At 43.7% G+C, this 54,399-nt stretch carries 53 protein-coding genes; 10 read left to right on the top strand and 43 right to left on the bottom strand.

Annotated elements, in window-relative coordinates; genetic code table 11:
- Positions 1-156: 156 nt before the first annotated feature.
- Positions 157-1,683 (bottom strand): fumarate hydratase, encoded by a 1,527-nt coding sequence (locus L1D50_RS02535; protein ID WP_128727841.1) that lies wholly within the window; start codon positions 1,681-1,683, stop codon positions 157-159.
- Positions 1,684-1,848: 165 nt separating this feature from the next.
- On the opposite strand from L1D50_RS02535, the gene pabB reads away from it, so the two are divergent.
- The 4 genes from pabB to L1D50_RS02515 all read left to right on the top strand — a co-directional run bounded on the left by pabB (position 1,849) and on the right by L1D50_RS02515 (position 5,666).
- Positions 1,849-3,198 carry an aminodeoxychorismate synthase component I gene (gene pabB / locus L1D50_RS02530; protein ID WP_138521970.1) on the top strand — a complete coding sequence of 450 codons (1,350 nt, stop codon included), beginning with the start codon at positions 1,849-1,851 and terminating at the stop codon, positions 3,196-3,198.
- On the top strand, positions 3,188-3,748 hold the full coding sequence (locus tag L1D50_RS02525) for a CoA pyrophosphatase (protein WP_128727843.1): 561 nt from the start codon (positions 3,188-3,190) through the stop codon (positions 3,746-3,748). The genes pabB and L1D50_RS02525 overlap by 11 nt, the downstream gene beginning before the upstream one ends.
- 169 nt (positions 3,749-3,917) lie before the next feature.
- A complete protein-coding gene (locus tag L1D50_RS02520) occupies positions 3,918-5,294 on the top strand; it encodes an L-serine ammonia-lyase (RefSeq protein ID WP_128727844.1) in 1,377 nt (458 codons plus the stop codon).
- Between the two features lie 141 nt (positions 5,295-5,435).
- The gene (locus L1D50_RS02515) at positions 5,436-5,666 is read left to right on the top strand and encodes a hypothetical protein (protein ID WP_138521968.1); all 231 of its coding nucleotides are present in this window, start codon (positions 5,436-5,438) and stop codon (positions 5,664-5,666) included.
- 85 nt (positions 5,667-5,751) lie between these two features.
- Here the strand turns inward: L1D50_RS02515 and L1D50_RS02510 are convergent, their stop codons facing one another.
- Both L1D50_RS02510 and bamC read right to left on the bottom strand, forming a co-directional pair.
- Positions 5,752-7,122, bottom strand: coding sequence for a YjiH family protein (locus L1D50_RS02510; protein ID WP_128727846.1), 1,371 nt, complete (start codon positions 7,120-7,122; stop codon positions 5,752-5,754).
- Between the two features lie 65 nt (positions 7,123-7,187).
- Positions 7,188-8,246 (bottom strand): outer membrane protein assembly factor BamC, encoded by a 1,059-nt coding sequence (gene bamC, locus L1D50_RS02505; protein WP_128727847.1) that lies wholly within the window; start codon positions 8,244-8,246, stop codon positions 7,188-7,190.
- 332 nt (positions 8,247-8,578) lie between these two features.
- Between bamC and L1D50_RS02500 the strand changes: the two genes are divergently transcribed.
- Both L1D50_RS02500 and bcp read left to right on the top strand, forming a co-directional pair.
- Positions 8,579-9,112: an ACT domain-containing protein gene (locus tag L1D50_RS02500; RefSeq protein WP_128727848.1), complete on the top strand. Its 534-nt coding sequence runs from the start codon at positions 8,579-8,581 to the stop codon at positions 9,110-9,112.
- A 9-nt stretch (positions 9,113-9,121) separates the two neighbouring features.
- Positions 9,122-9,595 (top strand): thioredoxin-dependent thiol peroxidase, encoded by a 474-nt coding sequence (bcp, locus tag L1D50_RS02495; protein WP_138521966.1) that lies wholly within the window; start codon positions 9,122-9,124, stop codon positions 9,593-9,595.
- 77 nt (positions 9,596-9,672) lie between these two features.
- On the opposite strand, the gene putP is transcribed toward bcp, so the two are convergent.
- On the bottom strand, positions 9,673-11,154 hold the full coding sequence (gene putP / locus L1D50_RS02490) for a sodium/proline symporter PutP (RefSeq protein WP_239965437.1): 1,482 nt from the start codon (positions 11,152-11,154) through the stop codon (positions 9,673-9,675).
- Between the two features lie 318 nt (positions 11,155-11,472).
- Here putP and L1D50_RS02485 point away from each other — a divergent pair, with 318 nt between their 5' ends.
- The gene (locus L1D50_RS02485; protein WP_128727851.1) at positions 11,473-12,693 is read left to right on the top strand and encodes an HDOD domain-containing protein; all 1,221 of its coding nucleotides are present in this window, start codon (positions 11,473-11,475) and stop codon (positions 12,691-12,693) included.
- Between the two features lie 89 nt (positions 12,694-12,782).
- A complete protein-coding gene (locus L1D50_RS02480) occupies positions 12,783-14,801 on the top strand; it encodes a TonB-dependent copper receptor (RefSeq protein WP_239965435.1) in 2,019 nt (672 codons plus the stop codon).
- A gap of 46 nt (positions 14,802-14,847) precedes the next feature.
- Here the strand turns inward: L1D50_RS02480 and L1D50_RS02475 are convergent, their stop codons facing one another.
- The 10 genes from L1D50_RS02475 to ccmA are packed head-to-tail and all read right to left on the bottom strand — an operon-like array spanning position 14,848 to position 22,585.
- Positions 14,848-15,579, bottom strand: a complete 732-nt coding sequence (locus L1D50_RS02475) for a VacJ family lipoprotein (protein WP_010369071.1) — start codon at positions 15,577-15,579, stop codon at positions 14,848-14,850.
- The gene (ccmI, locus tag L1D50_RS02470; protein ID WP_128727853.1) at positions 15,580-16,863 is read right to left on the bottom strand and encodes a c-type cytochrome biogenesis protein CcmI; all 1,284 of its coding nucleotides are present in this window, start codon (positions 16,861-16,863) and stop codon (positions 15,580-15,582) included.
- Positions 16,860-17,324, bottom strand: coding sequence for a cytochrome c-type biogenesis protein (locus tag L1D50_RS02465; protein WP_128727854.1), 465 nt, complete (start codon positions 17,322-17,324; stop codon positions 16,860-16,862). Before L1D50_RS02465 ends, ccmI begins: the two co-directional genes overlap by 4 nt.
- A complete protein-coding gene (locus tag L1D50_RS02460; protein ID WP_128727855.1) occupies positions 17,321-17,893 on the bottom strand; it encodes a redoxin family protein in 573 nt (190 codons plus the stop codon). Before L1D50_RS02460 ends, L1D50_RS02465 begins: the two co-directional genes overlap by 4 nt.
- 1 nt (position 17,894) lies before the next feature.
- Positions 17,895-19,853 (bottom strand): heme lyase CcmF/NrfE family subunit, encoded by a 1,959-nt coding sequence (locus L1D50_RS02455; protein ID WP_128727856.1) that lies wholly within the window; start codon positions 19,851-19,853, stop codon positions 17,895-17,897.
- A gap of 1 nt (position 19,854) precedes the next feature.
- Positions 19,855-20,334 carry a cytochrome c maturation protein CcmE gene (gene ccmE, locus L1D50_RS02450; RefSeq protein WP_128727857.1) on the bottom strand — a complete coding sequence of 160 codons (480 nt, stop codon included), beginning with the start codon at positions 20,332-20,334 and terminating at the stop codon, positions 19,855-19,857.
- Positions 20,331-20,534 (bottom strand): heme exporter protein CcmD, encoded by a 204-nt coding sequence (gene ccmD / locus L1D50_RS02445; RefSeq protein ID WP_099030292.1) that lies wholly within the window; start codon positions 20,532-20,534, stop codon positions 20,331-20,333. The genes ccmE and ccmD overlap by 4 nt, the downstream gene beginning before the upstream one ends.
- A gap of 2 nt (positions 20,535-20,536) precedes the next feature.
- Complete coding sequence (locus L1D50_RS02440; protein ID WP_010369087.1) at positions 20,537-21,274, bottom strand: heme ABC transporter permease; 738 nt, start codon at positions 21,272-21,274, stop codon at positions 20,537-20,539.
- 1 nt (position 21,275) lies between these two features.
- A complete protein-coding gene (ccmB, locus tag L1D50_RS02435; protein ID WP_010606377.1) occupies positions 21,276-21,962 on the bottom strand; it encodes a heme exporter protein CcmB in 687 nt (228 codons plus the stop codon).
- Positions 21,962-22,585 (bottom strand): cytochrome c biogenesis heme-transporting ATPase CcmA, encoded by a 624-nt coding sequence (gene ccmA / locus L1D50_RS02430; protein WP_081489968.1) that lies wholly within the window; start codon positions 22,583-22,585, stop codon positions 21,962-21,964. The genes ccmB and ccmA overlap by 1 nt, the downstream gene beginning before the upstream one ends.
- 103 nt (positions 22,586-22,688) lie before the next feature.
- Between ccmA and L1D50_RS02425 the strand changes: the two genes are divergently transcribed.
- Positions 22,689-25,142 carry a flagellar hook-length control protein FliK gene (locus L1D50_RS02425; protein ID WP_239965433.1) on the top strand — a complete coding sequence of 818 codons (2,454 nt, stop codon included), beginning with the start codon at positions 22,689-22,691 and terminating at the stop codon, positions 25,140-25,142.
- A gap of 5 nt (positions 25,143-25,147) precedes the next feature.
- Positions 25,148-25,444 (top strand): EscU/YscU/HrcU family type III secretion system export apparatus switch protein, encoded by a 297-nt coding sequence (locus tag L1D50_RS02420; RefSeq protein ID WP_010369096.1) that lies wholly within the window; start codon positions 25,148-25,150, stop codon positions 25,442-25,444.
- 33 nt (positions 25,445-25,477) lie between these two features.
- On the opposite strand, the gene L1D50_RS02415 is transcribed toward L1D50_RS02420, so the two are convergent.
- From L1D50_RS02415 to L1D50_RS02275, 29 genes are all read right to left on the bottom strand, one after another.
- Complete coding sequence (locus L1D50_RS02415) at positions 25,478-25,909, bottom strand: DUF2802 domain-containing protein (protein WP_128727859.1); 432 nt, start codon at positions 25,907-25,909, stop codon at positions 25,478-25,480.
- A complete protein-coding gene (locus L1D50_RS02410) occupies positions 25,910-26,407 on the bottom strand; it encodes a chemotaxis protein CheW (RefSeq protein ID WP_102056492.1) in 498 nt (165 codons plus the stop codon).
- A gap of 24 nt (positions 26,408-26,431) precedes the next feature.
- The gene (locus L1D50_RS02405) at positions 26,432-27,193 is read right to left on the bottom strand and encodes a chemotaxis protein CheW (protein ID WP_239965432.1); all 762 of its coding nucleotides are present in this window, start codon (positions 27,191-27,193) and stop codon (positions 26,432-26,434) included.
- Between the two features lie 8 nt (positions 27,194-27,201).
- On the bottom strand, positions 27,202-27,972 hold the full coding sequence (locus tag L1D50_RS02400; RefSeq protein ID WP_239965431.1) for a ParA family protein: 771 nt from the start codon (positions 27,970-27,972) through the stop codon (positions 27,202-27,204).
- A gap of 127 nt (positions 27,973-28,099) precedes the next feature.
- The gene (locus L1D50_RS02395) at positions 28,100-29,245 is read right to left on the bottom strand and encodes a chemotaxis response regulator protein-glutamate methylesterase (RefSeq protein ID WP_239965430.1); all 1,146 of its coding nucleotides are present in this window, start codon (positions 29,243-29,245) and stop codon (positions 28,100-28,102) included.
- Positions 29,246-29,320: 75 nt separating this feature from the next.
- Entirely contained in the window at positions 29,321-31,546 is a 2,226-nt protein-coding gene (locus L1D50_RS02390; protein ID WP_239965429.1) for a chemotaxis protein CheA, read from the bottom strand.
- Between the two features lie 13 nt (positions 31,547-31,559).
- Positions 31,560-32,336 carry a protein phosphatase CheZ gene (locus tag L1D50_RS02385; protein WP_128727863.1) on the bottom strand — a complete coding sequence of 259 codons (777 nt, stop codon included), beginning with the start codon at positions 32,334-32,336 and terminating at the stop codon, positions 31,560-31,562.
- 19 nt (positions 32,337-32,355) lie between these two features.
- Positions 32,356-32,739, bottom strand: a complete 384-nt coding sequence (gene cheY / locus L1D50_RS02380; protein WP_010369104.1) for a chemotaxis response regulator CheY — start codon at positions 32,737-32,739, stop codon at positions 32,356-32,358.
- A gap of 42 nt (positions 32,740-32,781) precedes the next feature.
- Positions 32,782-33,516, bottom strand: a complete 735-nt coding sequence (locus L1D50_RS02375) for an RNA polymerase sigma factor FliA (RefSeq protein WP_239965428.1) — start codon at positions 33,514-33,516, stop codon at positions 32,782-32,784.
- Positions 33,517-33,518: 2 nt separating this feature from the next.
- On the bottom strand, positions 33,519-34,379 hold the full coding sequence (locus L1D50_RS02370) for a MinD/ParA family protein (protein WP_088531010.1): 861 nt from the start codon (positions 34,377-34,379) through the stop codon (positions 33,519-33,521).
- The gene (gene flhF / locus L1D50_RS02365; protein WP_128727865.1) at positions 34,372-35,847 is read right to left on the bottom strand and encodes a flagellar biosynthesis protein FlhF; all 1,476 of its coding nucleotides are present in this window, start codon (positions 35,845-35,847) and stop codon (positions 34,372-34,374) included. The genes L1D50_RS02370 and flhF overlap by 8 nt, the downstream gene beginning before the upstream one ends.
- Before the next feature lie 19 nt (positions 35,848-35,866).
- On the bottom strand, positions 35,867-37,969 hold the full coding sequence (flhA, locus tag L1D50_RS02360; RefSeq protein WP_128727866.1) for a flagellar biosynthesis protein FlhA: 2,103 nt from the start codon (positions 37,967-37,969) through the stop codon (positions 35,867-35,869).
- Positions 37,970-38,052: 83 nt separating this feature from the next.
- The gene (flhB, locus tag L1D50_RS02355; protein ID WP_239965427.1) at positions 38,053-39,183 is read right to left on the bottom strand and encodes a flagellar biosynthesis protein FlhB; all 1,131 of its coding nucleotides are present in this window, start codon (positions 39,181-39,183) and stop codon (positions 38,053-38,055) included.
- 9 nt (positions 39,184-39,192) lie between these two features.
- Complete coding sequence (gene fliR / locus L1D50_RS02350) at positions 39,193-39,972, bottom strand: flagellar biosynthetic protein FliR (RefSeq protein ID WP_128727868.1); 780 nt, start codon at positions 39,970-39,972, stop codon at positions 39,193-39,195.
- A 2-nt stretch (positions 39,973-39,974) separates the two neighbouring features.
- The gene (gene fliQ, locus L1D50_RS02345; protein ID WP_128727869.1) at positions 39,975-40,244 is read right to left on the bottom strand and encodes a flagellar biosynthesis protein FliQ; all 270 of its coding nucleotides are present in this window, start codon (positions 40,242-40,244) and stop codon (positions 39,975-39,977) included.
- Between the two features lies 1 nt (position 40,245).
- Positions 40,246-40,983, bottom strand: coding sequence for a flagellar type III secretion system pore protein FliP (gene fliP / locus L1D50_RS02340; RefSeq protein WP_128727870.1), 738 nt, complete (start codon positions 40,981-40,983; stop codon positions 40,246-40,248).
- The gene (fliO, locus tag L1D50_RS02335) at positions 40,976-41,434 is read right to left on the bottom strand and encodes a flagellar biosynthetic protein FliO (RefSeq protein WP_128727871.1); all 459 of its coding nucleotides are present in this window, start codon (positions 41,432-41,434) and stop codon (positions 40,976-40,978) included. Before fliO ends, fliP begins: the two co-directional genes overlap by 8 nt.
- Positions 41,434-41,832, bottom strand: coding sequence for a flagellar motor switch protein FliN (gene fliN, locus L1D50_RS02330; RefSeq protein ID WP_128727872.1), 399 nt, complete (start codon positions 41,830-41,832; stop codon positions 41,434-41,436). Before fliN ends, fliO begins: the two co-directional genes overlap by 1 nt.
- A gap of 72 nt (positions 41,833-41,904) precedes the next feature.
- Positions 41,905-42,999, bottom strand: a complete 1,095-nt coding sequence (gene fliM, locus L1D50_RS02325) for a flagellar motor switch protein FliM (RefSeq protein WP_128727873.1) — start codon at positions 42,997-42,999, stop codon at positions 41,905-41,907.
- Positions 43,000-43,009: 10 nt separating this feature from the next.
- Positions 43,010-43,534, bottom strand: a complete 525-nt coding sequence (gene fliL, locus L1D50_RS02320; protein WP_128727874.1) for a flagellar basal body-associated protein FliL — start codon at positions 43,532-43,534, stop codon at positions 43,010-43,012.
- A gap of 43 nt (positions 43,535-43,577) precedes the next feature.
- The gene (locus L1D50_RS02315; RefSeq protein WP_138521955.1) at positions 43,578-45,662 is read right to left on the bottom strand and encodes a flagellar hook-length control protein FliK; all 2,085 of its coding nucleotides are present in this window, start codon (positions 45,660-45,662) and stop codon (positions 43,578-43,580) included.
- A gap of 142 nt (positions 45,663-45,804) precedes the next feature.
- Positions 45,805-46,251 (bottom strand): flagellar export protein FliJ, encoded by a 447-nt coding sequence (gene fliJ, locus L1D50_RS02310; protein WP_138521953.1) that lies wholly within the window; start codon positions 46,249-46,251, stop codon positions 45,805-45,807.
- Positions 46,251-47,582: a flagellar protein export ATPase FliI gene (gene fliI / locus L1D50_RS02305; protein WP_128727876.1), complete on the bottom strand. Its 1,332-nt coding sequence runs from the start codon at positions 47,580-47,582 to the stop codon at positions 46,251-46,253. The genes fliJ and fliI overlap by 1 nt, the downstream gene beginning before the upstream one ends.
- Before the next feature lie 72 nt (positions 47,583-47,654).
- A complete protein-coding gene (gene fliH, locus L1D50_RS02300) occupies positions 47,655-48,470 on the bottom strand; it encodes a flagellar assembly protein FliH (protein WP_128727877.1) in 816 nt (271 codons plus the stop codon).
- Positions 48,471-48,473: 3 nt separating this feature from the next.
- Positions 48,474-49,514: a flagellar motor switch protein FliG gene (fliG, locus tag L1D50_RS02295; RefSeq protein WP_128727878.1), complete on the bottom strand. Its 1,041-nt coding sequence runs from the start codon at positions 49,512-49,514 to the stop codon at positions 48,474-48,476.
- Positions 49,507-51,225, bottom strand: a complete 1,719-nt coding sequence (gene fliF / locus L1D50_RS02290; RefSeq protein ID WP_128727879.1) for a flagellar basal-body MS-ring/collar protein FliF — start codon at positions 51,223-51,225, stop codon at positions 49,507-49,509. The genes fliG and fliF overlap by 8 nt, the downstream gene beginning before the upstream one ends.
- Positions 51,226-51,245: 20 nt before the next feature.
- Entirely contained in the window at positions 51,246-51,578 is a 333-nt protein-coding gene (fliE, locus tag L1D50_RS02285; protein WP_128727880.1) for a flagellar hook-basal body complex protein FliE, read from the bottom strand.
- Positions 51,579-51,835: 257 nt separating this feature from the next.
- On the bottom strand, positions 51,836-53,215 hold the full coding sequence (locus tag L1D50_RS02280) for a sigma-54 dependent transcriptional regulator (protein ID WP_128727881.1): 1,380 nt from the start codon (positions 53,213-53,215) through the stop codon (positions 51,836-51,838).
- Complete coding sequence (locus L1D50_RS02275) at positions 53,212-54,312, bottom strand: ATP-binding protein (RefSeq protein WP_128727882.1); 1,101 nt, start codon at positions 54,310-54,312, stop codon at positions 53,212-53,214. The genes L1D50_RS02280 and L1D50_RS02275 overlap by 4 nt, the downstream gene beginning before the upstream one ends.
- Positions 54,313-54,399 lie beyond the last annotated feature (87 nt).

The raw sequence follows: 54,399 nt of genomic DNA, 5'->3' as shown, positions 1-54,399 counted from the left end.
GTTTACGTAAACGGAAGGTAAATTAGTGGTGTAAACATATCAGTACAAAAAAGGAGGCTAATAGCCTCCTCAATAATACTCCAGATCGTTAATTTAACAACGGAGCCAAATGTAGAAATGGAAAGTACCTATACATTTTCCATCAATGCGACTTGATTAGCTAAGTTTGCTATCTAGCTCTTCAATTCGTGCTTTCCAAATTGCAGGGCCTTGGGTATGCGCATTCTCACCGTTGCTGTCAACGGCTACCGTCACCGGCATGTCTTCTACTTCAAATTCGTAGATAGCTTCCATACCTAAGTCTTCAAATGCCACAACACGCGATTTCTTAATAGCTTTAGCCACCAGGTATGCAGCACCACCAACAGCCATAAGATAAACAGCTTTATTTTGTTTGATTGACTCGACGGTTGCTGGACCGCGCTCGGCTTTACCGATCATACCGATAAGACCGGTTTTCTCTAGCATCAAATCAGTAAACTTATCCATACGTGTAGATGTGGTAGGACCTGCTGGACCCACTACTTCATCGCCCACAGCATCCACCGGACCCACGTAATAGATAAACTTATTAGTGAAATCGACACCATCTGGCAAACCTTGCCCAGAATTCATCATTTCTTGTAAACGCTTATGCGCTGCATCTCGACCAGTTAATATTTTGCCTGAAAGCAGCACAGTTTCACCCATTTTCCATTCTTGGATATCTGCTTTGGTCAAAGTATCTAGATTGACACGACGCGTATCTTCACCCACTTCCCAAGTCACTTCTGGCCAATCTTCAAGCTTTGGCGCTTTTAGATCTGCAGGGCCAGAACCATCTAATGTGAAATGTACGTGACGTGTAGCGGCACAGTTAGGGATCATCACCACAGGCTTAGACGCTGCGTGTGTTGGTGCCGTTTTGATTTTTACATCAACAACGGTTGTTAAACCACCAAGACCTTGTGCCCCAATACCAAGCTTGTTTGCACGTTCAAAAATTTCTAGACGCAGTTTTTCTTCTGCGGTTTCGGCACCACGTTCCATCAACTCATGGATATCAACCGGATCCATTAAAGACTCTTTTGCCAACACAGCCGCTTTTTCCGCTGTGCCACCGATACCTATACCTAGCATACCCGGAGGACACCAACCTGCGCCCATTGTCGGTAATGTTTTTTCTACCCATTCTGCAACATCATCTGATGGATTTAGCATCACCATTTTTGTTTTGTTTTCAGAGCCGCCACCCTTCGCTGCAATCATCACTTCAACCTCAGCACCAGGTACTAAGTCAATGTGTACTACCGAAGGCGTATTGTCTTTAGTGTTTTTACGGCTACCTGCCGGATCAGCAACGATTGATGCACGTAGCGGATTATCTGGGTTCATGTAGGCACGACGAGTTCCCTCATCTACCATTTGTTGTACCGTCAAGTCAGTTTTATCCCACTTAACGTCCATACCGACTTTAACGAAGCAGGTTACTATACCCGTATCTTGACACAGCGGACGCTTACCTTCTGCTGACATGCGTGAGTTAATTAAGATCTGTGCAATTGCATCTTTCGCAGCCTTACTTTCTTCTTTTTCGTAGGCTTTTTCTAATGCTTGGACAAAATCAAGTGGGTGGTAAAATGAGATATATTGAAGCGCATCTTCAATGCTATCAATAAAGTCTTGCTGACGGATTGTACTCATGACGGTTCCTCAATTTTCGACGGTATTTTTTTGGTATTGAAACTTTTGCTGGCAATTGTTGTTATTCAGCATCAGAAAGTCAATTTCAATACCTTAAACTATGGAATAGCAGGTAACTATGATAACCTCCCCGCCCGTTTGGGGCTAGCTTTGCAGGTCAAGTAAATGATAAACGAGCGAATAAACTGTACAAAATTAGACATTAGGCATAATGCACTAGAATTATTTGAACACTTTGCAAACGAATCTCAGGCTATCCTGTTAGATTCCAGCGATTCTGATCACATCAATAGCCGCTACGATATCATTGCGATTGCACCAATTAATTTACTTGAAGCTAAAGACGGAAATGTATTTTTAGACGGCAAGCTGCAGATTGAATCTATTTTCACTGTGATGAAAGATAAGCTTGCCCAGTTTAGTAATTGCAGTGCTCCCCATGATTTACCTTTTAATGGCGGTTGGCTTGGTTATTTTGGCTATGATCTTGGCCGTTATATTGAACACATATCACATTGTGCGGAACATGATATTAAGCTTCCCGACGCCTGTGTTGGCTTGTATCCAGACGCGCTAATTTATGACAAAGTAGTCAAAGCTTGGTTTTATGTGTCTCAACCTGATACACAGAGGTTGGAAATGTATTTGCAGCGGCTCGAAGACACCTCAGCGTTCGAGCCATTTAGACTGACATCACAGTGGCAGTCAAACATGACTAGAGCAAAATACGAGCAAAACTTTGAGCGCATTCAATCTTATTTGTTAAGTGGCGACTGTTATCAAATAAATCTAGCACAGCGCTTCACTGCTCACTTTGAGGGAGCTCCGTGGCTCGCGTATAAAAAGCTTCGAAACCACAACCAAGCGCCTTTCTCTGCATTTTTTAACTTGGGAGACAGTGCTATAGTTTCGGTGTCGCCGGAGCGCTTTATTCAAGTTAAAGACAACATTGTAGAAACTAAACCGATTAAAGGCACCTTGCCAAGGTTACCAAATACTGACGCCGACAAAGCGCAAGCTGAAAAACTGAGAAACAGCAGCAAAGACCGAGCCGAGAACGTCATGATAGTTGACCTACTACGTAACGACTTAGGTAAAGTGGCCAAGCCGGGTTCTGTTGCGGTTCCATCACTCTTTGCAATCGAGAGTTTTCCTGCGGTCCACCATCTAGTCAGCACAGTAACGTCTAAACTAGCCGAGGGTAAATGCGCTGTTGATCAACTCGAAGCCGCCTTCCCCGGTGGCTCTATAACAGGTGCCCCTAAGATCCGCGCCATGGAAATCATCGAAGAACTAGAGCCTCACAGACGAAGCGTTTACTGTGGCTCAATCGGCTACCTTAGCGCCTGTGGTAATATGGATACCTCTATCACTATCAGAACCCTAGTTTGTCATCAAAATAGGATACATTGCTGGGCAGGTGGTGGTATAGTCAAAGACTCTCAAGTTCAGTTAGAGTTTGAAGAGACTTACCACAAAGTGAATAAAATTCTCCCGGTATTGAATGAAGATTGATCAGGTTATATCGCAATTTATGTTAGCCCCCATCATGGCGCAAACACCAACCACGCTGCATCCTCTCAAGCAAAGTGCGGTGCTTATTCCTATTGTTGATGTAAATGCTAGTGCCCACCTGTTGTTTTGCAAACGCAGCAGCGAATTACCAAGCCATCCAAGTCAAATTTGCTTTCCTGGCGGCAAAGTCGAACAACAAGATAGTAATATCATCAACACTGCACTGCGCGAGACCGAAGAAGAGATAGGCCTGACAATCTCTGAGTCTCAAGTTCTGGGCATATTACCGTTTATGCAAACACTCACCGGTTACCAAATCACTCCCGTTGTAGCTTCTGTACAACAAGATGCGACTTGGGTAAATCAAAGCGACGAAGTGCAACAAACCTTTACAGTGCCATTAAACCAATTAAGCACGGCCAAGAATTGGCGAACCTTCCGTTTTACCAATAAAGGCAAACCCGTTTCACTCGACGGGTTTATGACAGCGCACGGTTTACTGTGGGGCGCAACGGCAAAAATCGTCAAACAGTTCACCGCCCTATTTTAGCCCTTAACTGGTAAGACCTTTTTTTAAAATCCACCTCCACCTTGCAGATTAGAGACCTTTCTATCATGCTTACTGCAAAACTGGCATATACTTTTGCCGATTATGGGTTACTTCCCTAATTAGACACGTTATGATGGCGTCCGTTTTAAAGGCAATGTGAGTAAAATTTATGATCAGTGCATTCGATATGTTTAGTATCGGTATTGGCCCTTCTTCCTCTCATACAGTGGGACCAATGCGTGCTTCTAGGTTATTCGTACAAGACCTTCAGGCACAAGGCATCGTTGATGATATCACTTCGGTGAAAGTGGAACTGTTCGGTTCTTTAGGCCAAACAGGAATTGGCCACGGCTCTGGCAAAGCTGTTATTTTGGGACTTGCGGGTTACGACCCTGAGACCATAGATGCAGATCTGGTACCAGAGATCTTAGAAACCATAGAAAATGAACAGGTTATCTATCTCGACAAGCAACATAAAGTAAAATTTCCTAAGCAAGGCGCGATTGTTTTTCACCGTCGAAAAACGCTGCCTAAGCACTCCAATGCAATGGAAATTAAAGCATACAAAGGCGAAGAGCTTGCTCATAGCCAAATTTACTACTCGATTGGTGGCGGCTTTATCGTTACCGACCAGAATTTTGAAGCTGAAAAGCAAGCAGCGCTAGATATCAGAACAGAAAACCCCGCACCTTACCCATTCAATTCAGCCGCCGAGCTACTGGAAATGTGTAAAGAGTCTGGGCTCAGTGTGTCTTCGTTAATGATGGCCAACGAGAAAACGCTACGTAAAGAATCTGAAATCAAAGATACGCTATTCCATATCTGGCAGGTGATGAAAGCTTGTATTGAACGTGGTATGAAAACCGAAGGTATTTTACCGGGCGGTTTAAAGGTTCGTCGTCGTGCACCTAGCCTGTATTTAAAACTCAGTGTAGAAACGCACCAAGATCCGCTACGCGCAATGGATTGGGTGGATTTGTTTGCACTAGCAGTTAACGAAGAAAATGCAGCAGGCGGCCGCGTAGTGACCGCACCAACTAATGGCGCAGCCGGTATTCTTCCAGCGGTGTTAATGTACTATCACACTTTTATCAAAGAAGTGGATATAGAGATTGCCACACGTTACCTTCTTACTGCTGCGGCAATTGGGATCTTATATAAGAAGAATGCTTCTATTTCTGGTGCTGAAGTTGGATGCCAAGGTGAAGTAGGAGTTGCATGTTCAATGGCTGCTGGTGCTCTAACCGAAATCATGGGTGGTAACGTCGTACACGTTGAAAACGCCGCCGAGATTGGCATGGAGCATAATCTGGGCCTAACCTGCGACCCTGTCGGTGGGCTTGTGCAAGTTCCGTGTATTGAGCGTAATGCAATGGGTTCTATTAAAGCCATTAACGCATCTCGTCTTGCTTTGCGCGGTACGGGCGATCAAAAAGTGTCACTAGATAAAGTGATTAAAACGATGCTTGATACTGGTAACGACATGAAAACCAAGTATAAAGAAACCGCGCGCGGTGGATTGGCAGTAAATATTATTGAGTGTTAACTGACAATTGTCAGTTCACTTTATAAAACACTAAATGGCATCATGATGATAAATCGTGGTGCCATTTTTTATTGTCACTTGTCTACACTACAATAAACTTATCTTGGTATCACTTATTAACAACAAAGGAGTAAATGCATTATGTCTGGCACTACGATGGTTTTTCTCATTGTGCTTATCTGTGTTGGTAGCGGAATAATCAGTGAGATTTATAAACGCCGCTTAGAATTTAAAAAAATGGATTCTCACAGTAAAGAAGAACGAGAACAGCTGCAATCGGAAATAAACGCGTTAAAATCTAGAGTTGCTACTTTGGAACAAATTGTAACGGACGAGGGTTATCAAGTGAAAAAAGATATCAACAGGTTATGATGCCTCATGTTCAGGTTATTTCGTGTCATAACCCAAATGAAGCTAGAGATGAGCAATCAGCATAAATTGCTCATCTCTAATAGGATCAACCAACCAGCCACTTAGCCATGAAGACAATGACAGGCAAAGTCACAAGCGTTCTTAAAATGAAGATTAAGAATAGCTCCCATAAGTTCACCGGAATTTTACTGCCCAACAGTAACGCACCCACTTCTGACATATAGATAAGCTGAGTTACGCTCATGGCAGCGACGATAAATCGAGTGGTATCGCTTTCAATGGAGCCTGCGGCAAGAATTGACGGAATAAACATATCCGCAAAGCCAACAACGATTGTCTGGGCCGCCTTTTCTGCCTCTGCCACATTGAGTAACTCGAGGTAAGGAACGAAAGGCGTACCTAAATATTGAAATACTGGCGTATGCTCAGCAATGATCAACGCAAATGTACCAACAGCCATTACTACTGGTAATACAGCAAAAACCATATCCAATGCGTTATATAAGCCTTCTTTTACCGTTCCTTTAATACTTGGTGCTGTTTTTGCCTTAGTAAGTGCTATATCTAGAGAGTGACTCAACAACCCCTTCCCTTTAGGCACTGCTTCCGAATCTTCATTATGATCGCTACCATCAACATAAATATCTTTTTTAAATCTGAGCGGTGGTAAGCGCGGCACGATAATCGCTGCAACAAAACCAGCTGCACATACGGTCAAATAAAATGGTGCAAACAAGTGTTCCAGTTTGACTTGACCAATAACGACTAAACAAAAGGTGATGGAAACCGCAGAGAATGTAGTACCAATGATCGCTGCTTCTCGTTGTGTGTAATGCTTATCTTCGTATTGGCGAGCGGTCATCAGAATACCGACGCTACCATCACCAAGCCAAGATGCAACACAGTTTACGGCACTACGTCCGGGCACGCCGAATAATGGTCGCATCACTTTAGTCAAAAGCGTACCAACCATCTCAAGCAAGCCAAAGTTAAGCAAGAGTGGCAGCAATAGTCCGGCTAAAATGAATACACAAAATAGCACGGGCAAAAGGTCATTGAGCACTAACGCCCCTGTATTTTCCGAATGGATCGCTTCTGGACCAACACCATTGAAGGTAAGCACAATAAACACCATACCAACTAGTCGGGTTATTAACCAAATCCAGCTTACATCGAACAGGTGTTTTATTATGGTTATTTTTAATAGCGCTTGGGGTCTTAGAAGTTTAACCACCAGACTCATGATCCCTGTAATACATACTATTGCAACGATCATATCTTTCATAAAATGGGCTAGTTGCGCTTGCAACCATTTTGCCATCACTGCAATCGGGATAGTCATTGCCTCCCCAACCGCCACCGGCGTCATAAACAAAAAAATACCAATCAATGACGGTACGATAAACGCAAACCACGTTTGTAAAGTGGAGCGTGGTGTCATAGTGCTCTCAGTCATTTTTTACTTCCACAAAAACAAAGAAAAGAGCCGAAGCTCTTTTCGTTTTTAAATTATTATATTTATTAAATCGTTAGACCTTTTTGCCTAAGCAAAGTGATTAAGGCTTGATGCAGATTATTCATAGTGTTTGCATCAAGTACGTTACCTTCGCTATCCCTCCAAGTAATTGACGTACGCGTATCCTGCGCTTGCGCGATCTTTATCGTGTAATCACCATTGTCTATTGGCAATACAACTGCTTCATCACCCCAGATAGAGTCCCAAACGCTGCTTTCAGGCGCTTCGTAACGTACCAAGACTTCCTGCTTTTCCCTATCAACACGGACAACCGTAAAGTTACTTCTTTCGAGGAAGTTAGAGAAACGATCAAGCACCGCTTCTTGACCTTTTTCAGTCAATAGCGCCGAATCACCATTTTTGTCAAAACCAAGTTCAAGTGCCAGTACCCCTTGGCGCTTACGCATTTCAACTTGTAGTAGACGATATTGATAGTCAAACTCGGTTACAACTTCATTAAGTGCTCGTACTTCTAAATGGTTCTTTAGAAGCGCAGTTAACTCGTCATCACCTTGATAATCGACCAACTCCGCACGAAGTGATGCGGTGCGCTGGTGCTCTTTTTGCTCCAAGGTAAATTTAAACTTTTGCTTGGATGGCTCTACACTTTCTTCCCAAAACCAGCCTTCTTTTGGTTTGATCAGAGAATACCAAGTTGTCGTCACTGTCCCTTGTGCTTTGTTATCACTTTCAAGCCCTGCGTTGTGCATTGCTACAACGCCATCCACAGCGCGCCAAATAAATGCCGGTAAATCTTCTATACCGTCATTCTTATCAAAAAAGATCCTTGCGACGTCTTCACCCTGCTCGACCCAACTGCCTTGCGCAACTGTCAAAACTTGCTGCGGTGCACGGTAGCTTATAGGCTCGGCCGTGTTTTCATATTGACCAACTGGCATTGCAAACTCAGGATCTCGGTAAGGTTGAGCCAAGCCTTCAGGGGCTTTCACCGGAGCATTTGCACGATAATTTCTTTCATGATGTGCATCATTTGTGAAAATACTACAGCCGCTTAGGCTCACGGCAATTCCAAGAACCAGTGATTTTGGGATCCAATACTGCACTCATTTACTCCTTAGCAAACCCTATTGTTATTCGAATCAAAGTTATGATTTAGGATTGCCGAATTGGTTCACACAAAGTTGCCAAAAATTGACAATCTCTGAATTGTTAGTGCTATGACATCGAATATTCCACCAAATATATTGGGAACACGTATTTCATAGCCAAAATTTTGCCCTATGTTACTTGTCATACATTAGAAAAACAAGCAACCATGCCTTGCAGGCACAATTCTATTTTTTATTACAACGCGCTAGCGCTAAAACTCAGATATGGTAGTATTTCGCGTTAATTATTAACCTTGGGCGCATTACGTGAAATCAGAGGTTCCAAAATGACCATGCATGCAAACCATCAACTTGTCTTAACCGCCATTGGAGAAGACAGATCTGGTATTGTTGGCGAATTGACACAGCTTGTAAGTGACTGCAATTGTAATATTATTGACAGTAGAATTGCGATATTGGGAAATGAATTTACCTTTATCATGCTACTTGCCGGTGATATGGCGTCTATTAGTCGTGTCGAGCACACCTTACCAGCCAAAGGGATGGAGCTTGGCCTCTTAACTATGATGAAACGCACCGCAAGCCATCAACAAGGCGAGTACAGTGCAGGTTATACTTTGGAATATGAAGGACTAGATACTCCTGGTACGTTAAGTAAAGTAACGCGCTATTTCGCAGCTCAAGGAGTGAATATTTGTTCACTGAAGTCCGATACCTTTGAACAAGATGACGAACTACACATGCGCTGCGAGCTTGAGTTTAATATCCCTGTGGATGTGGATATTGACAACTTTAAAGTTCAGTTCGAAGATCTTTCTCACTCCTTAAACGTAGACTATATATTTAGACGCATTCGCTAAGGATTTACTATGAATACTTTAAAAGCTGGTGATAAAGCGCCACTATTTTCACTGCAAAATCAAAATGACGAGACTGTAGAGCTTGCTACCCTGCTAAAGTCTCACCAAGTGTTAGTCTATTTTTATCCCAAAGCGTCGACTCCAGGGTGTACTGTACAAGCTGAAAATCTGCGTGACCACAAAGCCGAACTGGCTGACTTAAACACGATTGCCGTCGGCATTAGTCCAGATCCTGTGAAAAAGTTAAAGAACTTTGAAAACAAAAAAGAGCTGAATTTTGACTTACTTTCGGATGAAGACCACGCTATTGCTGACGAGTTCGGTGTATGGGGACTAAAGAAATTTATGGGTAAAGAATATGATGGTATTCATCGCCTATCTTTCTTAGTTGGTCAAGACGGTACCATCAAGCATGTGTTCAATAAGTTTAAAACCAAAGATCACCACGAGGTTGTGATTAATCACTTAAAAGGACAGGCTTAACGTAGCAAGTTGAGCTGTATATATTTGGAATAAAAAACGGAGCTTGTCGCTCCGTTTTTTATTCGCTTCAACTGACTTTAATCAAGCGCTTTTTCTACTTTATCAAATAGGGTCGTGATCTCTTTACTCGGCGCTTTAGTCATCAAGCTAACAACAAAGATAGCGATTGTCGCAACAATGAATCCAGGAACAATTTCATATAATGTCGCGCTAAGCGGCTCACCATTATAGGTAAATGGACCATAGATCCATACCAACACAGTCACCGCACCAGATACCATACCAGCAAGTGCTCCAGCAAAGTTCATGCGAGACCAGAATAAACTTATCAGCACCAGTGGGCCAAATGCCGCACCAAAACCAGCCCAAGCATTACTTACAAGATCTAGAATCGAGCTATCTCTGTCATACGCAAGGTAAATTGCAGCAAGCGCTACAACTAACACGCTAGTACGGCCAACAAGCACCAGCTCTTTATCCGAAGCGTGCTTATTCAAGAAAATCTTATAAAAGTCTTCCGTTAACGAGCTCGAACTCACCAACAGCTGTGAAGAAATGGTACTCATAATTGCTGCAAGAATAGCTGCAAGTAAGAATCCCGCAATTAGTGGGTGGAACAACAGCTGAGATAAAATCAAGAAAATGGTTTCGGAATCATCCACAACAATCCCATATTCATGAGCATAAGCGGCACCAAACAAACCAGTACCCACAGCACCAAGCGCAGCAACTATCATCCAGCTCATACCTATGCGTCGTGCCGTTGGCATGTCTTTCACACTACGGACTGACATAAAGCGCACAATAATGTGAGGTTGACCAAAGTAGCCAAGGCCCCAGGACATGGCTGAAATAATGCCAATTGCACCCGCCGAGCCAACCCAAGTTAACATCGTTGGATTTAACTCATTTAGTGTTTGAGATAGCGGATTATCGAGCAGTGAGAAGGTAACTAAAGGCACTAGAATCAAAGCGATAAACATAATGCAGCCTTGGACAAAATCAGTCAGACTTACTGCTAAAAAGCCACCAAATAGAGTATAAAGTACAACAACACTAGTTGTGATATATAAGCCGCTCTCATAACTTAGGCCAAAAGAGCTCTCAAATAGTTTACCACCAGCAACAACACCAGAAGAGGTATATAGCGTGAAGAAAACAATGATCACTAATGCCGACACTATTCTTAACGCGTTTCCTTTATCTTCCAAACGATTTGCAAAATAGTCAGGAATGGTGATCGCATCATTTGCATACTCAGTGTAAACACGTAGGCGTGGTGCAACCAATAAATAGTTAAGCCAAGCACCGATCACAAGGCCAATTGCAATCCATGTACTGCTAAAACCATACAAGAACATGGCGCCAGGTAGACCCATCAAGATCCAACCACTCATGTCGGATGCACCAGCTGAAAGTGCCGCTACACTTGGTGGTAAGCTACGACCGCCCAACATGTAGCCTGACACATCACTGGTCGACTTTTTATATGCGTATAACCCAATTCCCAACATCGCAATAAAATACAGTGCGAGAGAGATTATCGTACCTATCTCCAAATTAGCCTCCTAATTGTTCGTTGGGCTCTTCTCCAAATGTGAGCTTTTTCTATCACTTAATTATTCGATTTCTAACTCACTTTGAATAAAAGCCAAAAACATAAAGACTTCACTATAACACGCACAAACCATACACCCAACCACCTGAGACCGTTGACCAAAACTGTATTTTATTTTTAACTCAGTGAACAGGTTAGTTATTACTCGCTATGCGATTGATAATTACCTATATTAAGTACACTCAATTTCCCAACGTGACCTAACTGCGCTTTTACCTTATATTAAAGCCAATAGCATTTTGTTCGGATGGTAGTATCTATGTATTTTTATGCAGCTCGTCAGCCAATTTTTAATGTGCAAAGGGAGTTGATTGGCTACGAACTTTTATTTCGTGATAGCTTAAATAACGTGTTTCCCGAGATTGACGGCGATGAAGCAACGAGTCGTTTGGTGGAAGGAAGTCAATTTACCTTTGGTCTAGATGACCTAACGAACCAACACCCTGCTTACATTAACTTCACTCTAGAGACACTGGCAAAAGGCTATGTACAAATGCTAGCGCCAGAACAAGTAGTAGTAGAAATATTAGAAACGGTACAACCGGGAAAACGACTCTTAGCTTGTGTTAAAGAGTTAAAAGAGCAAGGCTATACGCTCGCACTTGACGATTATCAACATCAAAATGTGTGGCGTCATTTTTTTCCCTATATTGACCAAATAAAGGTCGATTTTTTGGCCTCAAATCTTGAACAGATCAATATTATTAAGGCCGCAATACAGGATTTTCCTCAAATTGATTTAGTAGCAGAAAAAGTAGAAAGTTACGAGCAGTTTGAGCTTGCCAAGTCGCTTGGTTTCAAATATTTCCAAGGCTTCTTTTTTGCCAAACCCGAAATGGTCAAAACCAAATCACTGGCGCCTTCTGAATTGGCCATGGCAGAGTTACTTTACGAAACATCAAGCGTTGAGCCTGATCTTGCTAGGATCACTCAGGTTTTTGAGCGGGATGTAAACCTTAGTTATAAACTACTCCGATATGCCAATAGTGCCGTGTTTAAGCGCAGAGCAGAGATATCGACAATTAAGCAAGCCTTGGTTGTACTCGGCAATGATGAGCTTAAGCGCCTGATCTCATTATTGTTTGCTTCACAGCTCAATACTGAAAAACCCAAGGAGCTGCTTTCACTGTCCTTATTGCGCGCACATTTTATGGAAGCTGTAGCAACCAAGGCCAAGAAGATCTCCGATACCGGAAGCACATTTTTGGTTGGCATGATGTCACTAATGGACGCCATTCTTGATGACGATATGGCAAACTTATTGACGAAATTACCCTTATCTCAAGAAATAAAATCAACTCTCCTGAAAAAGCCAAGCGCTTTTGGTATCTATCTGGATCTTGCAGAATCGATGGAAAAAGGTGACTGGGGCAGCGTTGAAACCATGTCAAAATCTCTTGGCCTAAGCAGTCAAAATATCGCAGAGTTATATCAAAAGTCACAAGTTTGGAGTGACACTCAAATAAAAGCGATAGAGTAACCTATTAAAGGATGCGACAATCTGTCGCATCCCGCTAAGCGCCTGATAGCGATAAAATAAGTTCACTAAAACAACGTCAAAGTGAACATATGAAACGCACTCTACTCTCTCTTGCTATTGCTTCCTCATCATCCATAACGCATGCTGATGAAATTGAAAAAATCGTTGTTATCGCACCGATGCAAACACCAATCACGCTTACAACGGACGCGAAAGCAGTACGCCAACCTCTACCCGCACAAGATGGTGCAGACTTACTTTCTTCTATTGCTGGATTCTCATTAATTAAAAAAGGGGGGGCAAGCGCAGACCCTGTGTTTCGTGGTATGGCTGGCTCAAGAATTGCCATCATCGCCAATAATGGTCAAACGCTTGGTGGTTGTGGTAGCCGCATGGATCCACCAACGGCTTATATCACGCCACAATCCTATGACACCTTAAAGGTCATCAAAGGCCCACAAACTGTGCTATATGGTCCTGGCAACAGCGCTGCGACTGTCGTGTTTGAGCGTGAGAATGAACGTCTTGCTAAGTCTGAAATAATCGGCTTCACCAATGCAGTGCTTTCAAGCCAAGGTCGCCATAGTATTAATAGCGATATCAAAGCTGGTAATGAACACGGCTACGCCCGTATCGCCGCAAATTACAGTGATGCCGATGATTATGAAGATGGCAATGGCACCGAAGTTCATTCCGCATATGAGCGCTGGAATATAGACACAGAGTTTGCCTACACTCCTACCGATGACGCCTTCTACTCCATGACTTACGGGGTCAGTGATGGAGAAGTTGCCTATGCCGATCGTATGATGGATGGCAGTCTCTTTGACCGTGAAAATATTGGCCTGAATATCAAGCTATCTTCCTTTTCATCACTGATTGAAGAATTAAAGTTTAACGCTTATTATAATTATGTTGACCATATTATGGACAATCATAGCTTGCGTCCTTTTGTTGCTAACATGATGATGAAAGCCCCAACCTCCTCCAATCCTGACCGTAAAACATATGGCGCGAACCTCACATTAACTTCAGAGATCAATACCCAGCATACTTTTGTCTACGGTGTCGATTATCAAGCAAACGAGCATCGTAATCGAGTCAGCCGAAATCAATTCAACAACCCGGTAGAAACGATGCCTCGCCAAATAGATGCTGAATTTAGACAACTCGGTGTATTTGCCGAGTTCGAATATCAATTGAGTCGCTCCAGCCAATGGGTTAGCGGTTTGCGCATTGATGATTGGCAAAGTGAAGATCATCGCACCATGTTAAACGCAATGATGTCAATGAAACCAAATCCAACCGCCCTACAAACAAGAGACGATACGTTATTAAGCGGATTTAGCCGTTATCAAGCGCAAACTGAAAACAGCAGCTATTTTGTCGGCTTCGGCGTTACAGAGCGCCTTCCCGATTATTGGGAAGTGGTTGGTGGCAGCCGAGGAAGTGAAACATCTATTTCCGCCTTTAATGTCGATACCGAAAAGACCATGCAATTAGATGCAGGATTGATAAAGCAGTTCACAGACGTTAACTTCAATTTCTCGGTGTTCTATAACCAAATTGACGACTATTTACTGATAGACAATATGTTTAAAAAGATGAATATGATGTCAAAAGTGACCAGAAATATTGACGCGGAAACCTTCGGCTTTGAAGGGGAAGTAATGTGGCAAGCGAGCAAAGCGCTACAACTCACCGGTAGTATCAACTACGTAAAGGGTAACAACCTTACTGACAATCTCGCATTAGCTCAGCAACCGCCTCTACAACTACGTATTGCAAGTAATTACCAATTAAGTGATAAGTGGCAATTAGGCGGATTGCTACGATTAGTACGACACCAGCACAGAGTTGCGATTGGGCAAGGGAATATTGCGGGGCAGGATATCGCTGCTACGGCAGGCTTTGGCACGCTTTCACTCAATACCAATTATCAATATAGCGATGCAATACAGCTCAGCGCTGGTGTAGACAATGTGCTCGATAAAACCTATGCCGAACATTTAAGCCGTTCCGGCGCCGCGGTAAGTGGCTTTGACCAAATTGACCGAGTCAATGAACCTGGGCGAACACTCTGGGCAAATCTCAACTGGCGCTTTTAACCGTATACTAAGATAACCAAAAGGTCGGCGATGGCCGACCTTATTTTTACAAGTTCTCTAAAAAGTTCTCATCAAAATCATCAGGCTCTTCTTCTATTGGCGGGTTACCATCGAATAGCTCATACAACTGACGTTGATAATAGACATCCTTTAAAAAAGTGTACGGATCAAGCGACTCATTTAGCAGCTTTTCCTGTGACATCAAAGCCGCTCTTGCCTCAACTGCGCGAAGTGCAAATACTAATACAGTCTGAGGCGTTGTGAGTGCGATTTCTGGTAACACAAAGTTATCGACCACATCACCCGTTAAATTCCTCGCTGTTGTCGGCCCCATACCAGGGATCATAATATACGCACCATCACCAACGCCCCATACCCCCAAAGTTTGGCCAAAGTCTTCATCTTTTAGCTCAAGACCTAGGGTTTTCGCGACATCAAATAGACCAAAAATACCAACGGTAGAGTTGACTAAGAAGCGAGCAACATTGATTGCCATATGGTCAGGCTTGCCCTGCAGCGCCGCGTTTACCGCATCGGTTGGCGCGGCGATATTGGTGGTGAAATTAACAACACTACTGCGTACCGGAGCGGGAGTCACCGCAACATACCCTTTAGCAACAGGGCGTAAAATATAGGCATCCAGCACATCCATGTTGAAATCATAGAGTGGGCGGTTAAGTGATTGAAATGGATCTCGTGGATCCTTTTTCTCTTCGGGTACTTGCGCACAACCGACAATGGTCAGCGCAAGTAAGCCCGTAAGCACGGCTTTAAGCATTTAATTCCCTGTATTTGTTAAGACACGACTAATCTCGACAGTGAGCTGATTTTCGCCCTGTTGAAGCTCAATTACGCTTGAAACACCCTCAAGTTCTCCATCTGAAGGCATTACTGAACCATCATTAGAAATACGAGCAGTGACCGTAATTTGAGAAAATTTCGACAAGGTTAATTCAGGCATCATTGCCATACTATCATCTAGATTTACTGTCATTGGCAAGTTAAAGTTTGTAATTTTAGCTACCGCCAATGGCATTGCGGGTCCTTCAGCAGCTTTTGCAAAAACGAACAATGTACTGTTTTTAGGAATATTATTCTGTAGCTCTGCTGAAATAGTTACCGTAGCGACAATACTGGCGTTAGCAGCCACAGTCTCTTCAGAATATTGACCTAGCTGTTGGTCGATTTCCGCAATCCGTCCTGCGATCATTTCATAACGCGGATCGTCTTGAGCCAATTGCGACAACAAGACTTCAAATGCGGCTTTCGATTCTTTCCAATCTTGGCGTTCATAAGCAATTAGCGCTAACAAACTTATCGCATCAACATTAGTCGGATCATTCTTAAGCACTTTTGATAACATTTTTGCCGCGCGATTCATACTAGGCTCTGAACCCTCTATCAATAACACTTGGCTATAGTTCACTAAGACATTATTGTTATTAGGCTGCATCACAAGGGCTTTATCAAAAGCCTGCATTGCCATCTCAAAATCATTGAGTGACATTGCAACACGACCAAGTAACATCCATGCCACTGCATCATCGCCAGCAGTTGCTAGTTTGGTTCTTAGTCCCAGTGCAAATGCTTGTAATTCATTAGCGCTCAGCGGCTCACCCGTTTGCATTACTGCGCGCTCACCATACTCAGGTAACTTTTCAATGGCTTCATTCCAACTCGCAATTTGCCTATGGTTCCCCGTGTAGTAGTAAAAAACCCCGGTTACTAGCACCATAAAGGCAATACCCGTCAACGCCAAAACACGGTTGTCTCCGCGACTCGTCAATGATTGTTCAGGCGATAACTCATTCAATAAGCGACGCTTTAACTCAATCAAAGATTCATTATAACTGTCTTTTTCGATACGCTGATTAGCAAGCTCTTCTGCTAACTCTTCCAAACGCTGATGATAAATATCGATACGCTCGGCATTTGCGTCGTGATCAACCGTGATACGTTTTTCCTTTTTTATAAACGGAAAAACCACAAAGAGACCGGCAAATATGCCCAGCAGAAGAAACAAAAACCACATTTGGGTTAAATCTGTCGAGAATTCGCTCACTGCTCACGCTCCTGACGTTGATATTGGTTAATGAGCTCAGCCAGCTTTTGTTCGTCCGCTGCATTCCAATCTTGCTTTTTCGCAGCACGTTTTTGACGAAATACAATAAAGCCGAAGCCTAAAATAATGATTGCCACTGGCAGTACCCAAAGCACGATTGTTGCAGGCGTAACAGGTGGTTGATAATGAACGAAATAGCCATAGCGGTCGATCATATAATCAATAACCTCTTGCTTAGACTGACCTTCATTAACCAATGCAATGACTTTATCACGCAGATCTTTGGCAACGACAGCATCTGAATCTGCAATGTTTTGGTTCTGGCATTTCGGGCAACGTAGCTCATGTGTCAGCTCTCGGAAAGTCTGCTCACGTTCCGCTGTAGCAAAGTTATATTTGTCTTCCGTTGCTTGTGCTGCTGCGGTAATCATCATTAAAAGCAAAACAATTACATATTTCATTGCGTTAACTCCTGATAGATTGCCGCAAACTTAGTGCGCCACACGCGTTCATTGATATCGCCAGTATGATGCAACAAAATCTTACCTTGCTTATCTACCAAAAAAGTCTCTGGCGCGCCTGAAACCCCTAAATCCAGCGCTAATGTACGCTCCAAGTCGAGAATATTAAACTGGTATGGGTTACCTGCACGACTCAGCATATTATTGACATCTTGTCTTAGTGCATTGATATCAAACTGGTCGCCAAAATCTGGGTCATAAGCCTGCTCGTAATACAGACCAATTATTTTCACTCCGCGCTCTCTAAGCTCAGTTAAATAACCCAGCTCAGCGATACACGTTGGGCACCAAGTGCCCCATACGTTCATTAAGTAGACTTCACCCTTGAGCGAGTCGGCCGTCCAGATTTTATCACTATCCATTAGATCGGGTAATGAAAACTCAGGCATAGTATGCCCTAAACGGCCTGTCTGAAGTTCTCTTGGATTACCGAATAGTCCTTGATATAGAAACACACAAAGAAAAATAAATATCAAAAAAGGCACTAAACCTAATAACTTACGGTTCATGTTAAGCCTCCACTTGAGATGATTTTTTCACGCGGCTGCGGTAGCGTTTATCCGCAAGCACAATGAAACCGGCAAAAGAGATGAGTAGCCCACCAAGCCACATCCAACGCACGTAGGGTTTGTGATAAATCCTCAGTGACCAAGCACCCGCAGAAAGCGGCTCGCCTAGAGCAAGATATAAGTCACGGAAGAAGCCATCATCAATCGCGGCTTCGGTCATAAACTGCATCCCTATATCATAGCGGCGTTTTTCCGCGTATAACTCGACAACCTTGTTACCATTTTTGAATACCGTCACTACGCCTGCATGCCCACCATAATTCGGGCCTCGAATTTCTTTTACGCCATCAAAGCGATATTCGTACTCGTTTAGCTTCGCCGTTTCACCGGGTTTCATGCTTACAGAGCGTTCAACAGAGTATGCGGAAGTTAACGTCACCGACGCGATAACAAAGGCAATACCAACGTGCCCGAGCACCATTGCCCAATAGCTCAGCCCTAGCTTTTTAAAACCGATTGCTACACTTGGGTGAACGGTCACTTTATTAAATAAGTCAGCGGCAGTAGCCACACTTATCCACACAGCTAAAGCGGTCGCAACAAATGTCAGTGGTGCCACCACTTCATAGCTTGAGTACAACCAGGTCGCTGTGAGCACTAAACTAACCGCAATCAACACAGCCCACTTTTTCACCAGCGGCGGCATCTTATTTTGTTTCCAACGCAACATAGGCGCTAAACCCAGCAGAATCGCGAACGGAACGATTAATATCGCAAACATTTGATTAAAGAAAGGTACGCCAATAGAAATAGAGCCTAAACCCAGCTCTTTGTGGATCATAGGCAATAACGTGCCCAATAATACAATCAAGGTCGCAACCACTAAGAAGATATTGTTGATCCACAGCGCCACTTCACGCGAAATGAATTGATAACGCCCTTCGCTATACACTTGAGCTACGCGCATTGCGTATAGTGCTAAACTACCACCTACAACCACTGCCAAGAAGGACAGGATATATAAACCACGGTCAGGATCGGTTGCAAACGCATGCACCGAAACGATAATGCCTGAGCGAACGATAAAGGTGCCAAGTAAGCATAAACTAAATGCAGTGATAGCAAGTAGCACTGTCCAAGACTTAAACACACCACGCTTTTCTGTTACTGCGAGTGAATGCAATAAAGCGGTTGCGACAAGCCAAGGCATCAGTGAAGCGTTCTCTACTGGATCCCAGAACCACCAACCGCCCCAGCCTAGCTCTGAGTACGCCCACCAACTGCCAATGGTAATACCTAGCGTAAGAAAGCCCCATGCAGCCATTGTCCAAGGACGTGACCATTTAGCCCAAGTGTTATCAAGTTTACCGGTTAAAAGCGCAGCAATTGCAAAAGAGAAAGACACGGATAAGCCCACATAACCCATGTAAAGGAGTGGCGGATGAATGATCATGCCAGGGTCTTGCAGCAATGGGTTTAAATCACGCCCTTCAACAGGAAAGTAAGGAAGCAAACGTTCAAACGGACTCGACATCCAAAGGGTATAAAGCATAAAGCCCACACCTAAAAAGCCGAGTACACCTAGCACACGCGCTCGCAATACCCATGGTAACGATTTTGACATCACCGCAACCAACATGGTCCACATGGATTGCATCACCAACCATAGTAAGATTGCACCTTCGTGCCCTCCCCAAGTTGAAGTGATTTTATAATACCAAGGCAAGGTGCTACTCGAATGATGTGCCACATATTCAACTGTGAAGTCATCCATTAATGTGATGTAAATCAGCACCAAAAATGAAAACACCACGAGGATACACTGACCCACAGCCAGTGAAGGGGCGGCTTTCATCAGCCTTAAATTACCAGTGTAAGCACCCCACAATGGGAAAATACACAGTAATAAGCTCAATGCCATCGCCAGAACTAAGGCGAAGTAACCTATTTCTGGGACCATCTTAGTTCTCGCTGTTTAAATTATATTTTGGCTTTTCGTGCTTAATGCCTTTCACGGCTTCTGCCACTTCTGATGGCATATACTCTTCATCGTGTTTGGCAAGCACTTCAAACGCTTCGACTACATTAGACTCAACTAATGTCCCTTGTGCTACGATACCTTGGCCTTCACGGAATAGATCAGGAAGAATGCCTTTATAACGGATAGTAACCATAGGACCGGTGTCGATAAGTTTAAATGACACATCTAAAGACGTTTCATCACGCACCACGGAACCTGGCACAACCATACCACCAATACGCAGTTTCTGGCCTATCTGCGGTATTTCTTTTAACTCACCTTTACCTTCAACAAGCTCGCTCGGCGTGTAAAACAGATTAATATTTTCTTGTAGTGCGTAAAGCGTAAGCCCGACCGCCGCGCCAATACCAAAGATAACGGCTATAACGGTGAATAATCTTTTTTTGCGTCTAGGATTCATGCTTGCGACTCCTCTTTTGCTTTTTTAATGCGTGCTTCTCTTGCCATTTGCGCTTTAACTGCTTGCTTTAGCTTCTTACCATCCAAGATAGAGCCGACTAAAATACCAGCCAGTATTAACGCACATGAGCCAAATGAGAGCCAAACATAAAAGCCATAGCCACCCATGGCTAAAAATTCACTGAAGGATTCAAACTGCATGATTAACCCCTATTCACTAATTCGCGGACCCAAGGACGGTGTTGCTCGCTTCGTAAAATTTCATTTTTCAAACGAATTAGCGTAACCACGCCAAGCACACCTGCAAACGCCACTATGTTGATAAGCAAAGGCCACAACATGGAAGGATCAATCGCTGAAGTATCAAATTTGGTGATAGTTGACCCCTGATGCAGCGTATTCCACCATTCTACTGAGAAATGAATAATAGGCAGATTAACAACCCCGACAATGGCAAGGATACAGGCAGCTCGACCACCTGATTTTTTATCTTCAAAAGCGTGATATAGAGATAAAACACCAAAGTACAAAAACAATAGGATAAGCTCTGAAGTCAATCTTGCATCCCAGACCCACCAAGCGCCCCACATAGGTTTACCCCAAGCAGCACCAGTGATTAACGCAATCGCGGTCATTGCCGCACCAATTGGCGCAATGGCGATTACCGCCAGTTCAGCATTTCGAATTTGCCATACCAAGGCAACAATAGCTGCAATAGCCATAGAAGAGTATGCACCCATCGACCAAATAGCCGATGGCACATGAATAAAGATAATACGATAGCTATCTTTTTGTTGGTAGTCGGCTGGCGCATAGGCTAACCCCCAAACCCATCCAACAATTAAGCCCACTACCGCAATCACGGCAAAGTAAGGAAGCAAGGTGTTACACAGTTGGTAAGCACGCTCCGCTTTGGCATAAGGATGTAACCACTTCCACATTTTAACTTACACTCACTCTTAAAGCTGACGATATGGCAATTGGTGCGGCGACAATTGCGACGGCAAGCATCGCACCAAGGATTGCAAGTTGACCACCATACGCTAAAGACATGCTACTGGTATCTATGGCGGACGTTGCAAAAATCAATACGGGGATATAAAGCGGAAGGACGAGTAAACTCATTAAAATGCCACCCTTTTGCAATGCAACGGTGAGTCCTGCGCCAATAGCCCCAATAAAACTTAATAACGGTGTACCTATCAGTAAGGTCAATACAGTCGCATTAAGAGACTGCGACTCGAGATTCATTAACAGCGCGAACAAGGGCGCAAGCACCACCATTGGCAAACCACTGACTGTCCAATGCGCTGCTACTTTTGCTAATACTGATAGCGATAAAGGATAAGGTGAAGCAATCAATTGCTCTAATGAGCCGTCGTTGTAATCGTCCCTAAATAATTTATCTAGACCTAACATAGTCGATAAAAGCGCCGCTACCCAAATAATACCCGGTGCCATTCTGGTAAGCAGCGCAGGTTCGGGTCCAATTGCTAACGGAAATAAGGTGATCACGATTAAGAAAAACAACAGCGGATTGACTATCTCAGCGCGTTGTCTAAAAGCCAAGGTCACATCTTTGGCATAAACCGATTTAAAAGCTAACCAATAAGAATGTTGAGTCTGCATTACAAACGGTACTCCAACGCCAAAGTTTGTAACTGTGCAAAGTGTGCGGTGAGATCTTGGTGGGTCGTCAATAAAATGGCGCCCCCCTTGTCGAGATGAGACTGAAATTGGGTTTGCAACATGGCGACCCCTTTTTTGTCCAGCGCAGTAAATGGTTCATCTAGCACCCAAAGCTTGGCTTGATTTAGCCACAAACGTACTAACGCTACACGGCGCTGCTGACCCGCAGATAACGTTCGCACAGGTACATCTTCAAGTCCGATTAAGCCGAGCTTAGCAAGCAGTGTATAAACTTCTTCTTCATCTGCCTGAGCGCCGTGAACCATAAGCCAATGTTGGACATTTTCGTAGGCACTAAGTTGTTGATTGACACCTGTCTTATGACCAATAAATAATAAATCGGCTGCGAATGAATCATAATCATCACGGATATCAGTGCTGTTGTAGCGGATCTGCCCTTCGTCCGCTCTAGCGAATCCAGCAATGATCCTCAACAAAGAGGTTTTTCCGGCACCATTTGGGCCTTCAATTTGCATGATCTGCCCCGCATGGAGAGTGAAACTTAATGAGTCAAACAAGCATCTATCTTGTTTGGTACAAGTGACGGCGTCTATCTCTAGCAAACTTGGGCTTCTCTTTACCTAAAATTGGGCGTTAGTCTAACATAATGGTATGGTAATACGAATAATCCGATGCGACCGATTAGCGAAAATTTGATTTAAAATAATGAATAAGCTGCCAATTACGACAAATACGACGACAGCATCTGTGATAAGCACAGATAATAGCGAAGTATCGAGATTAGACTTAGCCAAAAACCAACCGTTTGCAGCAAAGAATATCCAAATTAGTAACGATAAACTAAAAATGGATGTGGCAATTGATGGCCGCTGGCAAACTATCCAACTTGCGCTTAAGCCTCCAACTCAGCCCAATCAGCTTCCAGAAGCACAGGTTAGTATCGATGAAACTGGCAAGATGGTCACCTTTCAAACGCCCAAATTACAAGCGCAAGTAACGCTGACAAAACAGCTTTTTGATATTTTAACGACGCTAAAGACGCATACGTCAAGCCCAGTAGTACAGTCTTCAGCAACCACGTTGCCAGACACCACATTACACATCAAGGCGCTTGATTTAAAAGTACCGCTTCCACAAGCCGTGGCACAATTGCTCGCAAGTGAAAACAAACTCATTGCCCACCTTAGTGCCCAACAAAGTAATGTCTCCTTGCAAGTCGTCAATCAATTTAAAGACTTGCTGTTTAATACGGCTTTACCTAAGTCAATGATTGCAAAACTTATCTCTAGTCAACTTAGCAGCGTTGAGATAAAACCGCAGCCAAGCGGATTAACACTTAAAATTAATGACCGTCCTGTAATCTTATCGCCAATTAGCAGTAACTGGCCGGCCGCCACCACATGGCAAAAGGGCGAAGTAAAAACGGCTTTCAATGGAATTGATATCACTAAACCTGCGCAGCAAGTAAAAGTAGAAACCATAAAGCCGCTTAGCGCTTTGCTGCAACAGGTAAGCGCGGTTAGTAAGGAAGCCCCATCACAGCTTGAGTCACGCTTAGCATCAGTACATACGCTGGCGTATGACAAACCGCTAATAGAAGTCAATCTGCAACAAATTAAGTCAACGGTAGTAAAAGCGTTGCAAGTCCTGATCGGAAGACCTTTTGGGAAGCCACTCACAAATCAGCTCAATCAATCCGCGAACTCTCAGCTAAAAAACGACCAAAGTGATATATCGAAGCGTTCGGCCTCAAGATTATTTGCGCAAAGTGAGATAGTGAGTGCTCACAACGAGAATAAACCAAGCACCCCACTACAACAACTCACAAACCAAATAAAACTTAATCTTACAGAGCTGATGGCAAAGCAACCGTTACCACTGCAAAAAAGTCACGTACCTTTGCAAAGCGAAAAGTTAGCCAACTCTATTGCTCACTATTTACAACACCAGCTCGCAGCGACACCAAAATATCAAGCGCCACCAGTCGATTTTGAGGTGAAACAAAAGGCTCTGTCCTTATTATTGGACACCCTCACAGGTAAACAATCGCTTAACAATAAGCAAACTGAACAGCTGACACAAGTCTTAGAGCGGCCGCTTTATCGTAAAGCGAGCTCTACACCTGTAGATTCTGCTAAAATATTCCAATTGCAATCTACACAATCACAAGGCAAGCAAATAACCGCTACGCCTTCCCCAGTACCACAGCCTACCAGCAATCAAATTAAAGGGATTATTGAAGCCCTGCTTGCACTGCCCATGGCTAAGGCCGAACAAAAAAAAGAAAACACACAAAATATACTACACCAAGCTTCTGCAACTATTGAAAGGCTCACAAAAGCAGAAACATTCAAACAGACGCCTGAGTTACAGAAATTAGTCAACCAAGCATTTACGCGTTTGCTTGATGAGCGCTCGGTCAACGCGATTACCATTAAAAACCAGTTAGAAAGCCAACTGGGCATGGCAACCTTTGCCAACACGCCAACAAGTTTAACTCAATCGAGCTTTACACAAATGTTAGACCGTTTAATTGTGTCACTATTAGGTAGTCAGGTGGCAAACCTAGCTCAGAGTAATGATCAAGCAACACAAAAAATACAAGCTTTGCTGGATGCACTGCTACCGCAGCTGAAGTTGCTCTCTCCCAGGCAAACAGCAGACGCGTTACAACAGCCACAAGCAAAAGAGCTGTTAAACGAATTGGGGCAATTACATAACCAATTACAACCGCAACAATCACACACTACAGCGACCAACTCTGCCAAACAAGACAGCGAAGCGCAGTTGATTGTTAACCTGCTCTTCCCCACTAAAGTAGGACAAGAGCAACAGCAAACACAATTACAAATAGGTGAATATAAAAAGTCGCCAAAACCTGGCATGCCAGAGAAATCTGTGTGGTTTATTCGTCTTTGTTTTGATTTTGCAGAGAAAGGTCAGATCCATGCCCAAGCAGAGCTGATGGATAAAGCCCTAGAATGCGCGTTGGTAGCCACTTCTAATCAGGTCAAGAAGCTCGCAGAACCACATTTGACAACGCTCAGGCATAAGTTAGCATCACATGGGCTGCAAGTCGCTGAGATAGGCCTTAGGGAAGAAGCCAGCTTTCAAGATAAGTTCTTTAATGAACACGCAATTATCAACATTAAGGTGTAAAAGAGATGACACAAAAATCTGCTATTGGACTGTTATATGAAGCTGGAAGCGCACCTCAGGTTACCTTTAAAGGATATGGCGAGCTGGCAGAGGAAATTATTGCGCTGGCAAAAGAGAAAAACATCATGATCCATGAAGATGAATCATTAGCACAAACACTTAGTGCGCTTGAGTTACACCAAGAAATCCCAAGGGAGCTCTACTATGTGATTGCTGAACTCATCGCCTTTTCTTACATTATGCGTGGGAAATTTCCACCTGGCTGGGAAGGTTTTCGTGGCAAGCTAGATATAAAGGCATAGCCAAAATTTTCTAGCTTGCTACTTTCTAGACGATTATTTTGATTTGTTATGTAAAGACATGAGCAGCTCTGCTTCTGCTCTTGGCAGCTCACACTCGCGCATTACTTCTTCAATATCAGCGCCAAGTTCCACCATTTTCACGGCGCGAGAATACATTTTTGCGTCGGGGTCATCATATTTTTGTGCTGCTTGCTGATTCGCAACATCATTTAATTCTTGCTCGGTTGCGACCACCCGCTTACCAATACTCATGATACTGGCGCGTAACTCTGCAACTTCGCTACGTAATATTGCTATTTGTTGCTCAGCCCCTTTTAGTGAGCTCGAAAGTTGCGCTGTTTGACCCTGCGCATTCTGTAGTTTTTTACCCATCACAAAAACAAACCTCAAGCATACTAATGCAAGTATGCTTGAGGTTATTGATATGACGAGTAAAACTGTTTGTGCGTTTACTACTTCAGACATCTAGATATGACTCAGCTCATCCCATTCATCATCGTTTAATAGCTTATTAAGATCGACTAAGATCAATAGCTCGCCTTCTCGATTTGATACGCCTTGGATAAACTTAGCGCTTTCTTCTGTGCCAATGTTTGGCGCGCTGTCAATTTCCGAGCTACGTAAGTAAACCACCTCAGCAACGCTATCGACTAATATACCAATAACTTGCTTCTCGGCTTCGATAATCACAATTCTTGAATTATCCGTGACTTCTGCACTTTGCAGGCCAAACCTAGCTCGCGTGTCTATAACCGTTACAACGTTACCACGCAGATTAATGATCCCCAGCACGTAGCTTGGTGCACCTGGGACTGGTGCAATTTCGGTATAACGCAATACTTCTTGCACTTGCATTACATTGATACCGTAAGTTTCCTCTTCAAGCTTGTAAGTAACCCATTGCAATACTTCATCATTACTATCAGCATTTTTGTCTGCAGAAAGTAGTCTATCTTGGCTCATGGTTTCACTCCATCAATATACTAGTTACTGCTCTCGACTATCGAGGCCTTGTTCTAGCAAACGGTTTAAATTCTCTACATCAATCAGTGCGCACATTTTTTCTTTAATCACCCCAGCCAACCAAGGACGTTTACCATCTGCTGTGCGCCACTTTATGTCTTCAGGCTTGAGTGTTAGGTTGTTGACTAGTTTTTCAGCTAACAGTCCCCAGTTACTATCCCCAAGCGTAATCAAATACTGGTAATCCAGAGCATCTTCTAATTCTGGTGTTAATTTTTCAGGCATTACCCATCGCGCAGTATCAACAACATTGAGCTTTTCTTCACGATTTAGCATGACGCCTTTGAACCATTTAGGTTTACCAAAGAGTTGATTGACTTCGCCCAGTTGGTGTATTCCCCCAAGTGATTTCAGCGGAACCGCCAGTGTCAAGCCTGCCACTTCAAAAAACAATGCTTGGAATTCACCTTCTTGATAGGCATCCCTTGCCGAGACGGATTCTATCGTTGCCTGTTCTTTGATAATAGATGTATTTTCAGTGACTTCAAGATCTTGAGCTAATTTACTCGATTGTTCTTCAATAACATCACTTACCTGTTCCTGAGGCTCGATTGCCACCACAGCTAGGGGTTCTGTCGTTTCTAGCTCTGGTTCTGGCTCTTTTACTTGCTCAAGCAGCTTTGCAACCGGCGACAATTCGCATTGTTCAATCTCTGGTTCCTCTTGTAACAGGGCGCCAAGATACTGCTTCATCACCTTTTCATTTGCAAATAAATGCTTACTCATTATGTTCTCTAGCTTAACTGCTTTAGGTAGTCCAATAGTGCACGATACGCAAATACGCCTCGCGATTTAGGACAAAACTGTACTGGGACCTGCTGTGCAAGGCTCGCATCCCTAAACTTGGTATCTACGGGCACCACGCCTGGCCAAACGGCCTCTTTGTATGTTGCCAACAACGTTTTATACGCCTCCAACGACGCTTTGGTCCGTTTATCATACATTGTTGGAATAATGGTGTATTGATACTGCTTCTGCTGTGAAGACTGCATTAGCTCCATCGTGCGCATCATTCTATCTAGTCCCTTCAACGCCAAAAATTCAGTTTGAACCGGTACTAAAATTCGCTCACTCGCTGCTAGCGCATTGACCATCAACACACCAAGTACGGGTGGACAGTCTAAAATAGCATAATCATATTGATCCGCTATTTTTTCGAGCGATTTCTTTAAGATAAGCCCCATACCCGTTTTATTACCCATACTACGATCGAGCGTAGCAATGGCCATAGTGGCAGGCAAAATATCAAGATTTTCAATAGTTGATGGGCAAAGAGACTGTAAAATTTCTTCACTCGTCATACTGCTGCCGCGTGCAAAAATATCATACACACTGACTTCTAGCTCTTCAGAATCAATACCAAAGTAATATGTCAGTGAAGCATGAGGATCGGTATCAATAAGCAAAACTCGGTAACCTTGTTCAGCAAGAATGCCTCCTAAGCTTACCGTCGTCGTGGTTTTACCCACGCCACCTTTTTGATTTGCTACTGTCCAAATTTTCACTCTATATTCCTTCGCTTATCACTATTGATTTCATTCAATAGATACTATACCAACTCAGTGTTATTTATTCTTTTTAGACGTTTGATATTTACAAGCTTCAAGCAGAGCAACCAAGTAATAGCTTAGTCTATTGGTTACCTGCTTCTTTATTAATTCTCGCAGCAAAGTCTTGTAGGGCGATACTATCCGAAGAAAGTCCAGCGCCGGCGACTGCTTGAGGCATGCCGTACACAACACAAGTCGCTTCATCTTGCGCCCAAATAGTGGCCCCCACCTGCTTTAGCATACGAGCGCCATCTCGGCCATCTGCGCCCATTCCCGTTAAGACAATTGCTAACGTGTCGCTGCCATAAGCTTTTGCAACACTCGCAAATGTCACATCAACGCTAGGTTTGTAGGTGATCCGTGGGCTATCATCCTCAAACACTTTAAGTGTTTTACTACCACCGCGACTTTCAACCAGCATTTGCTTGCCACCTGGGGCTAAATAGGCCACGCCAGGCATTAATCTATCCCCTTGTTCCGCCTCTTTAACTTTAATCTGGCATAAGCTATTTAATCTTGCTGCAAACGCAGGCGTAAACGCGGCAGGCATATGCTGGATAAGTAAAATTGGATGAGGGAAGTTCGCAGGCAACTGCGTCAATATCGTTTGCAGCGCAACGGGTCCACCTGTTGACGTGCCAATTGCAACCAACCCATATCTTTTACCCGACGCTCTAACACTCGCGGTATTCGACGAGCCACCAGATACCGGTCTCTGAAAACTTCTATCCGGTTGAGGGATCGTTGCTCTTCCTGTGTCAGTGCGAGTTGCTCTAGGTTCGACTCGCTTAGGTGGAGTCGTGATACTAGGGCGAGTAAAGCGGCTAACACGGCGACGGCCTATTTCCTTAACTTTATTTTGTAATGATTTAATTGCCTCTTCGCTATTACGAGCGATGTCTTCAAACTTTTTCGGTAAGAAATCAACGGCGCCAGCATCCAGTGCATCTAACGTAGCACTCGCGCCCTCACGAGTAAGCGAAGAAAACATTAAGATTGGGGTCGGTGTAGCCTGCATGATCTGCTTCACCGCACTGATCCCATCAAGCACAGGCATTTCTACGTCCATAGTAATTACGTCTGGACGCAATGAAGCGGCTTTTTCAACCGCTTCCTTTCCATTAACAGCGAAATCTATAACCTTGATTTCATTGTCTTTTTCCAAAATTTCACTGACTCGACGACGAAAAAAACTTGAGTCGTCTACGACTAACACTTTAACTGCCATTGGCAACGCTCTTTTATTTTGCTCTACAGCAGAGCAGCAAATGCTGCTCTAGAATTCGAACTACGCCTAATAAAATTAGGCGTAGTGTTTTAATAAGTTGGGAACATCAAGGATTAGCGCAATGCCACCATCGGATGTGATAGTAGCACCGGCCATACCTGGTGTACCTTGTAACAATGCATCTAATGGTTTTATTACAACTTCCTCTTGACCTATCAGAGAATCGACCACAAAACCGACTTGCTTGGTACCAATTTGCGCAATGACGACATGGCCTTCCGCCTTTCTCATGCTCCTGTTGGCACCTTTCACTAACCAATGCTCAAGATAAAACAGCGGGATCGCTTTTTCTCTCACGATGATAGTCAGTTGACCATCAACCACATTCGTTTTAGTCAAATCTAAATGGAATATCTCGTTCACACCAGCAAGTGGTAACGCAAATGTTTGCTCACCCACTACCACCATCAAGGTAGGCAAGATAGCCAATGTAAGCGGTACTTTTATCTCTAATACGGTACCAACACCCAGTTCTGATTGGATATTTACCGAGCCATTCAATTGCGTGATCTTCGTTTTAACAACGTCCATCCCGACACCACGGCCTGAAATGTCTGAAATTTGTTCTTTCGTTGAAAAACCTGGTGCAAAGATCAGATTATAGGCTTCAGTATCAGACAATCTGCTCGCTTGGTCAGAATCAATAACTCCCTTATTGATAGCTATTTTCTTGAGCTTTTCAGGATCCATACCGGCACCATCATCACGAATGGTAAGAAGTATATGATCTCCTTCTTGTGATGCAGATAAGGTAACGGTTCCCATTCTTGCTTTGCCCGAAGCTTCACGTACATCAGGCATTTCAATACCATGATCCACTGAGTTTCTAACCAAGTGAACTAATGGATCTGCAAGCGCTTCAACAAGATTCTTATCTAAATCTGTCTCTTCACCTTGTAAAACTAAGTTGATCTCTTTTTTCAAGCTTCGTGCAAGATCTCGTACAACTCGAGGGAAACGGCCAAAAACCTTTTTGATTGGCTGCATCCGCGTTTTCATCACGGCGCCCTGTAAGTCTGCGGTCACTACATCTAAGTTTGAAATGGCTTTCCCCATGGTTTCGCTATTGGTGTTATTGGCTAAGCTAACCAATCGATTACGAACCAACACCAATTCACCAACCATATTCATGATTTCATCAAGACGTTTAGTATCAACTCGAACTGTAGTCTCAGCTTGCGCAGCAGGTTTCTTTGCAGCTGCAGGTGCTGAGGCTTTTGCAGCGTCAGGCTCTTTTTGTGGTGTAGGAGCTGCAGACTTAATTTCCGCTTTAGGCGCAGGCTTCGGGGCTGGTTTCGGCGCTGGCGCAGCTTTAACTGGCTCAGGTTGAACAGGTTTACTCTCTGACGCTTTTGCGGGCGACTCATCCACTGCTTTAGGTGCACTCCCTTTACCGTGCAGCTCGTCAAGCAAAGCTTCAAATTCATCATCAGTGATTTCTTCATCACCAGCAGGCGCATTCCCCCCGTCGGTTGAAGTTTGCTTAGCTTCAGATTCACTGGCTTGCGAAGTCACCGGGTCTTCTGTATTTGGTGCACTACCAAATTTACCAACACCATGGAGTTCATCTAAAAGGTTATCGAATTCATCATCAGTGATGTCACCATCATCCGAGGTTGACACAGTTTCAGTTTTAGTCGCTGGAACTACAGCGGGACCATTACCAGCACCATGTAATTCATCTAGCAGATTTTCAAACTCTTCTTCCGTTATCTCATCAATGCCTGAACTACTATCAGTATCTGAGCCAACATCTGCATCGAATAAAATATCATCTGCATTTAAATCCGGCACCAAAGGTTCTGGCTCAGAAACAGGTTCGTCAATCACCTCATTGACTTCGTCTTCAGAAGCGGGCTGGCTAAGTTTGTGGAGTGTTTCAAGCAACACAGGATCAGCAGCTTCTGGCTCCTCCCGGTTTTGAATACAAGCGAACATTTCGTTGATAGTATCCAAAGATTGCAAAATAACATCCATCAATTCCGAAGTTACTTTTCGCTGTCCTTGTCGTAATACATCAAACACGTTCTCCGCACCGTGACAGGCATCAACCAGTTCAGTCATACCGAGAAAACCAGCCCCACCTTTTACGGTATGGAAGCCACGGAAAATCGCGTTAAGAAGTTCTTTATCTTCAGGATTATTTTCTAGTTCAACAAGCTGTTCAGATAACAGTTCTAATATTTCACCTGCTTCAACTAGAAAGTCCTGCAAGATATCTTCATCGACTTCAAAGCTCATACACACTCTCCAACTAGAAGCCTAAACTAGATAGCAAGTCATCGACTTCGTCTTGACCAGAAACCACGTCATCTCGCGATTCAGCGTCAATAATTGGACCTTCAGGTCCAGACAATTCATTACTGATAGTCTCAGTTGTTTTTATTTCATTTTCATTCGTTTTTTCTGCAACGGCAGGTGCTTCATCTGAAGTGCCAAACACAGTTAGAAGGTGAATGAGACTATCTTCTACTTCCCTCACAAGCTCAATAACACGACGGATAACCTGTCCTGTCAAATCCTGATAGTCTTGTGCCATCAGAACGTTGGTCATTAAACCTTGTAATTCGTCTGTCCGTGTCTTTGAAGTCTGCATAAAGCTGTCGAGATCATGACACAGAGATTTAAACTCACCGAGTTGAATATCCCTACTCATCAACCTATCCCAAGTGGGCTTTATTTGCGCTAACTCATCCGCAAGATTCTGCGCAAGAGGTAAGCTTTCTTCGACTGCGTCCATCGTTTTGTTTGCAGCGCTTTCCGTCATTTCCATAACATAATTAAGGCGCTGCTTTGCATCAGGAATAGCCTCTGTTGTGAGATCTGCAAGCCGAGTATCTAGTTCAAAGTTCTTTAAAGATTCGTGCAACTGACGAGTTAGCTTTCCAACTTCTGCAAATAGCTCCGATTGCTCTTTGTTAGCAGCTTCTAAAATCAGCTGGTCAGCTTTTTCTTGTTCACCCTGCTCTAAAAGCTCGACAAGTTGTTTTGCTTGTTCAAGTGTAATTTGAGGCGCAGCATTTACAGACATAGGCCATATCCCCTTGCTGTTAGCCTAGTCGCTCAAATACTTTTTCAAGCTTAGTTTTAAGCGTGCCAGCTGTAAACGGTTTGACAATATATCCGTTAACTCCAGCTTGCGCTGCTGCAACTATTTGTTCCTTTTTCGCTTCTGCGGTAACCATCAACACTGGAATGTGCTTAAGTTTTTCATCCGCTCGTATTGCACGAAGCAGATCAATACCTTGCATGCCCGGCATATTCCAATCAGTTACTACAAAGTCAAACTCCTGATTTTGTAGCATCGGAAGTGCTGTACTACCATCATCAGCTTCTTGAACATTGGTAAAGCCTAAATCTCTTAATAGGTTTTTGATTATTCTTCTCATAGTAGAGAAATCATCAACCACGAGAATTTTCATGTTCTTATCCAAAACTTCCTCCAGTGAGGTTCGAACCCAACTATTTTATGTACTCTAATTTATCCAGTCATTGATTTTAGCTTTAAGCTTTATCATTGCCTGACCGTGAATTTGACTTACTCGAGATTCACTAACATCAAGAATGGCGCCAATCTCTTTTAAATTCATTTCGTCGTTATAGTAAAGTGACAAAACTAAAGCGTCTCTTTCGGGTAACGCTTTGATCGCATTTACTAAAGACTCGTTAAAACGCTCATTTTTAACGTTATTAAACGGTTTGTCTAGCGCAAAATCGCTGTTTGCAGGGGTTATCACATCTTCATCAACCCCAAGATCCTCAATCCCGATGACTTTGCTTGCATTTACATCATGTAAAATATGATGGTACTCATCTAGAGATATATCAAGTTTTTCAGCGATTTCAGTGTCTTTTGGTTCTCGACCAAGGAGAGATTCTAGCTCGGAGATAGCTTCAGCCACCATTCGGCTATTTTTATGTACGGAACGCGGAGCCCAATCGCCACGGCGAATTTCATCCAACATCGCGCCTCGAATACGGATCCCCGCAAAGGTCTCAAAACTAGCTCCTTTAGAGGCATCGAAATTTTTAGATGCTTCAATCAACCCAATCATCCCCGATTGGATGAGATCGTCGAGTTGCACACTTGCCGGAAGTCGAGCTATCAGGTGACACGCCACTTTTTTCACCAGTGGAGCATGCCGTTCGACCACCTTGTGAAGATGCTCTGAAGTTTGATATCCCGCAGCTCTGTTGACCGGAGAAGCCATAATCACCCGTTTACAAGTTGTTCAATGAAAAATTCTAGATGACCGGAAGGTTGATGAGGAATTGGCCATTTAACTGCTTTAGCGGCAAGCCCCTTAATCGCAATCGCGGCTGGGGAGCTCGGAAATAAATCTACGATAGCTCTTTGTCTACGAGAGGATTTACGCATGTTTTCGTCAAACGGTACGGTGGCCACTAACTCCAGTGCTACATCTAGAAAACGATCTGTAACTTTTGAAAGTTTAGCAAATAATTCTTGCCCTTCACGCATGCTGCGGACCATATTGGCAACAATTTTAAAACGATAGACACCATGCTCTCTGCTTAACACTTTGATCAATGCATAAGCATCGGTAATAGAGGTTGGTTCATCACACACGACGACCATCACATCCTGTGCAGCCCGAGAAAAACTCAGGACCATATCAGAGATACCTGCTGCGGTATCAACAATTAATACATCGAATTGAGTGTTAAGTTCGCTAAAAGCGCGAATAAGCCCGGCGTGTTCTGCTGGAGTCAACTCTACCATATTTTGAGAGCCAGAGGTCGCCGGTACAATTTTGATACCTGCGGGCCCCTCTACAAGAATTTCATCAAGTTCACACTCTCCCGACAACACGTGCGACAGATTTTTTTCTACTCGAAGACCTAACATTACATCACAGTTTGCCAAGCCCAAGTCCGCATCCAGAACTAGGACTCTTTGTCCTTGTTGACCCATAGCGATAGCAGTATTGAGTGAGACATTAGTTTTACCCACCCCACCTTTACCACCGGTCACGGCTATTACTTTTACACCCTGGTTGCTATTTTGACTCATTCTACGCAGGCCACTTGCTTGATCTAAAACTGTGTTAATCATACATTCCTACTGACTCTGACGCTACTGGTACACGTCGAGAGTGCTGTGCTTTTATTCTTTTTAAATACAATTGCTCAGCCTTTTTTACTAGCTTTTGAGCATTTGCTACGCGAATGTCTTCTGGCACTCGCTGACCGTTGGTAAGATACCCTATTGGCAAGCGATTTTGAATCGCTATGCTAATTATCTCACCTAAACTTAGACTTTCATCAAGTTTTGTGAAAATACAACCGCTTAAATTTACTTTTTTGAAGTGCCGTACGGTTTCTTGTAACACATTCATTTGTGCTGTTGCACTCAGTACTAAGTAACTACGAATATCCACTCTTGCGCTACGCATAAGTGTATTTAACTGTTCAGTTAAGCGCAAATCTCTTTGACTCATTCCCGCCGTATCTATTAATACTAGACGTTTATTTCGTAAATGATAAAGCACTTCTGCAAGTTCATTTGCATCTTTAACTTGTTTAACTGGACAACCAATGATTCTACCATAGGTCGCTAATTGCTCGTAAGCACCAATTCTATAGGTATCAGTAGTTATCAACGCCACTTTATCTGCACCGTATTTTTGTGCGCCTAGCGCCGCTAATTTTGCGACCGTTGTGGTTTTACCAACACCAGTTGGACCCACCATAGCGAATACGCCACCTTGGCGGAGAATATCATTGTTAGTGGTGTGCATTTGGTTTATCACCATGTTTAACAAGGCATTCCAAGCTTCTTTACGAGAAACATCATCAGGGATAAAGCATGCCATTTGTTCAGCAACATCTTTGTCTATGCCCATTCCTTCAAGACGGTCTACAAGACACGCGCGGGTTGGATCACGACGAGCCATTTCTTGCTTCATTAGTCCTGATACTTGATGCTCAAGTAATTGACGAATTGCGTTCATCTCTTCACGCATTGCACTCATTTCGTCAGGCTTGGCATTTAGCTCGGGTAAATCATCACCAAAACCATTGTCCAATTCATCAGACTCTCCCCACTGCTGTGGTTGCTCAAAAGCATCATCCTCGAAGTCAAAAGATTGGCGGCGAGATTGCTGTGGCTTCGCTTGGTATGCCGGAGCTTCAGTCTGTGCCTTGCGTTGACTGCTTAACATTTGCTCAGTATCAATACCCGACTGTGAGAACATAGAAGCAAGTTCTGGTGAACGGGGGCGTGGTGCTTGGCGCTCAAGCAATGCTTCTAAGCTATCAGCTACTTGTGCTTGTTTTACAGGCTGAGCTTGGCGAGGCTCAGGACGGACAAAGCGAGTCTGAGCTTCACTAGGAGTTGCTGTACGGGTTGCTGGCGCTTGCTTAACCGGTGCAGCGGCACGGTCATTATCAATTGCTGCGACGATTTCAACACCATCCGCTAACTTTTTATTTGACATGATGACAGCATCAGCGCCAAGCTCTTCTTTCACTTCATTCAAAGCCGTACGCATATCTTTTGCGAAGAAACGTTTAATTTTCATGTTACAGCCCCTTTATCCTCTATTGTCCAACCGAGCTCACTATCTTGATTTGTCTTTCTTCTGGTACTTCTTGATATGACATCACTCGAAGCCCTGGAATTGTATGCTTAACAAATCGAGACAGCACACTTCTCAACATACCTGAGGTTAATAAGATGGACGGCTCCCCTAGCATTTCTTGGTTGTGATGTGCTTCTCTTAATGATTCTTGAAGCCTCTCAGCCAAGCCAGGTTCAATACCTGCCCCCTCATCACCTGCGTTCTGAAGTGACTGATGCAACATCTGTTCCAACTCAGGCGCCAATGTTATGACAGGGATTTCTTCTTCGCTCCCAACTGCATCTTGGACTATTAATCGACGCAGTGAAATTCTCACTGCAGCAGTTAGTACATCTGGGTCTTGGCTACGTGGGCCATACTCAACTAAGGTTTGCACAATCGAACGCATATCTCGAATCGCAACGCCTTCGTTAAGGAGGTTTTGTAATACTTTTACTACGGTAGTAAGCGGTAAAATATCTGGCACTAAGCCTTCAACCAATCGTGGGTGACTTTTCGCTAGCATGTCTAATAAATTTTGTACTTCTTCATGCCCAAGAAGTAGTGACGCATTATTCGTTAATAATTGGCTAATATGTGTTGCCACCACAGTTGCAGCGTCTACTACTGTGTAGCCAAGTGAATGCGCTTCATCCTTTTGGTCTGGCTTGATCCAAACCGCATCTAAGCCAAATGCAGGATCTTTCGTCTCAATGCCTTTAATCGGTCCAAACACTTGACCTGGATTAATTGCAAGTTCGTCTCCATGCTTTAGTTCGCCAGTCCCCGAGCCAACTCCCATTAAAGTAATGTTGTAGGCATTCGGATCCAGCTCTAAATTATCGCGAATATGCACAGGTGGTACCAAAAAGCCAAGTTCCTGAGAAAGCTTTTTACGCACCCCTTTAATGCGACTGAGAAGCTCACCGCCTTGAGCTTGGTCAACCAGAGGAATGAGGCGATAACCGACCTCTAATCCTATCACATCAACTGGTTGTACATCGTCCCAACCAAGTTCTTTTTGTTCCTGCTGTTGACCACCTTTTGCGGAAGGTCCTTTCGCAGCTTGCTCCGCTTTTTCAATCTCAGCTTTTTTCTTTTGTTGATTCGTGTAATAGGCAATATAACCAAGTAAAACACCCAAGCCTAAAAAGGCAACATGTGGCATGCCCGGGACGAGTCCCATAGTGATCAAAATACCTGAAGCAATAGCCAGCGACTTTTCATTACCCAGTTGGTTCTTAAACTGATCACCCATGTTGTGCGATTCATTTTGACGCGTTACGACAATTGCAGTACCTATTGAAAGTAAGAGAGAAGGAATTTGCGCGACCAGACCATCACCGATAGTCAACATGGTATATACTTCCATCGCATGACCAAAGCTTAAATCATGCTGGATCATCCCAACGAACAGGCCACCTATTATATTGATGGCAAGGATCACGATACCTGCAATAGCATCACCCTTAACGAATTTGCTTGCACCATCCATTGAACCGTAAAAATCGGCTTCTCTAGTCACTTCTTCACGACGAGCTCTAGCGTCATCCGCAGAGATAAATCCAGCGTTTAAGTCCGCGTCGATAGCCATTTGTTTACCAGGCATAGCATCAAGGGTAAAACGTGCGGATACCTCAGAAATACGGCCCGCACCTTTGGTAATTACAACAAAGTTAATAATTATAAGGATCAGGAATACAACTAAACCAACAGCATAGTTACCACCAATCACGACACTACCAAAGGCCTCAATCACTTTACCGGCAGCATCGCCACCATTATGACCTTCAAGTAACACGACTCGGGTACTTGCGACATTGAGTGCCAATCGCATGATTGTGGCGATCAGTAGCACCGCTGGAAACATGCCAAATTCAAGTGGCTTTAACGTATAAACGGTCACCAATAGCACCACAAGCGCTAGTGCAATGTTGAAGGAAAATAGAATATCGAGCAAAAAAGGCGGCAATGGCAAAATAACCATACCGAGTGCTGCAAGTACCAACAAAGGAGTACCAACACCCTTAGCATATTCTTTTTTATCTCGATTGAGTTGTTGTAAAACCGCTTTAAATTCCATAACTTAACACAAGCAAAAAATTGACACACAGCAACTACTGCAATATGTATTCCAATAAATTACTGATTCTATAGAAGCGACCTTTAATGTTTTAAATCATCAGGGATAGGTAAATTACTGCTAAGTGCCGTAGGCCTTTTCCCCTTACCCTTTTTGAAACGATTGAGCTGAAATACGTAAGCAAGCACCTGAGCGACCGCTGTGAATAACTTCTCAGGAATTTGATCTCCCACCTCGGTCGTGTGATAAAGCGAGCGAGTTAACACTGGCGACTCAACAATGGGTACATCTCTACCTTTCGCTATTTTTCGAATCTGCATCGCGAGCTCATCAACACCCTTAGCAATAACAATAGGCGCCCCCGCTCGTTCGGTATCGTATTTTAAGGCAACGGAATAATGAGTAGGGTTAGTAACGACAACATCTGCATCTGGCACATCTTGCATCATACGCCGCTGTGACATTTCTCTTTGCGTACGACGGATCCGTGCCTTTATTTGCGGATCACCTTCTGAGTTTTTATATTCATCTTTGACTTCTTGCAGCGTCATTTTGAGCTGCTTATGGTGATTATAACTTTGATAAGGGGCATCAATCGCTGAAATAATAATCATGGTGCAACTAAGCGCTAAAAACATCCAAGCGATAATTTCTAGCGCATGCTCTATACTTGATGGGATTTGCTCGATACTCAAATGCAATATTTCTTCAAAATACATATTGATAAGCAAAATGGCAAAGCCTGCAACTAACACAAATTTGAGAATTGACTTTAATAGTTCAATCGCAGCTTGTGGGCCCAACATTCGTTTAACCCCTTTCATTGGCGACATTTTACTCGCTTTTGGTGCAGCCGCTTGCCAAGAAAAGTTAAAGCCTCCAAGTAAAGTGTTTCCAACGACACCTGCTATTGCAATTATTAAAACAAACATCGCCATCGGAAATATTAATTCTGAAGCAATCTCTGCCCATACTGCGAACATTTTTGTTGTGTCGTAGGTTTCGTTGCGGTTCAGTGTAAGCATTCGCCCCATGACATTATATAACCCCTTACCTATTCCTGGGCCATACATCAATAAGGCGATGGCGGAAAATAGTAGAACAAAGGTCGTTCCTAGTTCCTTTGAACGGGCTACTTGACCTTTTTTCCGAGCGTCATCTATTTTCTTCGAGGTCGGTTCTTCGGTGCGCTCTTGACCGGAATCTTCTGCCATCTCAGACTCCTATACCGTGCACCCAATTAGGTCGCACATCAGCTCTATCATTTTAAGCCATTGAAACTCAAACTGTGCTAAGAAATTTCCTAGCGTCGCCCAAATAATGGTAAGCCCTGCAACTAAGGTAAATGCAAACCCAACAGAGAAAATGTTCATCTGAGGCGCGGCTCGAGTCATGATCCCAAATGAAATATTGATAATCAACATTGCAGTTAGCGGAGCCAATGCAAGGGCAAGAGCCGTAGAGAACATCCACCCCCCCCAATTAACTATTCGCCAGAAGTTGTCCACCGCCCACCAGTTTCCGGCGATGGGAAAACTCTCAAAACTATACACCACCATTTGTATCATCATTAGATGACCGTTATAAACAAAAAACAGTAATGTCGCCAAAATCAAATAAAATTGACCAACAGCAGGTACACTTAATCCGTTTGCAGGATCTACAACCGAGGCAAAGCCAAGACCTGTTTGCATCGCAAGTATTTGCCCGGCAATAATAAAAGTATTCAGCAGTAGCAATGAACCAAAGCCAATAGCAACCCCTGTAATAAGCTCCTGAATAACAACTAAAATCATCGAAAAGGAGAACAAATCAGTAAACTCTGATTTGGGCAAAACAGGCACTACGGCAAAGGTCACAACAACAGCAAGCGCAAACTTAATTCTAGCAGGGACGCTCTGAGCCCCAAGACCAGCCATTACCATGATCATTGAACTTATTCTCACCAATGGCAGTAAGAAATCACTCAGCCATTGCATGATTACCGCAAAGGTGAACTCCATGGTTAGCCTGCAATTTCAGGAATACGCATTATCAAGGAGGTAAAATAGTCCATGAGCTCCTGAGTAAGCCAATGGCCACCAACGATCAACGCAAAAATAGTGATAATTAGGCGAGGTAAAAAGCTTAATGTTTGTTCGTTAATTGACGTCGCAGCTTGAAACACAGCAACAACTAAGCCAATTAAAAGCCCTGGGACAACTATCGCAGACACCAATTTAATAACTAAGAACAACGCATCGCTTAAGATATCGACAAAGACTTCTGGTTCCACATCACACCCCCAGTCCAAAGCTTCTTGCGAGCGTTCCCATTACAAGACTCCAGCCATCGACAAGCACAAAGAGCATGATCTTAAACGGTAAGGACACTATCATTGGGGATAACATCATCATACCCATTGCCATCAAGACACTGGCGACAACTAAGTCAACTATCAAAAATGGAATAAAGAACATAAAGCCAATAATAAAAGCAGTTTGCAGCTCCGATGTAACGAATGCCGGTATAATCACGATAAATGGCGTGTCTTCAGGGCTATCAAGCTTGTCATATCCTGCTATTTTGGCAAAGGTTTCAAGATCCTTAATCCGAGTTTGTGACAGCATGAAAGCTTTCATAGGTTCTTTAGCGCGCTCAAGTGCCTGTATTGAAGTGATCTCTTCCTTTATATACGGCTGTACCGCCTGATCATTTATTTGTGAAAAGATAGGCGCCATAATAAATAATGTTAGAAATAGCGTTAGGCCGAGTAAGATCTGATTTGACGGAGACTGCTGAAGGCCAATTGCTTGCCTTAAAATTGCCAACACAACAATAATGCGTGTAAACGAAGTCATCATGATAACAGCTGCAGGAATGAAACTCAGCGCTGTCATAATGGCGAGCACTTGGAGTGTTACTGAGTACTCTTGAGAACCATCAGGGTTTGTTGTTACGTTTATTGCTTCTATCCCTTCCGCAGAAGCTACCCCAGAAAACAGTAATAAACAGAGTATCAGTAATCTAATCATGATTTTTCTTATTATGGTTATTGGCAACTTTCCCTTTGCCCGCTAAAAACTTTTGTAACTCATTTGCAAATGGCGTTCTGCCAACATCATCTAGTGGTGTTTCTAACTGATATAGGTAGTTGATATTATTAGGTGTTACGCCGAGTAAATGCTGTTTATCATCCAACTCTATTACCAGTAAACGTTCTTTCGTACCGAGCGATATACTACGGATAACTTTAAAGTCTTTTTGGTTTACTATGTTAGGGTTTAAGCGCTTTAAAACGAACGCTAAACCCAAAATGAGTAGGATAACCAACATCAAAGACAATCCCATGGACAGTAACTCGGCACTCAACCCCGAGCTACCAGCCCCCACAGAAGGTTTTGAAACTGCCTCTGAAATTGTTGCAGTGGCAGTGCTTGCATGAACAGCAATACCGTACACAGCTATATGCCAACCCCAACGCATTAACGTAGCTTTTTAATACGCTCAACCTGACTAATAACGTCTGTTAAGCGAATACCAAACTTATCGTTTACTACTACCACTTCACCGTGCGCTATCAGTGTGCCATTAACCAGCACATCTAACGGTTCACCGGCTACACGGTCAAGCTCAACAACAGAGCCTTGATTTAGCTGCAATAAGTTACGAATATTAATTTTAGAACGGCCTACTTCCATAGAAATAGTCACCGGGATGTCTAAAATTGTATCTAGTTTACGTTTTTCATCTGACGATAATGCAGGCGCTGAATCTTTGAGTTCATCTAACTCTGCAACTGCTGGCTCACTGTCACCTTCGGCACCCTCGGCTTCAGCTAGTGCTGCTGCCCATTCGTCCATAGTATCTTGATCATCGCTCATTGGATTACTACCTGATTAAGTTAATTTGTTTTCCATAATTAGTTTCGCGATATGGCTTTTTCAACCTCGCGACTACCAATCTAAATCCACACCTTCGGAAAGGTGTAGATCTTCTTCTAATTCTGCCAGCTCAGCATCCGAATCGAGCTTTTTACCACCTTTGGTAAACACATGCAGCTCAGATTTCACTGATTCTGGACGTTTAATTTTTTCACTGATCTGTAAAGCTACATTATCGCGAGAACGGCCCATTTTAGCTCTAAAGGTTGGTAATTCTTCTACGAAAACGGTGACATGCTCAGGCATTTCCACTGGAATAACATCACCTGCTTGAAGCTTCATTATTTGCTCAAGCGATAGGTCCACCTCTAATAGTTGAGAAGAAATCTCGACTTCCACATCCATAATTTCATCGCGAAGCGCCTTACTCCAACGCAGATCTGTATCTTCCGTATCTGATTGCACACCAGCATCAAGTAGCTCTCGGATAGGTTCCAACATCGAATAAGGTAACGAAATATGGAAATCACCTCCGCCACCATCTAGCTCAATATGAAAAGAGCTAATCACCACCACTTCTGTTGGCGATACAATATTAGCCATAGCGGGGTTAACCTCGGAGTCGAGGTATTCAAAAGATACATCCATCACCGGCGCCCAAGCTTCTTTGTAATCTTCAAAGATGATTTTCAGTAACATCTGTACGATACGGCGTTCCGTTGGCGTAAACTCCCGCCCCTCAATCTTAGCGTGATAGCGACCATCTCCACCAAAAAAGTTGTCTACGAGGATAAAAACCAACCGGGCTTCCATGGTTATAAGACCAGTACCTTTTAAAGGTCTAAAGCGCACCATATTCAAACTGGTAGGAACAAACAAAGTATGAATATACTCGCCAAACTTAAGCATCTGTACGCCGTTGATGGATACCTCAGCAGTGCGGCGCATCATATTGAAAAGGCTTATCCGCATATGCCGAGCAAATCGTTCATTAACGATTTCAAGCGTCGGCATCCGCCCACGCACAATCCTATCTTGAGACGAAAAATCGTATTGTAAGGCACCAGCACCGTCACCGTCATCACCATCGCCGATTTCGTCTTCTTCGACTTCATCTACACCATGGAGTAGCGCATCAATTTCGTCTTGGGATAATAAATCGCTCACAAATACTACCTTATTGCATTACAAAGCCAGTAAACAACACACGCTCGATTACTTTACTACCTTCAACCTCTTCCATTGCCGCTTGGACTTTATCGAGTGCTGTTAGTCGCAATGTTTCTTTACCAGCACTCGTGCTTAACTCGTCAGCAGTAGTCGTTGAAAACACACCAAGTAGCGTACCTTCAATTAAGGGAATGTGCTTCTTTGCTACTTCTTCATTCACGTCGCCACGGACCAGCAGCTGTACTTTAATCTGCACAATTCTATCACGACTTGCGCCAGGTACATTGAAAACAAAGGGGCGAGGCATAGCAACATACAGTGCACTCCCCATCTCAGCAGCACTACCTTGCTCAGCTTTCACTTCACTTGCAGTCGTTTCTTCTGCTAGGGTTTCTTCCGGCGCATCTGAGCCCGAAAACAAGAAAAACCCCGCAACACCACCTAATACCAACACCGCAGCGGCAATAATAATGATTAGCTTTTTCTTAGAGCCACCCGTTTCTTCTATTTCTAAGTCGGTTTCTTCAGCCATAGCAAGCCCTTATGATCTTTATTAACTACAATAATAGCAGGTGTTAGGCATAGTAATCTATTGCAGAATCGGTATTTCTCTTTTGCGATGGTTGTGGGGTATCAGAAACCCCCTGTTCATCACTTAAAGTTTGCTGCCCACTCGCATTGCCACCAGCAGTTTGTGACTCGGAGTCAGTATTTCCACCTTGCTGGTGCGATATATGGCTATCGCCAAGTTCAATTCCCTGCTCAGCCAACATTTCTCTTAACCTCGGCATAGATTGCTCTAACAATTCTTTAGCTTGCTGATTTTGCACCACAATATTCACCTGGGCCTGCTCTGCATCGGATTTTATCCGAATTTGCATTGCGCCAAGTTCAGGTGGATCTAGTCGAATTTCAGCTTCTTTATTGTTAAGGTTTAGCATCATTCCAACTCGTTGATGCAATTCTTTTGCAGCATCTTGACGCGCAATATTAATTGCCTGTTGAAGATTAGCATCTGTTGTTTGTTTTGTCTGCGCTGTACTTTGGTTTGCAGGCTGAGATTGCTGAATTTGCTGAACTTCTTTTAGCGTTTGGTTTAGTGAGTTCGTGTCTTGCGGTGCACTTGTATTGCCGACTTCAGGCTTAACAGGAGTAGGTGTCGATGTTGCAACATTGGCCGGTTGACGCTCATTTTTACCAGCCTCTTTCGCGATGCTTGCTTCCGCTTGCATCAGCTTACTATTCTCTTTATCAATTAACTTTTCACTTATTTGTTTTTCCGAGCCCTGTTTTTCTGAATTTTGCTTTTCTGCTGCTAACTTTTCATCGCTAGCCAATTTATTTACTGCTATATTTTTTTCAGCACGCTCACCCTCTTTAACTACCACAGCCTGCTGCTCACTATTGTTAGACTTTTCTTGCGTGGCATTTACATTAAAAGACGCTTGGGTAGTATTTTTAACATCTGTAGCAGCTTCTTGCGGCATGTTTGTTGGGGTTTGTGTTACGACAGAGGATGACACAAATGCTTTAAACGGCTGTACATTTGCGAGATCAATACCCTTACCAATTAACTGAGTTACGGCTTTTTGTACAGCTGGCGATGCATCATAAATATCAAGCTTACCAGCCATCACAGCTTTTAATTCTTGCTGTTGCTGCGTGGTCAACTTTTCTACAATGGTTTGCACATCAGTAGTGCTTTTTGTACCTACTGAATTGTTGTCTTTCGTAGTTTGTGCACTAGCCTCAGAGATGATTTGCTTTTGCTCTGATTGCTTAGTTTCAGATGAAGAAACAGGTTGAGCAGACTCCAACTTCTCCGCGGTTATAGGCGTTTTATATTGCACTGTTTTAGATTCACCTTCAACTTGAGATCCTACTGACTTATCAGTATCTGGCTCCCGTCTTTCGTTTGAATTGCTAACCATAGCTTGAGTACTAGTATCCTTTTGCAGCTTAGGCTGTAACGTTTGCTCTTCGGCTTCTGCGCTGTTCTCCCTTAAGGAAGGTTTGGCAATCTCACCGTCTGCGTCTTTACTATCCAAAGCAGCAGTTTGTTGTAGCAAAGTACTTGTTTTAGTGCTGGCGTTTTCAGCTTGACCTTTTTCCCCTCGAGTGAGTGGACTTGCTTCGTCTTGTAGCTGCTCTTGAGATGATGCATTATCGCTCGCTTCAACCTCTTCATCAGCCGAAGAAGCTTTGCCCAATGCCTCTTTGACTGATTGCGCAATTGCTGTTGGGTTTTGGCTTAATGAAGTGCTTTGCTGTTTTGCAGCGTTGATCTGAGCATATAAATCATTGTCTGGTGAGTCAGGAAGCGGTTTGTCCACAACTACCTGACCTTTTTCAGTGTAGCTTACGGTAGTAGTGGGTACTTCGCCTTGCTGCTTAGAAGAAGAGGCTTGTGCTTTACTATCTGACTGCGGAGCATCATCTGATGCTACCTCGCTATCTATTGACGCATCCAGATCTGAGGTTACAGGATCTGCAGACTCTTTTACCTGCTTGCTTACACTCTCTTGCTCGGCTAACTCAACCATTAAAGCACTAAACCCAGAGCCACCTTCAGAACCCTCGGCGTCCGTCTCTTGGGATTTTTCTTTAATATCAACCTCGTTACTGCCTCGTTGCAGCATGGATGCAAGCATTAGATTCATCTTAGAGCTACCTCATAAAGTGGCAATGTCCTGCCGTTGCAATACACCGTTAAAAACCAACACTATGAATATTAGTGACTTTTACGAGTGGACTACTTAAATAATAAAACGCTAATTATTAAGAAGCATATTTCGAGCCAACTTACCAAGCACGCTCTCTTCGTACAAACTGATTCGTTGCAAACTCATCGAGCATCTTTTGTTCTGCTTTGGCAAGGCGAGTTTGCTTTGCGAGGGCTTGCTTCTCGATAAGCTTTTCAATTGCCTTCGTTTTAGCCTGCTGTGCTAGCCATAGCTTGCGGCGTTGTTCAACCACCTGCTTGGCTGTGTTGACCGTTTTTGCTTGCTGATCAATAGCCTGCTCAATCTTATTAATAAAGTTATGGTATTGATTGAAACCGCCACTAGACAGACCAAGTTGTGCTTTACTATGAAGCTGCATGCTGTATTCAAGACGGAAATCGTTTAGCCCCGATAGCCGTTGTTGGTTTGTTGCTAAGTGCTGCTGCGCTTGAACAAAATTCGCTCGAAGGTTATCTTCTTTGTCTTTTTCTAGCTTAAGCAATAAAGTCAGTTTGTTATTTGCCATTATGCTTGTCCTAGTAGCTTAGCGAGGCCTTGTAAACACTCATCGTAATTGATCACGTCTTTCATGCCTTGCTGAAGGAAGTTATTCACTGCAGGCATCATATTTATCGCCTGATCTAACATCTGGTCACTGCCACGTTGATAAGCACCTAAGGTGATCATGTCTTTATTCTGCTGGTACATTGAATAGACTTGCTTGAGCACTCTGGCTTGCTGCATGTGTGCCTCTGATACCACTTGAGGCATGACTCGACTGATGGACTTTTCAATATCTATCGCTGGATAATGACCACTATCAGCAAGCTCTCGTGATAATACAATATGACCATCCAAAATAGCCCGGGCAGCATCGGCAATAGGGTCTTGCATATCATCACCTTCACTCAATACCGTAAAGAATGCGGTAATTGAGCCTTGCCCTTCACCGCCATTACCTGCACGCTCAACCAGAGCTGGGAGCTTTGCAAACACGGAAGGCGGATACCCTTTTGTAGCTGGCGGCTCGCCTACCGCAAGCGCAATCTCACGCTGCGCCATGGCATAACGCGTCACTGAATCCAGTAACAACAGTACATTTAATCCTTGGTCTCGAAAATACTCCGCAATGGTCACTGCACTTTCACAGCCTTTTAAGCGCATCAACGGTGAGGCATCGGCAGGAGCAGCAACCACAACGGAGCGACGCCTACCCTCGACGCCCAAAATCTCGTCGATAAATTCTTTCACCTCACGACCACGTTCGCCGACCAAGCCTACGACGATAACATCCGCTTCACTGCCTCGTGTCATCATGCCAAGCAGTACCGATTTACCCACACCACTCCCTGCAAATAGACCCATCCGTTGACCTTGACCCACTGTCACGATCGAATTTATCGCACGCACACCTACATCCATTGGTGAGTCGATTGGACGTCTTGCAAGTGGGTTGATTTGCGCTGCGGCAAATTTTAGGTGTTTCTCAGCATCAATGGCACCAAGACCATCTAGTGGTCTACCAAGTCCATCAACTACACGGCCAAGTAAACCCATCCCAACAGGTAATCCTGCATCTTTTACTTTTGGGATCACGCGCGCTCCAGGAAGAACACCAGTGATATGATCATTTGGCATGAGGTAAAGCGTTTCTTGATTGAAACCGATGACTTCTGCATCAATAAAGCCGCCCAACGTCTCGATTTTACATTGGCTACCGACGGGTGCACTAAGGCCCCTAGCTTCAAGAGTGAGGCCAACCACACGGGTGAGGCTGCCTGCGACCGCAACCCCGTATGGTTTGATAAATTTATGATACTTATTGATGCGCTCACTCATAGCTGCAGATGTCGACATTTTCGCAATTACCTTAGGAAGGCATCGCTATCCTAGTTTGATAGCTTAGCTTATCTGGATAGCAGTGCAGTATTAATGGTTTATACCACTGTCTTGCAAAAATGATTCCAATACTTCACTAATGCGGTTTTTAAGCGTCATATCAATAGATGACTGCGGCGTTTTCACCTCACACCCACCTCTGTCTAAGGTAGGTTCCGGAAGTAACTGCCAATGCTGAGATTGTATATGTTCTTCGCCGTACATGGCTTGCACTAAGGCTAAATCTTCGGGGTGAAGATGGATGCGTACTGTTTGCTCTTTGACAGGCAACGCATCCATCGCTTTTTTCAACGCGTTTAAAATAAGTTCGGGCGTTGTCTTGAGCTCTTTAAAAATAACTTGCTCTGCCAATAAATTGACGAGTAAAATAAGCTGCTTCTCACACTCATCATCTACTTTTTTAAGCGGTGTTTGCATGCCATCTAAAATACTCGATAGAGCTTTCATCCTCTCTTCAATAAGGGGTTGGGCTTCTTCAAGGCCCTTTTCTTTTCCTATTTCAAGGCCTTCTTTATAACCTGCTTCCTTACCTTCAGAGACGCCCTTATCAAAGCCTTCAATGTAGCCCTGCTCATGGCCTTGTTTGATCCCTTCGTCATAGGCGTCTTGACGGATCTGCTCTAACTCTTCAAGCGTAAGCGTTGGAAACTCAGGCTCTTGTGGCTCTGGTTCAGCGCTTACCTCTCTCTTAGTATATAACTCTTCCAACGGCGTGCCGAAGGCTGTAGAACGGCCACGGTATTTCTCGGGCTTATCGGTAACATCCGGAATGGGCCAATTTTCTAGTAACTCATCTAAAGCTTCAGTGCTCACCGGGCGGCCTTTATACAACTTTTTATCGACCATGGCTTATAGGAACTCCTCACCACCGCCGCCGCCAAGCATAATTTCACCCGAATCAGCCAAACGTCTAGCCGTTGCCAGAATTTCTTTTTGTGCAGCTTCCACTTCACTTATCCGCACAGGTGGCATAGCCTCAAGGTCGTCTTGCATCATCTCAGCTGCCCGCTTGGACATATTTTTCATGATCTTATCTTTTAAGGATTCGTCAGCGCCTTTTATTGCTTTCATTAGTACGTCTTGTTGCACTTCACGCAGAATTGCCTGAATGCCTCGATCTTCAACATCCATTAAGTTCTCAAACACGAACATGAGATCTTGAATTTGCTGCGACATTTCTTCATCGTGCTCTCGAATTGAGTCCATCAACTGCCCTTCGACATTGGTGTCTAAGTAGTTCATGATATCCGCTGCAGCTTTTAAGCCACCCATTTTCGCAGCTTGTGCGCCAGCTTGACCTGCAAACTGTTTCTCCATTATCTCGTTTAGTTCTTGTAGTGCCGCCGGTTGTACTTCTTCTAAGTTTGCAATACGCATCGTTAAGTCTAAGCGCACTTTCTCAGGAAATTGTGACAAAATCTCGGCGGATTGCTCTGGCTCAAGATAAGACAATACAATCGTTTGGATCTGTGGGTGCTCGTTACGAATAATATTGGCAACTTGCTTTGAATCCATCCATTTCAACGAGTCCAAGCCTTTTGCACCAGAACCCATAACGATTTGATCAATAAGGCTCGCAGCTTTGTCTTCACCAAGCGCTGCGGTTAGTGCTTTCTTAATAAAGTCTTCAGATTGGAAACCAATCGTACTAAAGCTTTGAATCTGTTCAATAAACAAATTGTGTACAGCTGCAATTTTAGCCTGGGATAGGTCGTCCATGGAGGCCATCGCCATACCAACCTTTTGCACTTGCTTAGGCTCTAGGTGTTTTAAAATCTGAGCCGCATCTTCTTCAGTTAAACTGAGCAGTAAGATGGCAGCCTTGTCGACGCCGTCTAGCTTGTCAACGTCAAAGGCTGCGGGCAATTGTTTTTGTTCTTGATCAGTCATCTTCTGTCAACCACGCTTTCACAACTTGTGATGAGAGTTCTGGTTCGTTAGCAACTAAGGCACGTACTGCTTTAAGTAAGTCCTCGTCGCCATGTAAGTCTGGCAATTGTAATCTACCGTCAGAAGAGAAGCCAACCGCAGACTCATCGAAATCGTTATTTAGCATATCTAGTGTACTGTCGCCTAAATCTACACCACTGGTCAACGCATCTTCATCAAAATCTTCAAGCGTGTCATCTGGGTAAATTAGACGTTTAAGCATAGGTCTTACTACCGCTAAGATTAGCACAATGATCACTAAGGTACCTGCAACAAGACGGATGGTCTTTTGGAACCAGTCCTGCTCCCAAAGTGGTATCTCTTGTATTTCAGTGAGATCTTCACGCACAAATGGTACCGTTACCACTTCTAATGCATCACCTCGCTGCATATCAAAGCCCACACCACCTTGTAGCAAACGACGAATGTTGTTTAACTCTTCTTGCGTACGCGGAGCCATTGCCATGTTACCTTCAGCATCAGGCTTGGCGAGATAGTCAACGGCTACACTCACGCTGATCCGGCGAATAACACCTGTTTGCTGCCGCTTATGGCTGATAGTAGTATCTAATTCATAGTTACGGGTTGCTTCTTTTTGATTACTGCTTGGTGTTGCACTTTGACCATTGCTGCCTTGCCCAGCAATCTCTGGGATATTTGAGTTTACAGGAGGTTGATTAGTCAACGCTCCAGGGATGCCCACAGCTAAGCCACCAATATTATTTTCTTCATACGTTGTTTCGCTGCGAACCGCAGGTAAATCAGGGTTATAACGTTTTTGTGTTTCTTCAACTGCGCTGAAGTCCATCGTTAAGTCAACCTGCGCGGTAAAGTTACCAAGGCCCACTGTTGGGATCAGTATGCTATCAATTTTCTCTAGATACTCTTGTTCACGTTTACGTTCAATTTCATACTCTTTTCTCGAGCGCGCAGCCAAAGAGTCTTGAGAACCTGAGTTGAGTAGACGACCGTTTTGATCAGTCACTGTCACGCGTGAAGGCTCTAAGCCCTGTACCGCTGATGCCACAATGTCTACGATTGAATCGACCTCTTCGCCGCCAAGCGTTTTACCACGTTTAAGGGTAATAACTACGGTTGCCGAGGGCTTTTTCTCACGACGTGCAAAGACGTTTTCTTTTGGGATTGCGAGTAACACTTTTGCACGGTTTACGTCTTGTAACTCTTCAATTGTTCTCGCAAGTTGTTGCTCACGACTATGCTTTAAGCGCTCTCTTTCAAGACGTTGGCTAACACCAAAACCCATATCCTGCATCAGAATATCAGTGCCAGAACTCGGAGATTGGGTAAAACCGTCACGCGCCATCCGTAGTTTGATGTCCTGATAGTCCGACTCAGCAACTAAAATGGTATTACCATCGAGTTGGTATTCAATTTTCTGTTGATCTAAAAAGTCTAACGTTTCGACGAGTTCTTCTGTTGGGTATTTACCAAGTGGGCGCATATCTGGTTGGCGCGCCCAAATGATAATAAAGATTGCGATTGCTAAACAAATAGCAAGGGCAATAACCAGAGTAACCTGGCGCAACATATCAACACCGCTTAGCGCACTGAAGTAGCCTGATTTTTGCTCTTGTTGCTCATCCGAACCGCTGTCATTATTCAGCGCTGCGTCGGAAAGCGTAAGATCTGTTGATTGATTAGTAGCCACGATTACTCTCCACAGTCACTCAATTAAACTGGCATGCTCATGATTTCTTTATAGGCCTCAACAAGTTTATTACGAACTTGCACTGTAGCCTCAAAAGCGACCGACGATTTTTGTTTCGCTATCATGGCTTCTGCAAGAGAAATGCTTCTGTCACCCATTTCAACTGCGGTGACTTTTTGTTTTGCTTCTTGTTGTAAGCCATGAACTGTATTAAGTGCGTCTGAGAGTAAATCGCCAAACTGAGCCGACGAAGATGCTGCCGTCTTTACTGGCTGCACTGATGGCTGTGTGTTTCTCGTCGCTTCTGCAGCCATAGCCTGCATTTCTTGAAATAGCGCTGATGATTGTACTTTCATGATGCTTTACTCAAAATAACTCTTAGTTACCATTAATAAAGCAGAAAACGTGCCAACTTAAAACCTTTATTTTTCAGTATGTTACATTGTTTTTTGCATGTCGAAAAATTGGCAGTACATAGAAGTGAAAATTAGGTGCCTAAGATCTGCTGATCTTTATAGGCACCTTATTAAACTTGAATTAACAGATAAAATTTAACTTGAGGTTTGGATAAGGAATGAGTTAACTCATTCCTTTTAAGCTCAGGTAATTTAGGTTAAGCGGGTAGCGCAATCCCTAAATCTCGCATTTTCGCCAGCTTATAGCGAAGTGTGCGAGGGCTCATGCCCAATACCTCCGCTACCTCTTTACGTTTACCATTAAACTTTGCCAGCGTATCTAAAATAATTTGGTGCTCTTTATCCTGTAACTCATCTTTATAGCTAATGATCTCATCATCACTTTGCGAGCGCTCCATTAAAACTGATGCCTCATGGTTTACAGTTGGAGATGACTCAACCAAAGCCATCGGTGAGAAATTTTCGATAAAAATATCATCTTCTTGAATTTCATTACCTTGGAACAAAATTAGGGCGCGTTGAATAACGTTGTCTAGCTCCCGTACGTTTCCTGGCCAAGTGTGCGAACTGAGCTTGCGCTTTGCACCGCTGCTTAGTATAGGTGTTGACTTGCCTGCTTTTTGCGTATGTCTTACCAACAAATGCTCAGCTAACACAGCGATATCACCCGCTCTGTCTTTCAATGGCAGCCACTCTAGCGGGAAAACATTGAGACGGTAATATAAATCTTCTCTAAATACCCCATCATCCACCGCTTCTTTTAAATCGCGGTTACTGGTTGCCAACACTCTGACATCCAGTGAAATGGTTTTTCTGCTGCCTAGACGCTCTACCTCACGCTCTTGTAGCACACGAAGTAGTTTTGCTTGTAAGCCCAAATCCATCTCAGTGATCTCATCAAGCAAAATGGTTCCCTTTTGCGCTTGCTCAAATTTTCCAGGACACGCTTGAATGGCACCTGTAAACGCCCCTTTTTCGTAGCCAAATAAGGTTGCTTCAAGCATATTCTCTGGAATTGCAGCGCAGTTAATTGCGATAAAAGGCTCGTCTGCTCTATCTGATTTATCGTGAATATAGCGAGCCAACACTTCTTTACCTGAACCGCTTGGCCCAAGTACCATAACGCTGGCATCCGACTTAGCTACTTTTGCAGCCAGTTCAAGTAGTTTAATACTCTTTGGATCGGCAACAATGGGGCCGTCAGTCTCTTTTTCCTTCTCAGGTAAATAACGACCAACCATATTGAGCAACACTTCAGGTGCAAATGGCTTGGCCATATAGTCGATAGCGCCCAATCTCATCGCTTCAACCGCATCATCAATGGTTGCGTATGCTGTCATCATCAATACTGGTAATTCTGGATAGTTGAGTTTAATAGTCTTTAATAAGTCAAGTCCACTCATGGCACCCATTTGCACGTCACTCACCACCAAAGAAAAGGTTTCCTGCTTTAGCAATAAAACGGCTTGTTCCGCACAACTTGCTTCTACGCACTCAATATTTGAAAGCTGCAATGTATCAATGAGTGCTTCTCTTAAACCAGCATCATCTTCAACAACTAAAACTCTGTTACTCATAGTTCCTCCGCCTCAATTAGTGGTAGTACCAAGCTAAAACGCGCACCCTTACCTTCAACATTGTCTGCCTGCGCAAACCCTTTATGCGCGTTAGCAACCGAATTAACCACCGCAAGTCCTAGCCCAGTCCCCTGCGACTTAGTTGTAAAAAATGGTTCAAACAACTTGTCTACTAAGGTTTCATCAATGCCAGGCCCATTATCAACAACTGAGATACGTACATACTCGCCACACGGCTCGCGCTCTGCATTAAGTTCAATGTGTGCCGCACTGCCAATAATTTGAATACTGTTGTGGATCAGGTTTTGGATCGCACTTGCAAGCGCAGTACGATTACCTAATATTTCGATATCTGGCTCGGGTAAAAATGCTTCCAGCTTTGCTTGGTTAAGCTCAACCATAGCGTCAGCACCCGCTTTGACTTCACTCAATAACTGTTGCATTGACACTCGCTCAACGACTTGTTGTTCACCACTTTTAGCGAACAACAGCATGTCATTAACTTGGCTTTCTAAGTCTTTTAGGCGAGACATCAACTTGTCATGAAACTTTTCTCGAGAAGCCGAAGGAAGGTTAGCTGCACCTAGGTTTGCACCATATAACATCGCAGCCGATAACGGCGTACGCACTTGGTGGGCCAGTGAAGCGACCATTTTTCCCAATGCACTCAATCTTTGCATATGCGCAACACGACTTTGAAGCCTGCGCGTCTCGGTGAGATCTGTCATCAAAATGAGCTGGCCAGGTTCTGGTGTTAGCGCGGTAATATCTAGCTTAATTCTTCTGCCATCTTTAAGAGAGACTTCATGACCGTCGTCCTGCTGTGGTCGAAATGAACGCTGAATAATACTAAACCACTTTTCGCCTTCGAGTGGTTCACCCAACATATCCATCGCGATTTGATTTGCCTTGGCAATCATACCTTGACCATCGAGTACCACGACACCTGCAGGCATAGTATCAACAAGGTGACTTAACCAACTCGCCTGCTGCCTAAGGTCGCTTAATTCACCGACATAGGCTTCTTGCAGCAAACAGGGATTGTAGCGATTCATCGTTGGTACAAATTGTGGATTAATAACATGTGCTAATGCCATTTTTCCGCTCTCTTAAAAATAAACTCAATGGATAAAAGCAAAAAACGATCCAACTTTATATTTCATTTAAAACATATAGTTACACAA

The organism is Pseudoalteromonas sp. Isolate6, from assembly GCF_022398435.1.
GTDB classification, from domain to species: domain Bacteria; phylum Pseudomonadota; class Gammaproteobacteria; order Enterobacterales; family Alteromonadaceae; genus Pseudoalteromonas; species Pseudoalteromonas galatheae.
Note: the sequence above shows the minus strand (reverse complement) of the source record. Positions and strands in the feature narration are given on the sequence as shown.

Coding starts and splice junctions, on each gene's coding strand:
- bcp (WP_138521966.1), top strand. CDS start 9,122: ATGAATACTTTAAAAGCTGGTGATAAAGCGCCACTATTTTCACTGCAA.
- L1D50_RS02425 (WP_239965433.1), top strand. CDS start 22,689: ATGAATAAGCTGCCAATTACGACAAATACGACGACAGCATCTGTGATA.
- L1D50_RS02275 (WP_128727882.1), bottom strand. CDS start 54,312: ATGGCATTAGCACATGTTATTAATCCACAATTTGTACCAACGATGAAT.
- fliP (WP_128727870.1), bottom strand. CDS start 40,983: ATGATTAGATTACTGATACTCTGTTTATTACTGTTTTCTGGGGTAGCT.
- L1D50_RS02420 (WP_010369096.1), top strand. CDS start 25,148: ATGACACAAAAATCTGCTATTGGACTGTTATATGAAGCTGGAAGCGCA.
- L1D50_RS02485 (WP_128727851.1), top strand. CDS start 11,473: ATGTATTTTTATGCAGCTCGTCAGCCAATTTTTAATGTGCAAAGGGAG.
- L1D50_RS02510 (WP_128727846.1), bottom strand. CDS start 7,122: ATGACTGAGAGCACTATGACACCACGCTCCACTTTACAAACGTGGTTT.
- L1D50_RS02415 (WP_128727859.1), bottom strand. CDS start 25,909: ATGTCTGAAGTAGTAAACGCACAAACAGTTTTACTCGTCATATCAATA.
- fliR (WP_128727868.1), bottom strand. CDS start 39,972: ATGGAGTTCACCTTTGCGGTAATCATGCAATGGCTGAGTGATTTCTTA.
- L1D50_RS02520 (WP_128727844.1), top strand. CDS start 3,918: ATGATCAGTGCATTCGATATGTTTAGTATCGGTATTGGCCCTTCTTCC.
- pabB (WP_138521970.1), top strand. CDS start 1,849: ATGATAAACGAGCGAATAAACTGTACAAAATTAGACATTAGGCATAAT.
- flhF (WP_128727865.1), bottom strand. CDS start 35,847: ATGAAAATTAAACGTTTCTTCGCAAAAGATATGCGTACGGCTTTGAAT.
- L1D50_RS02405 (WP_239965432.1), bottom strand. CDS start 27,193: ATGAGTAAGCATTTATTTGCAAATGAAAAGGTGATGAAGCAGTATCTT.
- L1D50_RS02440 (WP_010369087.1), bottom strand. CDS start 21,274: ATGTGGAAGTGGTTACATCCTTATGCCAAAGCGGAGCGTGCTTACCAA.
- L1D50_RS02525 (WP_128727843.1), top strand. CDS start 3,188: ATGAAGATTGATCAGGTTATATCGCAATTTATGTTAGCCCCCATCATG.
- fliE (WP_128727880.1), bottom strand. CDS start 51,578: ATGAAAGTACAATCATCAGCGCTATTTCAAGAAATGCAGGCTATGGCT.
- fliH (WP_128727877.1), bottom strand. CDS start 48,470: ATGGTCGATAAAAAGTTGTATAAAGGCCGCCCGGTGAGCACTGAAGCT.
- fliN (WP_128727872.1), bottom strand. CDS start 41,832: ATGAGCGATGATCAAGATACTATGGACGAATGGGCAGCAGCACTAGCT.
- L1D50_RS02455 (WP_128727856.1), bottom strand. CDS start 19,853: ATGGTCCCAGAAATAGGTTACTTCGCCTTAGTTCTGGCGATGGCATTG.
- fliL (WP_128727874.1), bottom strand. CDS start 43,534: ATGGCTGAAGAAACCGACTTAGAAATAGAAGAAACGGGTGGCTCTAAG.
- L1D50_RS02370 (WP_088531010.1), bottom strand. CDS start 34,379: ATGATTAACACAGTTTTAGATCAAGCAAGTGGCCTGCGTAGAATGAGT.
- L1D50_RS02515 (WP_138521968.1), top strand. CDS start 5,436: ATGTCTGGCACTACGATGGTTTTTCTCATTGTGCTTATCTGTGTTGGT.
- L1D50_RS02500 (WP_128727848.1), top strand. CDS start 8,579: ATGACCATGCATGCAAACCATCAACTTGTCTTAACCGCCATTGGAGAA.
- L1D50_RS02385 (WP_128727863.1), bottom strand. CDS start 32,336: ATGTCTGTAAATGCTGCGCCTCAAATTACACTTGAACAAGCAAAACAA.
- L1D50_RS02390 (WP_239965429.1), bottom strand. CDS start 31,546: ATGAGCTTTGAAGTCGATGAAGATATCTTGCAGGACTTTCTAGTTGAA.
- L1D50_RS02535 (WP_128727841.1), bottom strand. CDS start 1,683: ATGAGTACAATCCGTCAGCAAGACTTTATTGATAGCATTGAAGATGCG.
- L1D50_RS02460 (WP_128727855.1), bottom strand. CDS start 17,893: ATGAACCGTAAGTTATTAGGTTTAGTGCCTTTTTTGATATTTATTTTT.
- ccmB (WP_010606377.1), bottom strand. CDS start 21,962: ATGCAGACTCAACATTCTTATTGGTTAGCTTTTAAATCGGTTTATGCC.
- fliG (WP_128727878.1), bottom strand. CDS start 49,514: ATGACTGATCAAGAACAAAAACAATTGCCCGCAGCCTTTGACGTTGAC.
- L1D50_RS02315 (WP_138521955.1), bottom strand. CDS start 45,662: ATGAATCTAATGCTTGCATCCATGCTGCAACGAGGCAGTAACGAGGTT.
- L1D50_RS02410 (WP_102056492.1), bottom strand. CDS start 26,407: ATGAGCCAAGATAGACTACTTTCTGCAGACAAAAATGCTGATAGTAAT.
- fliO (WP_128727871.1), bottom strand. CDS start 41,434: ATGCGTTGGGGTTGGCATATAGCTGTGTACGGTATTGCTGTTCATGCA.
- fliI (WP_128727876.1), bottom strand. CDS start 47,582: ATGTCGACATCTGCAGCTATGAGTGAGCGCATCAATAAGTATCATAAA.
- flhA (WP_128727866.1), bottom strand. CDS start 37,969: ATGGAATTTAAAGCGGTTTTACAACAACTCAATCGAGATAAAAAAGAA.
- fliJ (WP_138521953.1), bottom strand. CDS start 46,251: ATGGCAAATAACAAACTGACTTTATTGCTTAAGCTAGAAAAAGACAAA.
- L1D50_RS02375 (WP_239965428.1), bottom strand. CDS start 33,516: ATGGCTTCTCCGGTCAACAGAGCTGCGGGATATCAAACTTCAGAGCAT.
- flhB (WP_239965427.1), bottom strand. CDS start 39,183: ATGGCAGAAGATTCCGGTCAAGAGCGCACCGAAGAACCGACCTCGAAG.
- L1D50_RS02465 (WP_128727854.1), bottom strand. CDS start 17,324: ATGAAATATGTAATTGTTTTGCTTTTAATGATGATTACCGCAGCAGCA.
- L1D50_RS02475 (WP_010369071.1), bottom strand. CDS start 15,579: ATGCTTAAAGCCGTGCTTACGGGCTTACTTGCGCTGACCATTGTCGGT.
- L1D50_RS02480 (WP_239965435.1), top strand. CDS start 12,783: ATGAAACGCACTCTACTCTCTCTTGCTATTGCTTCCTCATCATCCATA.
- ccmD (WP_099030292.1), bottom strand. CDS start 20,534: ATGCAGTTTGAATCCTTCAGTGAATTTTTAGCCATGGGTGGCTATGGC.
- ccmE (WP_128727857.1), bottom strand. CDS start 20,334: ATGAATCCTAGACGCAAAAAAAGATTATTCACCGTTATAGCCGTTATC.
- L1D50_RS02395 (WP_239965430.1), bottom strand. CDS start 29,245: ATGGCAGTTAAAGTGTTAGTCGTAGACGACTCAAGTTTTTTTCGTCGT.
- L1D50_RS02280 (WP_128727881.1), bottom strand. CDS start 53,215: ATGAGTAACAGAGTTTTAGTTGTTGAAGATGATGCTGGTTTAAGAGAA.